A 57,671-nucleotide genomic window follows, 5' to 3' on the forward strand; every position below is an offset into this window, starting at 1 on the left:
GGTCTTGAGAGCTTAGCCAGCGGTTCAGCAGCTACATATTGTGAGACCATGGAAACCTCTATGCTGTGTGAAATTAGACTGAGCAAATTATTTGCGCAGGAACTTCCTAAAGTTGAAAGTAACCTTCTGCAGCTTATGAGTCGACGCTTAGCAAATTGCAGCAAACATTACTTAAACGTTGTTAATACCAGTGCTGAACAGAAAGTTGTGGCCTTTTTACTTTCAATAAGCACGCACATGCATCAACATGGATTGTCCCGCAGTGAGTACCGATTGCCAATGACACGCACGGATATTGCTAATTATCTGGGCCTGGCTGTTGAAACTGTCAGCCGTATTTTCACTGCCCTGAAAGAACAGCAGCTGATTAACACCGAGCAATCCATTCTCACTATTAATGACTTTACGGCTCTGGAAAGCCGAGTCGCTTAGTACTTTTTTCAGGAGGTTACATGTCATCCGCTGGTTTCAATTGGTCCGATCCGCTCAACTGGCAAAATGCTTTGTCAGATGAAGAAAAAATGATTCAGGAAAGCGCTCATCAGTACGCTCAGGAAAAGTTGATGCCTCGCGTACTGGAGGCCAACCGCAACGAGAACTTTGATCGCCAGATTATGAACGAACTGGGTGAGATGGGGCTACTCGGCGCGACCTTACCGGAAGAATATGGCGGCAGCGGTGTGAACCATGTTAGCTATGGCCTTATTGCGCGAGAAATTGAACGTGTCGACAGCGGCTACCGCAGTGCTATGAGTGTGCAATCCTCTTTGGTTATGCATCCTATTTACACCTTTGGTACCGAGGCTCAGCGCAAGAAATACTTACCTAAATTAGCCAGCGGTGAATGGGTTGGGTGTTTCGGCTTAACAGAACCCGATTCCGGCTCTGACCCCGCCAGTATGCGCACCACCGCCAAGCGCACGGACAACGGTTATGTGTTGTCTGGCTCTAAAATGTGGATAACCAACTCGCCTATCGCCGATGTGTTTGTCGTCTGGGCAAAACTCGACGGCGAGATTCGCGGTTTTGTACTGGAAAAAGGCATGAAAGGCCTGAGCGCCCCCAAAATCGACGGTAAGTTCTCGCTACGTGCGTCTATTACCGGCGAAATTGTTATGGATGGCGTTGAGGTGTCTGAAGACCACATTTTTCCGGAAGTTAAAGGCTTAAAAGGCCCGTTTAGTTGCCTGAATAAAGCTCGCTACGGCATTGCCTGGGGCTCGCTCGGCGCAGCAGAGTTCTGCTGGCACGCAGCACGACAATATACGTTAGAACGCAGTCAATTTGGTCGCCCGCTGGCAGCAAACCAGTTAATACAGAAAAAACTGGCGGACATGCAGACCGAAATTAGCCTGGGATTATTAGGCTGCCTGCAAGCTGGGCGCGAGCTGGATAAGGGTACACTCAACCCAATAGCCATCTCATTAATTAAGCGCAATAGCTGTGGCAAAGCACTGGATATTGCCCGCCAGGCGCGCGATATGCACGGCGGTAACGGCATTGCCGATGAGTATCACGTTATTCGCCATGTGATGAATTTAGAAGCGGTTAATACCTACGAAGGTACACACGATATTCACGCGTTAATTCTGGGTCGTTCACAGACCGACATTCCTGCGTTTTAGTAGCGAGGCTTACCATGCGTTGCGATATTGAGGGCTGGCAACAGGACTTTATTGAGCGACTGGCGCGGGCAGACTTGCCTGCGCCGCAATCGCGGCACTCAAATTTAAACGACTCAGATCTATTCGCACTTTTTCACAGCCAGGTTCTGAGCCGCTTCATTGATATCGAATCGCGTCGCCTGCAACGCCAGGGCAAAAGCTTTTATACCATTGGTAGCGCAGGACACGAAGGTAACGCCGCAATTGCAGCGGCTTTACGGGTAACCGATCCGGCTTTTCTGCACTATCGCAGCGGCGCATTCTTTCTACAGCGTACCAAGCAGTTAGAAGGCTCGCACTCGTTATATGACCTCATGCTGTCGTTTTGCGCCTCCAGTGAAGATCCTATTTCAGGCGGTCGCCACAAGGTTTTAGGCAGCCGGGCACTCAATATACCGCCACAAACTTCAACCATTGCTTCGCACTTGCCCAAAGCCATGGGTACCGCCTACGCCATTGGACTCAGTAAACGCTTAAAGCAAGCTGGCCAGTGGCCGGATGATGCCATTGTGCTTTGTAACTTTGGCGACGCCTCAGCAAACCACTCCACCGCCGTAGGGACTCTAAATGCCACCGGCTGGAGCGCTTATCAGGGCATGCCGATGCCTATTCTCTATGTGTGTGAAGACAACGGCATTGGTATTTCTACCTCGAATCCCAGAGGATGGACTGCCCAGCAGCTACAAAACTACCCAGCAATACGCTACTACTATGCAGACGGCGCTAATGTCAGTGAAACTTACGCAGTAGCCCGTCAGGCAGCTGAGTATATCAGGCGCACGCGGAAACCCGCTATTTTACATTTGAAGACTCAGCGCTTCTTTGGTCATGCCGGTGCCGATGCAGAAGTTGCCTATCGCAGCAATGAATCGATAGAACAAAGTTTTGAAACTGACGTGCTTTTGCAAAGTGCAGCGCAAGTTATTGAGCGAGGCCTTTGCACCGGCATTCAACTCTCGGAAAAAGCACAATGCTGGTTACAGCGCATTCGTCGGGTGGGCACTGAGGCCTCTGCCCGACCCAGGCTCGAATGCGCAGAGTCGGTCATGGCTTCCATTGTGCCAAAAACTCTGGCCGACGATACTCAGCCGCTAACCAGCACCCAGCAACAGGCGGTATTTGCGTTTGATAAGCGCAACTTTAAGAAACCACAGCCGTTAGGCAAAATGATTAACTGGGCATTGCACGAAATATTGGCGCGATACCAGAACACCGTGGTATTTGGTGAAGATGTTGGCAAAAAAGGTGGGGTATACCACGTGACTCACCACTTGTTCGATCACTTTGGCGCAAATCGTGTGGTGAATACCTTACTGGACGAGCAAAGCATTCTTGGCTTAGCCATGGGCATGGCGCAGCAAGGCTTTCTGCCCATACCAGAAATACAGTTCCTGGCTTACGTACATAATGCCGAAGACCAAATTCGGGGCGAAGCCGCCACTCTACCCTTTTTCTCTAATGGTCAGTACCACAACGGTATGGTCATTCGTATTGCCGGTCTGGCCTACCAGAAAGGCTTTGGCGGACATTTTCACAATGACAATTCCTTCGCCGTATTTCGTGATATTCCGGGCGTTATTGTGATGTGTCCATCAAACGGACACGACGCGGTGCTCATGATGAGACAATCGGTTCAGCTTGCTCACTGCCAAAAACGCTTAGTGATTTTTCTGGAGCCTATTGCGCTTTATATGACCCGCGACTTGCTCGAAGAAGGCGATAAAGGCTGGCTGCATGAGTTTCCGTCAGCTACCGCGCCGCTACCGGCTCTCGGCGAACCCTCCAGTTATGGTGAAGGCAATGAGCTGGTTATCATCACCTATGGCAACGGTTATTACTTAAGTCGGCAGGCGTGCAGCGAACTCGCGCTTGAAAAGCGAATCCGCATTCTTGATTTGCGCTATTTAGTCCCACTGGATATTGAGAAAATTGTGGCAGCCGTTGGCTCGGCGACCCACATTCTGATTGTCGACGAATGCCGTAACCGCGGTTCGTTAAGTGAAGAACTGGTAACCGCTCTGTACGAACATCGGCGTGACTGGCAGCGTGTTGACCGTATTACCGCCAAAGACAGTTTTATTCCTCTGGGTTCAGCCGCTTATAAAGTTCTGCCTGGAAAAGAAGACATTATCCACTATTTACAGGAGCATTTAGGCCAATGAAACAAACTGCCGTTATCGTCTGCCCCGGTCGTGGTGGTTACAACAAACCTGAATTAGGCTCTATTACTGAATGCCATTTGTCACAGCAAAGCCAGCTCATCAATCAATTAGATAAAACCCGCGAAAACGAAGGTTTCATCAGCGTTTCGGAACTCGACCAGAAAAGTAAGTTCGATCACCGTTTGCATTTAAAGCCGGAGAACTCTGCAGCCTTAATTTTTGCTGCCGGTTACGCCGACTTTAAAGCCGTTGACACCGAGCAGTATGACATAGTGGCAGTGACCGGAAACTCTATGGGCTGGTATACCGCTCTGGCCTGTGCCGGTGTGTGGCAGCCGGAAAAAGCAATGTCTATTGTCACCGACATGGCAAAGCGAACTGCCGCTGCCGACGGTGCGCAGCTTATTTACCCCATTATGAACGAGCAGTGGCAACCGGACAAAGCTCGTGAAAAGGCCGTCAGTCAACTGGTAGAACAACACGCCGGAGAGCTGTTTTTATCCATTCGTTACGGCGGCTATGTTCTGCTGGCGGGTACACAGAATGCGGTAACCACTGCCAGTAAAGCACTAGAGCCTGTTGATAACCGCTTTCCTATGATCTTACCCGGCCATGCGGCATTCCATTCACCGTTAATGAAAGAGGCGTCAGATCAGGCTCTTTCCGTGTGGGACAGCAGCCATTTCAGACAACCCGAACTGCCACTCATAGACGGCCGAGGTGTTATTTGGGAGCCGCCCGGCTGCCATTTGGATGCCCTGCAACGCTATACTTTTGGGCACCAGGTGACCGAGTATTACGACTACACCAAAGCCATTACAGTTGCCTTAAGAGAGTTCGCACCGGATAAATTATTACTGCTGGGGCCTGGCAACAGCCTGGGTGGCGCCACTGGACAGAGCCTGGTGGCAGCCAACTGGCGAAACCTTTCCAGTAAAGATGACTTTACCCAGCGACAAGAAAGTGAAGAAGCCCCGGTTATTAGCCTGGGGCTATAAATTCCCTAGTGAATACCTTTGCTGTTGAGATGTCCTTTATAAGCCATATCGCTTTTCATAATGTGGTTCATGAGCCAGGCTTTTACGAACTCCAATAGCTCATCAATCACGTCTTCGTGGCTATCAACCCGGTGTTTGAAGCGCATCACATCCTGCACTAAGTCGCGGTGCTTAAGCTTGTGGTTTTCTAAGTCAGGATAGCCGTTACGCTCCATTAGCAACTCTTCGTAGTTAAAGTGCGTAGCCGTGTAGTTAATTAACGAGTCCACCAGACGCTGTAACGCATGCTGATCACCATCGCGAAGCTTCAGGCGATACAGCTCATTAGCAATGTAAATTAGGCGCTGGTGCTGACGGTTAATTTCTTCAATGCCCACATCCAGCTTCGGCGACCATTCAATGAGTACGTCTTGTTCTGAAAGACGTCGCTCTATCACGTCTTTTTCAATGTAATAGCGGTCGCCGAGAGACTTAATTTCGCCGCCTAAAGTCGTTAATTGAGCTGAGCTTTCTAACGCTTCTTGCGAGCGTTCATCAACAATTCGTGCACTTTCAGAAAGTGAATTAATGTTTTCCTGAATATTTATGGTTACCGCAGACTGCTCTTCCGTTGTGGAGGCTATCTGAATATTCAGGTCGTTAATGACACCAACATTTTCGACAATGTCAGATAATGAACTTGCAGCCCGGTTCGCTTGTTCAACATTTTCGCCCGCCAGGGTTTTATTGCGCTCCATGGTTTGCACTGCATTGTTTGTGTTGGTCTCCAGCCGACCAATGACACTTTGTATTTCGCCAGTGGAAGCCTGTACCCGTTGTGCTAACTGTCTGACTTCATCAGCTACAACCGCAAAGCCCCGACCGGACTCACCGGCTCTGGCGGCTTCAATAGCAGCATTCAGCGCCAGCAAATTAGTCTGGTCGGCAATGTCATTAATGGTCAGTAATATTTTCGAGATAGACTGGCTATCTTCAGATAATGTTTTTATAACACGCTGAGATTCGGACACTTCTTGCTCAAGTCTCTGAATGGCAGTCACCATGGTATGAACAACCTGCTGCCCATTTTTGGCGGATATCAAGGTGTTATCAGCTTCTGTTGCGGCTTTCTGAGTTGACTCTGACACTTCACTTATCGCCGAGGTCATTTGCTCGACTGCCGCAGCTGCGCTTTGCATTTGCGAAGCCTGAGCTCTTGCCCGTTCGGCCAGCTCTTTAATTGCCTGATAATTACCGTTACCCAGCCTGTCCATACCGTCGCTCGACTTACGTATAGCATCCACTGAGTAACTGGTCTCAATAGCGACCGAGTTCAGGTAATGAGTTATTTTCGACAGCTCATCATGCCCCTCTGTCGAGCTCAAACTATTTAAGTCGCCATTTGCCAGCTGTTTGGCCATTTTAATATTGGCAGACACCGCCCGGTAAATTCCTAAATATAAGCTGGTAAATAACAGTAACTGCAATAACAACACACCGACAATCAAAGCCGCGTTGGTCCATATCACCGTATCTAATTTTGTCAGGCGCTGTTCAAGTCTCGAGTGATAAGCCGGAATAACGCTGTCGTAAAAAGCAAATAACGCCCCTGTCGCGGCAGTTCCTTCACGGAAGAAGTCACTGGCCGACATATTGCGTTCCATTAGTTTGCTAGAAGCAGTTTCGCTAAATAATCTTAACTGCTGTTCGGCTGCCTTAGCCTGCATCAACAAGCCCTGGTCGTTAACTTCTTCGGATAAACTCTCGACAACGTCCACAAAGTCGGAAACCTGGTTTTCCAGCACGTAGCTTAAAATGGTGACATCCTGCTGTAATTCGGGGCTTTCCTTTCCGCTTAACCATTGAGCTCCTAATCCCCTTAAGCGACCTCCCTGCTCAACTAACTGCGGCAGCTCTTCAACCGAAAGACGTGCTAAGAACAGGCTTGGTAAATCATTTTCCAGCAGTTGTTGGGAGTTTTTGCCAAGCAGCTTTAACGCACTTTGGACCTTTTCCAAAAGCTCAGTATGCTGATGAAAAGTGTCCGTTGAACCGCTTAAGCCCTGCCATTTACGGCGCAACTCCAGCAATAATGATTCTGGCAGCAAGTGACTTTGGCCGAATTTACTTTGGAGCTCATCCAGAGCACTAAAATGGTGGTTAATGGCTTGTACTGAACGATTTATCTCACTGGAAAACTCACGTTTTTGAGCTTCACTCCCAGTCATTCCCCGGTGCATGGCGATATGCTCTAAAAGCCCTCTTAATTCTGGCCAGTATTGAGCGGCTTCATGCTTTTGTTCAACCTGATGACTTTTTTCCAGTGAGTCATTAACCATCAACGAACTCAGTACAATAACCGGAATAAAGAGTAAAAAACCAATCAAGCTAAATTTTCGTCTAAAACTCAGTAAATTAAATAACTTTTGGACAGGGCGAGTTAACCAATCGAGCCACTTCATAACCACTCCACTACAGACAGAATCTACAACCACAAACGGTTTATTCTGCTCATTCATCGGCATTAGTCACACATAATACAGGGTTGTTGGTTGCCAAGTGGCTTTTGCTTGATCGTGATCAATAAACCAGTAAACTTTCTAATGTCATCTCGGTCATTTCAGTAAAAGCGGTCTGTCTTTCATTAGCCGACAAGCCATTGCCCGTTCTTATTTCATCAGAAACCGTCATAACGGCCAAAGCCTGTTTCTTATGAATAGCCGCTACCGCATAAAGAGCCGCTGCCTCCATATCTAGCGCCAGAACATTCATGGCTTCCAGCCGCGACTCCAGCTTTTTGTCCGGATGGTAGAAACTGTCAGTAGAAAATACATTGCCAACAGCTACACGCTGGTTCTTCTTCTGACAATAACCGACGAACTCACTTAACAGTTTGTAATCTGCAATTGCAGCAAAGTCGTAACCGCCAAACAGCTTTTGGTTCATTGACGAGTCGGTACAGGCGCCCTGGGCAACGACCAGATCACTCAAATTGAGGTTTGCTGATACGGCGCCGCAACTGCCTACCCGCACTAAGCGCTCAACACCGAAATGCTGAAACAACTCTTGCGCGTAGAGTGCACAAGACGGCATCCCCATCCCGGATCCCATCACCGACACGGGTGTACCGCGAAATTGCCCGGTAAATGCCAGCATATTTCGGGTATCACTTATGAGTTCTGCACTGTCCAGATGTGTTTCAGCAATATGTCTTGCCCTTAACGGGTCACCAGGAAACAAGCAAAGTTCAGCAAAATCACCGGCTTTTGCCGAAATGTGTGGTGTGGTCATAGAAGTCGCCTTGTTATTTTTTCATCAAGATAGATGACAACTCAGAAATAATCGACTATATTTCGAATTATTCTAAATTAGATTATCAAGAAATAATATGATCGATGTTATTATGAAATTAGCAACAGGCTATCGCAGAAGCGTCGTTTGGACGTTGACGCTGATCACTATTGCTGCCGCTGCGTTCATCCCGTCTATTACCATTGATACCGATCCGGAGAACATGCTGCCGGATGACAACCCGCAGCGAGTTTTCCATAATGAGGTAAAAGAAACCTTCGCTATGCATGACATGATTGTCGTTGGCGTAGTGAATAAGAACACCGTCTACAACCAAAAGACTTTAACCGACCTGCATACCATGTCGAATTACGCGGAGTCACTGGACGGAGTTATCAGTGACGACCTGATGTCACTGGCGAATGTCGATAATATTACTCAGGAAGAGCCCGGCACCATTCGTTTTGAATGGATGATGAAACAACCGCCAGAAAGTAACGCGGAAGCGCAATACATCCAGAAACAAGTAAAAGACCTGCCATTGCTTTATAACACCATTGTGTCCGGCGACGACAAGTCTGCCGCTATTTATGTACCCATTGAGAGCAAAGACCAGAGCTATGCTCTGGCGGAGCAACTGCGTGAAAAAATTACCACTTTGGAAACCAGTGATGACTGGCACATTACCGGTTTACCCGTTGCTGAAGACCAGTTTGGCTATGAAATGTTTGTACAAATGGGCATTTCAGCGCCGCTAGCAGCAGCGGTAATTTTCGCTCTGCTTTGGTTTTTCTTCCGCAATGTGCGTTTCATAAGTGCAGCAATGATAGTCGCCATGTCGACAGTGCTTATTACCATGGGAACACTCATTGCTCTGGGGTTTACCGTACACATTATGTCGTCGATGATCGCTATTTTCCTGATGCCTATTGCGGTAGTCGACTCAGTGCACATTATGTCCGAGTTTTCGGACCGATACCGTGAAAAAGGTAATGCAAAAGACACCATAAAAGACGTGCTGAGGCACCTGTTTACACCCATGCTATTTACCTCAATAACCTCGTCTATTGGCTTTTACTCGCTGATGCTAACGCCAATTCCACCGGTGCAGGTGTTCGGCGCTTTCGTTGGCTCCGGAATTCTTTTGGCCTTCTTAATTACGGTGCTTTTCGTGCCTGCCTATATTTGCGCACTGAAACCATCAACGCTGGAAAGCTTTACTCAAGTGACTCATGACGAGCATAAACAAGGTTGGCTGCAAAAAATGGGGGCTACCGCGGCTAGCCACGCCAAATTGTGGATAGCCTTTTTCCTGGCCGTTCTGGCTTTTGCCTGGTTCGGTATTCAGCAAATAAACATTAACGACAACCCGGTGCGTTGGTTTAAACCTGACCACGAGGTTCGTATTGCTGACGAAGTATTAAACGACCACTTTGCCGGGACGTACAACGCGTATGTAGTATTTGAAAATACCTTAGATACGACCGAAAAGGCTCGCTCAGCGGTTCGTGACGCCCTGAATAACGACGCGCTGTCTGAAGAATCCCGCGATGCTATAAGCGCTCTGCTTGAGCAAGAACAAGTGAACTTTAACCAGTGGATTATCGCTATTGATGATCTGCTCTTCAGCGTTGGTTCCGACCAATTAGAGCCGTTAGAGCGCTTAATGACAGAGCTCGAACAGCTGAATAGCGCCAGCAAAGCATTCCAAAGCCCGGAATTACTAGCTTACATAAGCGAGATGCAAGCGTACTTGCAAACGACAGGCTTGGTGGGCAAATCCAACAGCCTGTCCGACGTGGTCAAGACGGTTAACCGTGAATTACGCTCGGGCGAAGAAAAAGACTACGAATTGCCGGACAATGCCAACGGCGTTGCGCAAACCCTGTTGCAGTATCAGTCATCGCACCGTCCGCAGGACCTCTGGCACTTTGTTACGCCGGACTACAAACGCAGTTTAATGTGGTTGCAGTTAACCAGCGGTGACAACCAACACGTAACCCAGGTCGTCAAAGCTGTTGATAGCTATATTCAGGATAATCCTCTGCCTGCAAACACTGAAATGGACTGGGCCGGCAAAGCTTACCTGAACGTCGTGTGGCAGGAAGCCATGGTCGAAGGCATGCTCGACAGCCTAATCAGCGCCTTTGTGGTGGTGTTCATTATGATGGTGCTACTGTTCCGCTCGGTAGTCTTCGGGGTACTGGCGATGTTACCGCTCAGCCTGACCATTGCCTTTATTTATGGCCTTATCGGCTGGGTCGGTAAAGACTACGATATGCCTATTGCCGTGCTGTCATCGCTGACGCTTGGGCTGTCAGTGGACTTTGCTATTCACTTCATTGAACGCACCCGCGCTACATTCAAGCAAACCGGTAACTGGAAAGACACTCTGGTAGTTATGTTTGATGAGCCCGCGCGGGCCATTTCCCGCAATGCCATTGTCATTGCCATTGGCTTTACGCCACTGCTGTTCGCACCGTTAGTGCCCTACATTACCGTAGGCGTATTCTTAGCCAGCATTATGGCCATATCCGCCATAGTGACGCTTATTATGCTCCCGGCGGTAATGACCGTATTTAGCCGCCTTATATTCCGTGGAGACCAATCATGAAACACCTATTTTTAACCGCTTTATCCGCCGCCGTTTTATTCGTTAGCGGCCAGGCTATTAGTGCCGAAAAAAGCGCGCGTGAAATTGTCGAGCAAGCCGAGTTAAACGCCTATTACTCTGGTGATGACGGCCGCAGCGCAGCGCGAATGATCATCACTGATAATCAGGGCCGCGAACAAATGCGTCAATTCACCATTTTGCGCAAAGACCAGGAAGACGGTGGAGTTCAGGACATGATGATATTCTTCTCACGCCCTGCCGATGTGCGTGACACTGTGTTTCGCGTGGTAAAACGAGTCAACGACGACGATGACCGCTGGCTTTATTTACCCGATCTGGATTTGGTTAAACGCATATCAGCAGGCGACAAGCGTACGTCTTTTGTCGGTTCACACTTTTTCTATGAAGACGTTTCCGGTCGCGATACCGCTTTAGACAGCTATGAAGTTCTGTCGGAGGACGATGCAAAGTACGTGCTAAAAGGCACACCTAAAGACTCTGACAAGGTTGAGTTTAGCTACTACGAAGTGGTCATTGATAAAGAGCACATGCTGCCAGTAGAAAGCACCTTCTATAACGACAGCGGCGAAGCTTATCGCAAAATGGAAGTACTAGAAATTGAAACGGTTCAAGGCTACCCAACAGTGACTCATTCACGAATATCGGATCTTGAAAATGGCGGTAAAACCGACATGCAATTCCGCTTTATGCAATACGACATTGGCTTACCGGACAGTATTTTCAGTGAGCGCAGCTTACGTAACCCTCCGGCAGAATGGTTACAACTGAGAGACTAATTATGCCATACCGGAAAATTTTAGCGTTTACTGTTCTTTTCACTTTGGCTCAGGCCGCATCGGCACAGGACTCCTGGGGGGATGACGAATGGGAAAGTGACTGGGGAACGGAACAAGACCAGGGTATTGATGTCTATGGTTATGTTGAGGCGGCAATAGGCGGACGATTTGAATCCTCCCCCTATCACAAGCGTCTGTCTATTGCTGAGCCTCGACTACAGTTGGGTTTTGACGAACGCTGGCAAGATATTGCCTGGACAGCAAAAGCCGACGGCTGGTACGACGGCTTTGATGAAACCTGGCACGGTCAAATTCGCGAACTTAATGCTCAGTTTACGGTTTTCGATAACACCGATATAAAAGTTGGCCGTCAGGTACTCACCTGGGGCACCGGCGACTACTTATTCCTTAACGATCTGTTCCCTAAAGACTGGCAGTCCTTCTTTGTCGGACGTGACCAGGAATACTTGAAGGCGCCATCTGACGCACTGCGTATCACCAGCTACTTCGACTGGTTCAATGTCGACTTTGTCTGGTCTCCTGAGTTTGACCCCGACAATTACATTCGCGGTGAACGCATTTCTTATTTTAATCCGCTAACCCAGCAGTTAACCGGCGACGATCCGTCCATTCAGTTTGTTGAGCCCACGCGCGATGAGTACGCTTTGCGCTTGTTCCGTAATCACGAAGGTGTGGAATACGCCGTCTATGGTTACGACGGCTTTACCAAAAGCCCGGAGGCAGTGACTGACAACTTCCAACCCACCTTCGGCCGCTTAACTGTGGTTGGCGCCTCCGTTAGGATGCCTCTGGGACCAGGACTGGTGAATACCGAAGTCGCCAATTACAACCGTCATGATGCAGAAGATCATTGGCGCGCACTGGTTGGCTACGAGCAAGAATTATGGACGCGCTTTACCGGCGGCTTTCAGGCTTACGTAGAGAAAGGCGACAACCAAACACGCACCGTATTCACCACCCGTCTAACCTGGCGCGACGAGCGTGATGATCTGAATCTGTCGTTGTTTGCTTTTGTATCACCGAATCAAAGCGACGGCTACTTACGGCCGACTTTTGACTACCGCATTGACGATAACTGGTCATTAAGCGGCGGCTTCAACCTATTTTTCCGCGAACGTCCAGAGACTTTTTTTGGCCAGTTCACCGAAAACAACAACGCGTATCTGCGTATGCGGTATGCGTTTTAATAGAAAAACTAGGAGTTCGATAATGAGTGTAGAAAGAGCTATAACCGCATTTGCAGGCTTTATGGTATTGTTATCGTTAGCTTTGACTTATTGGGTTCACCCCAACTGGGTATGGCTGACCGTATTTATTGGCGCCAATCTATTTCAACAATCTTTCACGGGTTTTTGTCCGGCAGGCATTTTTATGAAAAAAGCGTTAGGATTAAAAACAGAGCGTGAGTTAGAAAAATCAGGAAAATAACGACACCATGAGTGCAACTGAATCACAAGAGATGCATCAGGAAGAGGCGCAGAATGCAGCAAGCTTTCTGCGCTCTTTAGGTAACCCCCACCGTTTACAAATTTTATGCCGACTGGCTTTAGGTGAACAAAGTGTGGGTCAACTTCATCAGTTTTTTGACTTAAGCCCGTCAGCTTTTTCACAACACCTTGCGGTATTGCGTCAACAGCAATTGGTCAGCATTCGTAAAGAGTCGCAAACCGTGTACTACTCCATAAAAGACCCGGATACCGAAGCTTTTATGACGTTATTGAAAGATAAATTCTGCCCTTCGCTTTAAGTGGTACTACTAAAGGGATGCTACCTTTTGTCGCATCCTAACCACCTAAAAAATAGAGAATAATAGCGACATTACCTTATTAAAGGACAATGTCGTATGAAAGCTATTTATCCTCTGGCAACTTGCTTACTCTTGCCAATTATCAGTTACGCTAACGAAACCACCGATATTCAGGAAAGAATTGTCATTATTGGCGAATCGATGCAGTCGCCCAGTGAATGGGTAGTCGATTCGAAACAACCCAGACAACCGCTGCCTGCTCACGATGCCGGTGATTTTTTAAAAAGCCTTGCTGGATTTAGTGCAACCCGCAAAGGCGGAGCCTCTGCTGACCCTTTATTCCGCGGCATGGGAGCAGGCAGACTGACCATAGTTAATGACGGGCAAATGCTGCAGGGTGGGTGTAGCAGCCGCATGGATCCGCCAACGGCGTACATAACCCCACAAAGTTATGACAGCGTGACGATTGTTAAGGGCCCACAAACCGTATTGTTCGCCGGTTCAGCAGCATCTATCCATTTTGAGCGAGAAGCAACATTCTTTGAAGTACCCGAGTTTACCGGTTACTTAAATGCCACCACAGCGCAGTACGGCCGCCTGAATACCACCGCTGATTTAACCTGGGGAGCGCAACCAGGCTATGTACGCGTGAACGCATCTGCCGCAACCGCCGATGACTACGAAGATGGCTCGGGTAATAGCATTAACAGCCAGTATGAACGCTGGAGTGGCGATGTTGACCTTGCCTGGACACCCTCACGGCAGCATCGTCTGATACTCAAGCTTGGCGTTAGCGATGGCGAGGCAGCCTACGCCGATCGCAGTATGGATGGGGTGCTCTTTGACCGTAAAAGCGTCGCGCTGAATTACCAATGGCAACCTGAGAACCGTTCGCTCGAAGAACTTTCTGTTAATACCTATTTCAATACCATTGACCACGTTATGGACAACTATTCTTTGCGCGAGTTTACCCCGTCGATGATGATGCCCAACCCAACCGCCAGTAACCCGGATAGATATTCCCGTGGTTTTAAACTTGCCTCCGAATGGCAGTTAAACCCTTCCGGGCAACTCAAAACTGGGCTTGAACATAATGAGTCAGCTCACCGTAACCGTTCCAGCAAAGATCAGTTGAACCAACCATTTGAAAGCCTTAACCGGGTTGATGACGCTTTTATTGAGCAAGATGGCATTTATGCAGAATACCGCCATGCTATCGACCAGGAATGGCAGTTAGTCAGCGGTTATCGGCTTGATCACTGGAAAATGACAGACAAGCGCACCACCATTACGCCAATGTCAGCTCCGGCTCAATCCAACCCCACGGCGAATGAAACACGCAGTGAGAACCTTCATAGCGGGTTTCTTCGTATAGAAAAACAGCTTAAAAATGGTTATTGGTATGCGGGTTGGGGTCAGGCGGAGCGGTTCCCGGACTACTGGGAGGCCATTGGTAACAGCCGCCAGTCACCAACGTCAAAATCGGCTTTTTACACCGACGCAGAGACCAACCAACAATGGGATATTGGTCTCGATATAAACACCGATAAATGGCGACTGGACGCGTCCATTTTCTACAGTCGGGTCGATGACTTTATTCTTTTGCAAAAAGGCATGATGATGCAGCCGGATACCGTCCGTAATATTAATGCCCGAACCTGGGGCGGGGAAACAACCTTAAGTTACCAACTGACCCAAGCCTGGTCGGTGTCATCAGCACTGGCCATAACCCGCGGAAGTAATAAAACCGATGATAACTATCTGCCGCAGCAACCTGCTGATGAACTGCGTATTGCCACTGATTACCGCCACAACGCACTGACTTACTCTTTGCTCTGGCGCCTGGTGGATAAACAAGAGCGCACAGCAGTGAATCAGGGCAATGTCATTGGCTATGATATCGGTAATAGCCCGGGTTATGGTGTTTTATCGGCAAATATCGACTGGAAAATTGATCCAAAGTGGCAGCTAAGTTTAGGAGTCGATAATATACTGGATAAAACCTATGCAGAGCACTTGAGTCGCTCCGCCGCCAGCATTTCCGGATACCAGCAAATTGACAAAGTTAATGAGCCGGGTCGTACTGTCTGGCTGCAGACCAACTACCACTTTTAAGCCCGATGCTGACATTACTGACCTATAAATTTATTACTCATAGAGCCTGGCCATTGTGCTTAGCCTTATGTCTGGACATAGTACTGGGCAACCTCTGGGTTGCCTTTAATGGTGGTATCAGTAATCCGTTCACTTCGTTATTACTGATATTTATCGTCATCGCGTTTTTATTGTTACCACCAACTTTTGCTTTGATTGTGGTGTTGATAAGCATTCTGGGGCAGGTTGCGCAAATAGGCTTACCTTCACTTTTGCCCGGACAGCAAAGTCACACCGCCCATGCCTTAAGCGACGAGATGCTGAAACACGCCATGGGTATGGTCAGCGGTTTTGTGATTGCAGCGGCTATTATTGCTTTATCAATGTACTACCTAAAGCGGCAATGGTTTCAGTCAGAAAAAGCATTACAGAATGCACGTGAACGCCAGCTGCGCGACGAACAGCTTTTGACCATAGGTGCAGCCGCAGCTCAGTTAACTCATGACGTTGCCACTCCTGTGCAGTCGTTACGGTTACTCAACGAAGAACTTCAGGAATGCGATATTGAGCTGTCACTAAAACAAGAGTTTAGTGAGCACCTGGGCAAAGTTGAAGCAAGCCTTGAACAATGGCGGGACGCAGCTGAGGACGTGCGCACCAGGCGCCAGCACAATTACACTATCGGGGAAATTATTACTCAGTTACGTCAGCTTCTGCGAATTGCCCGACCCGATGCTCAGGTCAACTGGCAATGCCCCGAACGCTTTAAAACCGCCATTATTAGCGCCGACCGCACCCTGTTCCCAGCTATCGCTAACCTGGTCATTAATGCTATTAGCGCTGGCGAGCGCAGTCATCAGTTGGTCGTATCCGTGCAACTCAACCTGACGTTAGTTGATGCGAATCCTCAGCTCACCATCCACATTCTCGATAATGGTGATGGGTTAAGCCAGGCGCAACAACGAAAAATAGGCAAATCAATGACCTTAAGTGAAAATGGTATGGGTATTGGCGCGGTTATCAGCCATGCCACACTTGAACGGCTTGGTGGTCAGGTCAGCTGGCAATCCACTTCCGAGGGCACGCTCACGTTGGTTCTTTTACCGGTAACAGCCTATGAATAAATTCCGGCTGCTTATTATTGATGACGATGAGGGTTTCTGCGGCATTTTGCAACGGCGTCTGGAGCATCATGGTGTTTTGGTGCAAATGGCACACTCGGGTCATCAGGCACTAGCGCTAGAAGGTCATTTTGACGGTATTCTGCTGGATATGATGCTGGGCGACGACAATGGATTGGCACTTATTCAACCACTCAAAGAACGCTACTCTCCCTGTCACTTAGTGGTACTAACCGGCTACGCGAGTATTGCAACAACCGTAGAGGCGATGAAGCGCGGCGCAACGGACTACCTAACGAAACCCGTGGGTACCAGTGAATTACTACGTCGCTTTACTAATGAGAAACTGGAGTTAGAAGACGCTTCGGTAAACCGTTTAACGCCAACTCAAATTGAGTGGGAGCATATTCAAAGAGTGCTTACCGATAATCAGGGGAATGTTTCTAAGACAGCACGAGAACTGGGAATGCATCGGCGTACGTTACAGCGCAAATTGTCGAAACGCTCGCCACATTAAAAATGCGCCGCCCGGGGACGAGCGGCGCAAAGGCTTTAGAAGTTATAGCGAACACCGGCCATAGCAACGTAAGGGTCGATATCAACATCAACACTTTCAATGGTATTACCGTTCACACGAACATCACCCGTGGTATCGATATCCATGCGGCTGACCATGAAGTGAAGACCCCAATTTTCACTCAAATCGACATTTACACCAGCTTGCAGAGCATAGCCCCAGCTGTTTTTCAGCGCTAAAGAGACATCGTCATTGTCGGTAACAACACCCAGGTCGCCTAACGTTGAGCGGAACTGCGGGTCGACTTGCTCATCAAAGAAAGCGGTGTAGTTAACACCAATACCGACGAAAGGTTTAAACATTTCACTGTCGATATCAAAATGATATTGCGCCAGCAAGGTTGGTGGCAAATGCTTGGTTTTACCTATTTTCAGCCCAGCCAACGAACCTGTTGCCGTAATATCATGGCTGAACGGTGTTGCTGCAACCAGTTCAAGCGTCCAGTTTTCAGTTAACTTATAATCAAAAGTTAAACCTAACTGAGTATTCGTGTTTACACCAACGCCAGTACTGTTCTCTGGTAAACCAGCTACTGACTCAACAACGTTCAAGTGACTACTGCTGTCATCAGGCATGACAGAGATGGCACCAACGTTGATAGAAAAATCATTTGCTAATGCAGAAGTGCTTAGCAAGCCTAACAATACACCGCACGATAATGCTTTAAGCTTCATGGGGAACTCCTTGTTAATGAAGACCCCTGAAGTTTATAAGGTTTACTGAATAACCGAGTTGATCTGCATCAACCTAGTGTTCGGCATTATGGTAAATGTTTTGAACGTCATCCAAATCGTTCAGCATATCCATCAAACGTTCAAACATTGGTAAATCATCTTCAGCTATGCTGGTCGTTACCTGAGGTAAAAACTGAATTTCGTCGGCTTCAAAATCAATATCAGGAAACGCATGAGTTAAGGCCTGACGGGCTGCCGCGTACTCAGTATTTGGCGCAAATACGGTAACCAGACCATCTTCGAATTCGACGTCGGTAACATCAACATCAGCTTCCATCATGGCTTCCAGCACTTCGTCTTCACTGTCATGCCGGAAGGCAAAAATCGCACAGTGGTCAAATGAATGCGCAACGCTGCCCTGAGCACCAATTTTTGATTTACTTTTGGTAAAGCAGTTACGGACATCGCCGAAGGTGCGGTTCGGGTTATCGGTTAAGCATTCGACAATGACCATACAGTTGCTGGGCCCATAACCTTCGTAACGCGCCGGAGAAAAATCTTCTCCTGCTCCGCCCTGCGCCTTGTCTATTGCTTTTTCAATAACGTGAGCAGGAACCTGATCTTTTTTCGCCCGATCTATTAAGCCTCGAAGCGCGAGATTGCCATCAGGATCTCCACCACCTTGCTTGGCGCAAACGTAAATTTCACGACCATAACGGCTATAGACTTTGCTCTTTGCATTCGCCGTTTTAGCAATTGAATCTTTTCGGTTTTGATAGGCGCGACCCATTCTGAATTTCTCACTGTTTAATTAAAGACCCAAAGATTTTACACAGGCAGCTGTTACTGGTCGAGTACTAGCAGAAATAAGTACCGGCTTAATTGCAGATTATTGATATAGCCAAGCTGTCTACCATAGAAGATTTTGATTCTTCAGTTAATGCTACATGGCAACGTAAACTTAGCGGCAGAAACAAACTGTTGAGTCAATTATGCAAAGCCCGATACCTGTATTATCCATGCGAAAACTTTATCTCAGTGCCTCTGATCGCCAGCAATTCATTGCTGACCTTGGTAGAGCTGCGCGTGATGTTGGCTTCTTCTACCTGGAAGACCACGGTATTTCACTGGCAGAGCAGGTTAAGGTACTGGATACCGCTAAAAGCTTTTTTGCACTCAGTGATGCAGAAAAGAAACAGGTGCAGATGATTCATTCACCGCATTTTCGTGGCTACTCAGCAAACTATTCCGAGTTAACAGCAGGCCGGCGGGATCGTCGTGAACAATTTGATATCATGGACGAATTGCCTGCTCTGTCTGCATCCGCTATACACCATGAGTGGCAAAAACTCATAGGCCCTAACCAGTGGCCTCGGCAATTGCCTGCCATAAAAAGCCAGTTGTTGTCCTGGCAGGACAAGCTAACCGAAGTGTCTCTGCAGCTTTTGGCGGCGTTATGCGAAAGCCTGGAGCAACCGGCTGACGCATTGGCTGAAACCATCAGCAACGGTCCTTACCGTCATACTAAGCTTATTAAATACCCCGGCAGCCCAGAAGCCTCTGGTCAGGGTGTTGGTGCGCATAAGGATCCGGGCTACCTCACCTTAGTTCTGCAAGACGAAAACAGCGGACTGGAAGTGGAGTACGAGCAACAATGGTACAAGGTGGCTCCGCGCCCCGGCGCTTTTGTGGTAAATATCGGCGAATTACTGGAGCTGGCGTCTAATGGCTATTTAAAAGCGACTAACCATCGTGTTAGCAGCCCTAAAACTGGGGTTACTCGTTATTCGTCGGCATTCTTCATGGCCGCTCAGCTGAATGCTTCGGTACCGGTGTTAAAACTCCCTTCCCATTTAGCAAAACACGCGAAGGGGCCAACCAGTGATCCGGGCAACCCCTTGCTGCATAACGTTGGCGAAAACGTGATGAAAGGCAGAAAGCGCTCCCACCCGGACGTATCAGCGCGTTTTTACGCGTCAGAAGAAAAATGCAGCTCCTGTTAATCAAGTCTTGCTATAAAAATATAACAAAACGATATAAGTAAAGTTGTGTAAATCATTCGTCATTTTTAAAAATGACGTCAACTTACGTGAACGTTGACTTTCAAGACGTTAACATGGGGTAACAACCCCTCAAATATTATAGCATTAATTATATTTCCACACTGTTGGCAAGGTTTACTTCTCAAGCATTCTCTACAGAATCTACTTATGTAACATAACGTTACGTATCTAGTGATGCTGTTTATCACTAATTTTAAATTCACAGAAAAACAACAAAGAGAATCTTATGATGACAAAAAATAAACAGCATAAGACGTTAATTGCTATCGCACTGTCAGGCTTGTTAGCTGGCACCAGCGTAGCAGCTGAAACCTTATCGCAGAACGGATCTGATAACGGCAACAATGGCGCAAAGCCATCACTGAAAGAGCGGTCAAATGGACCAGCAACCAGCTTTATCGTAAAGCTCAAGGATGGCTCTCAAGTTGTGCAACAAATGCAACAACAGTCGTCAGAACACCCTTCATCAAATGCTGCGGCTGTCGCCCAACAGATGCGTGGTTTTACATCGGTGCTTTCTAAGCGCACCGGCAAAAGTGTCGCCTTTGAGCGTTCAATGGCTCTGCAACAACATTTCGTAGTAAAAGCACAAGGCCGACTGAGCCCCGAAGAAACGAAAGAATACCTTCAGTCACTTAAAGCAGATAGCGACGTTGAATTTGTAGAGGAAAACAAAATCCTCCGCCACTTTGCCACACCAAATGATCCTAACTATGACGACCAGTGGCATTATTATGAAAGCGTTGGTGGACTGAATGTCCCAACAGCGTGGGACTCCGTCGATGGCAGTGGCGTTGTTGTAGCCGTACTCGATACTGGTTATCGCCCACACTCTGACCTGGTCGGCAATATTTTACCCGGCTACGACATGATTTCAGACAGTTTTATCGGTAATGACGGCGATGGCCGCGACAGCGACGCACAAGATCCGGGCGACTGGGTCAGTGCAGGAGCCTGTGGTAATGGCTACCCGGCTCAGGACCAAAACTCGAGCTGGCATGGTACTCACGTTGCCGGAACCATTGCCGCTGAAACAAATAACTCCAGCGGTGTCGCTGGCGTCGCCTATGGCGCACAAATTGTACCCGTACGTGTTCTGGGTCGCTGCGGCGGAACCACAGCCGATATTGCGGACGGTATTGTCTGGGCATCAGGCGGTTCAGTTCCGGGAACAAGCCCTAATGCTAACCCTGCCGATGTCTTAAACATGAGCCTGGGTGGCAGCGGTACTTGCTCGACTACAACACAGAACGCGATCAACACCGCTCGCAATAATGGAGCGACAGTAGTCGTGGCTTCCGGTAACAGCAACGACAATTCAACCAACTACAACCCGGGCAACTGTAACGGTGTTGTTAACGTAGCTTCTACTGATCGTAACGGCGATCGCGCTTACTACTCAAACTACGGTTCGAATGTCGATGTTGCGGCACCAGGTGGTGCAATGCAAAGCGCTAACGACCCTAATGGTGTGCTATCTACTTACAACACAGGCACTTCAACACCAGGCTCTGATAGCTACGGCTACAGCCAGGGTACTTCAATGGCAGCACCTCACGTAGCAGGCGCGGCCGCTTTAATTAAAGCAGCTGATCCGGCAGCAACACCAGATGACATTGAACAGATTCTGCGTAACTCAGCCCGCTCTTTCCCGGGTAGTTGCAACGGTTGTGGTACTGGTATCGTCGATGCCGCGGCTGCCGTAACACTGGCTTCCGGTGGCGGAAACGGCGGTGACAATGGCGGCGACGACGGCTCATCTGGCGGCGGTGGCACTGTTGATAACTTATCAGCGTCAACTAATGAGTGGAATCGCTTCTATCTCGATGTTCCAGCTGGCATGTCAACATTAACAGTCACTATTACTGGTGGCAGTGGCGATGCGGATCTTTATCTGCGTCAGGGCAGTGAACCGACTCAGTCAAGCTGGGACTGCCGTCCTTATAATGCAGGAAATGAAGAAGTCTGCACTATCGACAACCCTCAGGAAGGCCGCTGGCACATTGGTGTCTTTGCCTACAGCGCATATTCAGGCGTCGATCTTGAAGCACGCTATGAACCTTAATTAACCGCTAGGTATAATTGAGCATAGAAAAGGGCACCAATTGGTGCCCTTTATACGTTAAAACGTCGGCTTAACTCAGCATTAGAAACTCGCTGTAGCTGATTGACATGCCTCAGTTCCGGTTTCACACAGCTCGTAAACTACATCGCTTCCGTCAGACTCAAAGCGATCACGGTATCGACCTGAATTATCCAGGGTTTCGATAAACTCCCCATCACGATAAAGATCGACATCTCCAGAAGCTCCGCTCCAACGCAGGTCGACCAGCGTCGTACCATTACGCAAGTGAGTCGCACGATAAATACTCAGTTCAATATCAGTAATACTGACATTAACTGACTGGGTGACACTATCAGAAAGCTCAGTTTCATCCGTAACCGTTAGTGTTACATCATAAACGCCCGCTTCAGAGTAAGCATAGATCGGGCTAGCTTCTGTTGAAGTGTTACCGTCACCGAATTCCCAGAAGTAACTGGCAATGTCGCCATCACTGTCTGACGAAGTATTGGTAAAGGTCACAGTTAAGTCATCTACACTGGTTTCGAAGCTGGCAACCGGAGCATCCGGCAAACCATCATCTTCTTCCACCGCAGTTAACGTCAATGACCAGTGGTTCAGAGTCCCGGTATCCGCACCGGCATTATCTGAAACACTCAGCGTCCAGTCACCAGTCATATCTTCACCATTAAAGGTATCAACAGACCAACTGCGCACTAAATCATCAGCGCTACCACCAGAGCGGTCATGCAATACATGCTCAGTACCCTCAGGTGAGGTTAAGCTGACAATCAAGTCGCCCTGATAGGTATGAGTAATATCGACACTCACGTCGGCACCAAAAACAACACCCGTTTCGGGTACATTAATGACTCGCGAAATACCCTCACTGTCATCATCCGGAATGTCGGTATTCGCCGTATCTTCATAATAGAAATCTGACAAACCTTGTGGCAGAACATACACAGCCGAACTCACCTCACGGGTAATTTCGCCCGTTTCAGCATCGGAGCCACTGACGGTGATGCTGTACTCCCCCCATTGTGTCTCATCGGTTGTATTCACCTGTACATCGACACTGTCTCCCTCGCCAGCCTGACTTGAGGACAGCGAGACATCCAGTTCAGGTTCCGCGGAAACACTTAAATTAACGGTGCCTGACCAATCTGCAATACTGTCAACATCAAGAGTAAAGGCGGCGTTCTCACCAGCTACAATTTCCTGTCGACCCGGAGACAAAGTTAACAGGTAAGTCGGATCTGGATCGGCAGCTTCTAAAGCACTTAATGCGTTCAGACGCTTTCCTGAAGCAGTTTTACCCGATAATGCCGGAATACTCTCGCCTGAATCCATAAGAATTTGCTTTACTTCAGCAATGCTAAGACTCGGGTCGATAGACCAAACTAATCCGGCAACACCAGCAACATGCGGACTGGACATTGAGGTTCCAGTTGCAGTCGCATAACCACCATCTAAGTAGGTTGAAAGAATTTCCGTACCCGGAGCCCCTAAATCAACAGATTCCAGGCCATAGGTTGAGTCCTCTTCCATACTGTCGGTGCGCGTCGTATTGGCAACATTCACAATACCGTCGAGATCGTAACCACCAGGGTAGCTTGCCGTAACGTCTGCATCGACACCCGCGTTGCCGGCAGCCGAGACAAACATAATGCCCTGATCAATACTGTCGCTGATGGCCGTTCGCAATGATTCTGAATAAGAACCACCACCCCAGGAGTTATTAGTCGCAACCAAATTAACACCATGGTTAACTTTTAAATTGGTCATGTAGTTAATACATTCAATAGCGCCATCGGTATAACCGTCACCAAACTCGTCGAGAAATTGACAGCCGATTATTTGCACGTCCCAGTTAATTCCGGTAACCCCCGCGCCATTATTTGATGTTGCACCAATGGTGCCTGAAACGTGTGTACCATGACCATTCTCATCCATCGGATCCCCGGTGGACGTTATAGCCGAGTAACCATAGCAATCATCGACAACACCGTTGCCATCGTCATCTTCACCGTTGTCACAGATTTCACCCGGGTTAACCCACATATTTCCAGCTAAATCAGGATGGGTGTAATCAACACCACTATCGATTACGCCAATAACAATATTACTGTCGCCGGTCGTAATATCCCAGGCTGGCCGGGCATCAATGTCCGCGCCCGGCGTACCTCCGCTCTGCCCCGTATTTTCCAGTGCCCACATATCACCGAAGCCTGGGTCATCCGGAGTAGCAAGTATATTAAACTTGGGATCTTTTGAATCGTTAATACTAATAACGTAGTTAGGCTCAGCAACCTCAACCAGCGGGTGCTGAGACAGACGCTTGATTAACGCATCACGCTGTTTTGCATTGCGTACATTAACTTTAGCAATTCGGCCATCAGCAATATGACGCATTGCTATATCACGACCACTGTCATCGAGTGCGCGTAAACTGCCGCCCGCATTTTTGATTAAGTCTTGCCGTTGCTCTTTCGTCACTGACTGCTTAAACATCACCAGCAGTGAATCATCATCAGCTTTCTTATCGGTTGCCGCTGCAGCTGAACCCGCGACTAACGCCATAGAAATACCAACGACTAACTTTTTAATATTAGCCATTTTGCTTCCTCTGTCTTGTTGTTTTATGAATTATCGTCGTGCCTAAAACTTAAGCACTAGAAAATAACTAGCATATTTTTGACGTAAAGATATCTCGAAAGATATAGCTTTACGAAATCTGATCATAAATACGAATAAAGGACTAGGACGTTTGGTGCAGGGAAGCGACTGGAAAAATTCAAAGCAATGAAAATTAACGATATTTCAATTCAAAAACATCATCAACAAGTCACATAAAATACCCCTTTCATACGATTGTTCAGCTCTCTGAACCACCTATTCTTGTTAGCGGAATTATTAACAAAAGGTGTTCCGCTTTGACTTACAAAAAACAACTTTTAGCAGCACTGGTTTTGCTTTTTGTCTCACTCCCCGGAGTGGCAGTGGCAAAAGACATTCCTGTTGCGCTAGCAGGGTTACTGGAGCGGCAGGCCCTTGCAAACCATGCGGAAATTGCTCAACTCGGATCTTATAACCTCACTTCAGTTATCCAGTCGGGCGAGCAAAATTACGCGTATTTGGTTCAGTCAGGCTTTGAGAACACTCTGAGTCTGGAACAGCAAGGGTTCAATAATTCTGTCACTGCAGAACAATCAGGACGCGGTAATTCAGCAACCATCCTGCAGTTGGGGAATAGCAACCTTGTTCAGCTACAACAGCTGGGTAACGACAACGCTATCACTATCCAACAATCAGGCTCTGCCGCTGAAATGTCCATCACGCAGTTTTGATTACAACAATTACGGAGAACAATCATGTCTAAAATACTCATAAAGAAAAGTGCTATCGCTCTTGCTATAGGCATTGCCTTTGCAGGTAGCGCGGTTGCCGAAAATCATATTGCCGTCATCAACCAGGAATCGGCTGGCGCCGCTGAAATTGGTAACGAAGTTTATGTCGAACAAGCCGGTGTTTTACACTGGGCATATGCCGACCAGTACGGTGACGATAACGTTACATCACTGCTGCAGTTTGACCAATGGCAGGAAGCTTATGCTTACGTAACCGGTGATTTCAACTTGGTCGAAGGCGAGCAGTCTGGATTGTGGAACATTTTTAATGCCGATGTCGTTGGTGACGATAACTGGTTATCAGCTTATCAGGAAGGCAGTTTGAACTCTGCCAATATCTTCCTGCAGGGCGACGGTAACACAGCAATTGCTGATCAGTCCGGTGATGCAAACGAGGCAACCATCGACCTCAGTGGTGACTATAATGCAGCAGAAATTTATCAGTCAGGCGACTCCAACTGGAGCAACTTCCAGATTTCGGGCAGTGACAACCTATTCTTAAGTGAACAGTCTGGCTCACTGAATGAGTCAGGCTATTTCAATGCGTCCGGCGACCGCAATACCTTTGAAGCATCACAAGAAGGTGACGGTAACGTTGCAGGTGTTGTGGGTGCAGACGGCGATGACAACGAAGTTTATGCTCAGCAATATGGTTCATCTAACATTTTCATTGCCGAAGACTTACAGGGCAACGAAAACTTTGTCGATGTATTTCAGGACGGTTCAGCAAACGAATTCCTGATTCAGCCTATTCAAGGCGAAGCTAACTTTATTGTCGTTCAGCAGCAAGGTAGCTCAAACGTTGTTGAAGCCGCGAATGGCATGATTGGTAACGACAACTTAATTGATGCGTACCAACGCGGAGACAATAACTACGCAGTATTTGCAACCGAAGGCGACATGCATAATGTTGAGCTTGAGCAGGCTGGCGATAACAACACTGCCGTCGGTGAATCTTACGGTGAGCAAAACGACATCATGGTCAGCAGCCGTGGCGATGATAACTTTAACGCAGTGGCTGTCCAGGGCGTTTCTAACGACATTCAGAGCCGTCAGCGCGGTGATGCAAACACAGCCGAAGTTGTGTTTGTTGGTGACGACAACGATGTCATGTCTAACCAGGTTGGTGATGGCAACGTCACTCTTGCTTACTCTTACGATGCAGGCACAACCTCAGGCAACACGTTAGATTCCGAACAGCAAGGTGATATTAACTTAATCGATACCATTATTGGCGGCGATGAGAACCTTATCAGCTTCTATCAGGAAGGTAATAGCAACGTTATAGCTGGCGATGAAGGTTCATTCATTGTTGGCGGTAGCGGCGGTAGTGTTGATATTCAGCAAGTAGGTGACTACAACGTTGTTACTGGCGGTCAGGCCAGTGACGGCAACACTATGAGCGTATATCAGCAGGGCGACTATAACGTCGCTACTGTTGTTCAATACTAAGAAGTAAGATTAGCGGCTGCGTCATTTTGGTGCAGCCGCTTTCTTAGTCCTTATGCTAAAGAAACTCATTCTACTCGTTCTGCTGTTTACTCCGGTTAGTCAAGCCGACGAAATAGAGCTTGGCGGCATGGTGCTGGACCGAACCATTTCGCGTTTCGGTAAAGACTTCTTCTTCTACTACACCAGCTATTGGCGTGACATTCCTTCAACTAACGGCATTACCGTTGTTATTCACGAGCAAGTCTATCCGCAGGCTGGCACCTATTTATGGGTAGAGATGGAGCAGACAAAGGTTTTCGAAACTTACTTCGGAAGACGACAAAACGATGTCAAGAAAATGGCCGAGAAAGCCATTTTGATCAGTATTAACGAAGTCGCGCGAGTAAAAGCGGACTCTGTATTTGATACGCCACAAGATAATAATTTTTAAAGGCGCAGATTATGAAATTACGTTGGCTCTTCATTAGTTGTTTGCTTGTGGCAGTGAATGCCGCAGCAACTGAAATTGTCTATCAACCTATCAACCCGAGCTTTGGTGGAAACCCAATGAACGGGAGTTTTTTATTACAAAAAGCACAAAGTCAGAATGCCCATTCAGCACCTGACGCCGACCGCTCTTTTGTTGATCGTTTTCGTGAAGCGTTAGAGCGTAATATCATCAATTCACTTACCCGTCGCATTGCAGATGGCGAAATTGTTGAAGGCCTGTATGACACAGGTGAATACACGGTTGAAGTAGTTGGTCAGCCAGACGGTAGCGTTGTTGTCTACATCACTCATAACGGCAGTGGTGAACAGACTGTTATCACCATGCCTTCAATATAGTTGAGGAGAATTATCATGCGTAAACTTTTCCTCATTCTAGCTTCACTTATTATGAGTGGCTGTGCGTTAATGCCCAAGCCAACGGACATCAATGTACAGCCCGCTGAAATTGACGCTCCCAGCTCGACAATGACGACTTTAAAGCAAAGCCCATTACCTCAAACCCGTATTCCGGTATCGGTTTATTCCTTTAGGGATCAAACGGGGCAGTATAAACCACAGGCTAATGTTTCCAGTTTCTCTACCGCAGTGACTCAGGGAGCAACCTCTATGCTCACTCAAATGTTACTGGAATCAGGCTGGTTCTTACCTATGGAGCGTGAAAACCTGCAAAATTTGTTAACCGAGCGAAAGATACATAACTCCAGCAAAAATAAAGAGCTTCCTCCGTTAAGTGAGGCCAGGCTGCTGCTGGAGGGCGGTATTATAAGCTACGACACCAATGTTAGTACCGGAGGTATCGGCGCAGAATATTTTGGTATTGGTGCATCTGAACTCTACCGGGAAGATCAGGTATCCGTCTATTTGCGAGCGGTAGACGTTTATAGTGGGCAGGTGCTGGTTTCGGTATCAGCAAATAAAAAAGTGTTCTCTCAAGAACTACGGGCAGGCCTGTTTCGCTACGTATCTCTCAACCGGCTAGCCGAATTCGAAGGCGGCTACTCAACCAACGAACCGGTTCAATTGTCGGTAAAACAAGCAATGGAGAAGGCGCTGGTAGAGTTAATAGAAAAAGGCCTGGATATGGGGTATTGGCGTGCAGAGAGTTAATCAGCGTTAAACGGATGTCGCGTAACTGGACCACTTTAGTAGTTCGACCCGGTTACGCGCACCGGTCTTTCGAAAAATGGAAGACAAGTGTGTCTTCACGGTATGAGCACTGATATTTAAGTGCTCAGCAATTTCTTTATTGCGGGCTCCGGTAGCAACCAACTCTATAATTTTTAACTCTTGTGGCGTAAGGGAGCTAATTTGAGACACGGTAGTAAAAGAATCATCCGCTTGCCGCCGCAGCATCATTTCTTCAATTTTATCTGAAAGCAATGAGCGCGGATAATAGAGTTCTCCCTGGCTAATAACTTTTATCGCGGTCAGTACTCGGTCTAAATGGTCGTTTTCGTAAATAATACCGCGAGCACCAAGGTTCAGGGCTTGAATAGGACGAACATCATCTTTTCTCGCATTAACTAGAAATAAAGGGTAGGTTTTAGTTAATGCAGCAATTTCACTGGTAATGTGGGAACGAGATAACTGCTCCGATCCGAGAGAATAAGCCACCATGGTCTCGGGCTCTGGTGAATGATCAACCAGTTCAGAAAATGCACGATGGACGACTGATATTTCTAAGGATTCTGCAAGCAACCCTAAGTTCTGCGTACGTTTTTGGTGTTCGATTAAAGCTAACCGCGTATAACGTCCCATAACAGCCCTCCCTAAACCTAAAAGCTTATTTTATTACTGTACTTTTCTTCTTATATTCTTCTTATATTACATTTTTACAACGATTGATGTAGCTCTTTACAATATATGATTAAATTTTGTACTAAAAGACATAGCACCTTAGAACATGTAACAAAATGTAACAACCATTCTAATTTACCTTATGGCATTTAAAATAAAGAGCAACAGGCTTACCTTACCCGGCGAAATAAGCGACAAAAAGGCTGTGATCCCGTATAATGTTGGTCAGCAGATAAAGTTGAGTGTTTTAGTCAGGTATTTTATACTGTCGGCCAGTAACGGGCGAAACTCCCATCCGCAGCTTTTAGAGTGGGTAAATCATGAGTGAACAGATTGATCAGGCGCTTGCGCGTAAATACGACGCAGGCTTCATTTCAGAAATAGAGTCAGAAACTTTCCCAATTGGTTTGGACGAAGACGTCATTGCCCGTCTGTCCGCCATTAAGGGTGAGCCTGAATGGATGCTGGAGTGGCGTCTGAAGGCTTATCGCACCTGGTTAAAAATGGAAGAGCCTGACTGGGCACACGTCGATTATCCTAAGGTAGATTACCAGTCAATTTCATACTACTCCGCACCTAAGAGTATGAAAGACAAGCCTAAGTCGTTAGACGAGGTTGATCCGGAACTGCTACGCACATACGAAAAGCTGGGTATTCCTCTGCATGAGCAGGAAATGCTCGCGGGTGTAGCTGTTGATGCAGTCTTCGACTCAGTATCCGTGGTCACAACATTCCGCGAGAAGCTGGAAGAAGCAGGAGTTATCTTCTGCCCTATCTCCGAAGCCCTTCATAAGTACCCGGATCTGGTTAAAAAATACTTAGGTACCGTAGTTCCACGTGGCGATAACTTCTTTGCCGCACTGAACAGCGCCGTATTCACCGATGGCTCGTTTGTTTATATTCCAAAAGGCGTTCGCTGCCCTATGGAACTATCAACTTACTTCCGCATAAACGAACAGAATACCGGTCAGTTTGAGCGTACCTTAATTGTCGCCGAAGAAGGCAGTCACGTTAGTTATCTGGAAGGTTGTACCGCACCACAGCGTGACGAAAACCAATTACACGCGGCCGTAGTTGAGCTGGTTGCACTGGATGACGCGGAGATCAAATACTCTACGGTGCAAAACTGGTATCCGGGTGATGAAAACGGCAAAGGCGGTATCTATAACTTTGTCACTAAACGCGGCCTGTGCGAGAAAAACGCGAAGATCTCCTGGACTCAGGTAGAGACAGGCTCTGCCGTTACCTGGAAGTATCCAAGCTGTATTCTTAAAGGCGATAACAGCGTTGGGGAATTCTACTCAGTTGCGTTAACCCGCGGCAGACAACAAGCCGATACCGGCACCAAAATGATCCACTTAGGTAAGAACACCAAGTCGACCATCATTTCCAAAGGTATTTCCGCCGGCCGCAGTAATAACGCTTACCGAGGTCTGGTTCGTATGGGCCCGGGTGCCGAGGGCGCGCGTAACTTTACCGAATGTGATTCGCTGCTTATTGGCGACCAGTGCGGCGCACACACATTCCCGTATATTGAAAGCAGCAATCCAACCGCGATTGTTGAACACGAAGCCACCACCTCTAAGGTGAGTGACGATCAATTATTCTTATGTCGGCAACGAGGCCTGGACCCTGAAAAAGCAGTCTCAATGATTGTAAATGGCTTCTGTAAAGAGGTATTCCGCGAACTACCAATGGAGTTTGCGGTGGAAGCCGGTAAGTTGCTTGAAATCAGTCTTGAAGGTTCAGTGGGGTAAAACATGCTATCGATTAAAGACCTGCACGCACGTGTGGAAGAAACAACAATTTTAAAAGGCCTGAATCTGGAAATAAAACCCGGCGAAGTACACGCCATTATGGGTCCTAACGGTGCCGGAAAAAGTACTTTAGGTTACGTTTTATCTGGCCGCGATGGCTACGAAGTTGAAAGCGGCAGCGTTGAAATGGACGGTAAAGACTTACTGGACATGGAAGTAGAAGAGCGCGCCCAGGCCGGTATATTTCTGGCTTTCCAATACCCTGTTGAAATTCCAGGCGTAAGCAACATGGAATTCATGAAAGAATCCGTGAATGCCATGCGTGAAGCTCACGGCGAAAGCGCTTTGAGCTCAGCTGAGTTTCTGAAAAAAGCCAAAGAAGCCTGCAAGCAAGTTGAGTTACCGCTCGACTTCTTAAAGCGCGGCGTCAATGAAGGCTTTTCCGGTGGAGAGAAAAAGCGTAACGAAATTATGCAGATGATTATGCTTGAGCCGAAAATTGCGATTCTGGATGAGTCTGATTCCGGGCTTGACGTCGATGCTCTACAGGTTGTAGCTAAGGGTGTGAACAGCCAGCGCGACGGCAAACGCAGTTTTATCGTGGTTACGCACTACCAACGTTTGCTCGATTACATTGAGCCTGACTATGTGCACATTCTGTCTAAAGGCAAAATTGTGAAAAGTGGCGGTCCTGAACTGGCGAAAGAAGTCGAAGCCTCAGGTTATGCCTGGTTAGCTGAAGCAGAAGGAGCAGATGCATGAGTCAATGGTTAAACCACGTTTTAGAGCGTGCCTCGACCGTTGACGATTGGCTATCTCCGGTCCGGGCACAAGCCTTGGACACGTTAAAGCAACAGCAATGGCCGACACGCCGCACCGAAGCATGGCGTTATACCTCGTTGCATCCGGTTGCTGATTTAGAGCTGAAATCCGGCACCGGTAACGCGACCGCCGAAGCACCAGTCATTGAAGGCTTAAACAGTCTGGATTTGGTGTTTGTGGACGGTCAGCTTAGTACCGACATCAGCAAGCTTAAGTTACCTGAAGGCATCACTATTAGTGAGCTGTCAGCGCCCAGCGAACCCGCTGAAGCTATTTTTGCGCAAGTAAAACCCAGCCGTCATTTGTTTGGCCTGGTAAACGACGTATTGGCGCAGCAAGGTGTCGTTATCGACATTGCGGCTGGCGCTAAAGTTGAACAACCCATTCGCATCGTTAACTTTGCGTCTGCCGGTATCGAGTCTCATCAGCGCACGCTGGTACGTGTTGGTGAAAATGCGCAGGCAACCATTATTGAGCACGGCAGCGGCTCAGGTAACAGCCTGAATACCGTCTTTGCTGAATATGACATAGCCGAGAAAGCGCGTTTAGAGCATTACCGTTTTGCCCTGCACGAGGGCGAAGCGATTCATATTGGCGGCAGTCACTTTAAACTGCACGATCACGCCAGACTGAACAGCACCCTAATTGGCTACGGCAGTCAGTTAACGCGTCTGGACGTAGACATTGAACACGCTGGTGAGCATGCGTTCGCCAAGTTTAATAACGTGTATTTACTGGCTCCACGCCAGCACTTCGATCTGCACAGCACCATCGAACATGCCTCACCTAACGGCACGACCGAAGAGAACGCCCGGGGCATTATCGGTGACAGGGCAAAAGCAGTATTTAATGGCCGCATTCATATTCACCGCCATGCGCAAAAAACCCTGGCCGAACTGAATAATCGTAACCTGCTGCTGACTCGTGGTGCGCAAATTAATACTAAGCCCGAGCTGGAAATTTACGCAGACGATGTACAGTGTGCGCACGGTGCAACGGTTGCTGAAATTGACGAAGAAGCGTTGTATTACATGCTGACGCGTGGCATCGACAGGCAACAAGCGCTGGTTATGCTCAACTTTGGTTTCGTACAGGAAATGGTTTTCCAGATGCCAAATAAAGCCCTGGCCGACTGGTTGCAGCCGATTTTGAAAACCCGCTTTGAAAGTATGATGGAGAAGCAATGAGCCTGAACGTTGCACAAATTCGTGAGCAGTTTCCGATACTGCAACGGCAGGTAAACGGTAAACCACTGGTTTATCTGGATAACGCTGCCACCACGCAAAAGCCACAAGCGGTCATCGATGCGCTGACGGATTACTATACTCAGTGCAACGCTAATGTTCATCGCGGAGCTCATTATCTTTCTGATGAAGCCACCCATCGCTACGAAGCGGCACGTAAAACCGTCGCTGATTACATACATGCTAATCGTCAAGAAGAGGTTATCTGGACCAGCGGCACAACCGAGGGTATTAACCTGGTCGCTAATGGTGTTGCTCAGCGCTTAAAAGCCGGTGAAGAAGTGCTGGTGACCGAAATGGAGCACCATGCGAACCTGGTAACCTGGCAACAGGCGTGTAAGCGTTCTGGCGCCACATTGAAAGTCGTACCCATTAACGAAGACGGTTCACTGAATACCGAGCAGTTTCACGCCCTGTTGAGTGAGAACACGGCTTTCGTTTCAATGCCGCACATTTCCAATGCGCTGGGTACCATTAACCCAATTAAAGAACTCACCGCTGCCGCTAAAGCCAAAGACGCACTGGTCATGATAGACGGTGCTCAGGGTGTTGCACATGGCGCTATCGATGTGCAGGACATTGGCTGTGATTTTTATGCGTTTTCCGGTCATAAGCTATTCGGGCCAACCGGCATTGGCGTGCTATGGGGCTGTTACGAGGTTTTAAAAGACTGGCCTATATGGTTAGTCGGCGGCGAAATGATAGCCACAGTCAGTTACCAGGACGCCACCTGGGGTGAATTACCCAACCGACTGGAAGCCGGTACACCAAATATCGCGGGTGCCATTGGTCTGGCGGCAGCGATAAACTGGTTACAGCAATTTAATAAAGCCGACATTCTAACTCACGAAACCGCCTTACTGGCACGCGCAACCGAGCTGGCAGAGCAAACCGATGGCTTAACCATTGTTGGCCACGCCGACAACAAAATTGGCGTGCTAAGCTTTATTTTAGATGGCGCACACCCGGCTGATATTGGCTTCTTGCTGGACAAACAAGGTATTGCCATTCGCACTGGTGACCACTGCGCTCAACCGCTAATGAAACGCCTGAATGTACCAGGTACTGCGCGCGCGTCATTTACCATTTATAATACATTAGACGAGGTTGATAAGCTGTTTGAAGGCATCAACAAAGCTCGTTTAATGCTAGCCTAATGGCAGGAGGAGACTCATGTCTGTAGAAACATTTGTACCATCGTCTTCATTAATTTCGATGACAGAAAACGCTGTACGTTACTTTGAGTCACGCTTAAAAGATGAACCGGGCAAGCTGATTCGCCTTTCTACTAAGCAAAGTGGCTGTACGGGCTATGCCTATGTACTTGATTCTGTCGATGCAATGGAAGACGGCGATGAAGTGGTCGATATTAACGACAACATCAAAGTCGCTATTGCCTCTAATGCGCTGGAACTGGTGCGTAACACCGAAATTGATTACGTAAAAGAAGGCATTAACGGCGTGGTTAAATTCAACAACCCGAATGTTGTTAATGAGTGTGGTTGCGGCGAAAGCTTCAACGTGCAGTAACGGAAGTTTAAATTATGCAGCAGAAAATGGTGTCCACCACCCGTGAAGTTAAAGCGCGTCGCGTGCCAACGGGTGAGCCTAAAGTTATTCCTAAAGGTGAGTTTGTTACTATTACTCAGGATTTAGGCGGTAACTATACGGTTACCTTTCAGGGTAACATGCTGCGCATAGATGGCACGGATGCGGATGCTATTGGTCGCAAACCAGAAAAGCTCGACTTTGAACCACCAGCAAACGGAGAAGTTTCGGAAGATCAGGTCTGGGAAGCGTTAGAAACCATTTATGACCCGGAAATTCCTATCAACTTAGTGTCGCTGGGGCTTATCTACAAAGTCGCTGTTGATAAAGATTCCGGCACCGTGACTATTGATATGACCTTAACCGCACCAGGCTGCGGTATGGGTCCGGTATTAGTGGGTGATGTTGAATATCGGGTTTCTCTGGTACCGCACGTTAAAAATGTAAACGTCGAACTCGTTTTTGACCCGCCCTGGTCACGCGACATGATGAGCGAAGAAGCTCAGCTTGAAGCCGGTGTTTTCTTTTAACATGAGTCGTTCTTTTAACTTATAAGTGAAGGTTATTGGTCAGCATGAATTTACCCAGTACAGATGAAATCATTGATGACTTAGAGTTTTTAGATGACTGGGAGCAACGTTACCAGTACATCATTGATTTAGGTAAAGCTTTGCCCGGCCTACCAGAAAGCCAGCATAAAGATGAGTATCTGGTGCGCGGTTGCCAAAGTAATGTCTGGCTTATTAGTGAAGAAAAAGACGGTAAACTGTTGCTGCACGTTGATAGCGACGCCGTCATTGTGCAGGGGTTGTTGACTTTAGTCATGGCCGCTTACCACGACAAAACGCCGGAGCAAGTTCTTGCCTTTGATATCGATAGCTATTTTGCTCAGCTGGACTTAGAAAACCACATTACACCGACTCGTGGAAACGGCTTACGTGCTATTGTCGGAAAAATTCAGCAACTGGCGAAACACAGCCAGGCTTAAATGGTATTAAACAGCAGCTCAACCGCATAAAACCGATTTTTATTATCGTAAATTGGTTGAGCTGCCAACAGCGGAAAGGTTTCAGGCATCTTTTTTAGTGTCTTTGGCCGCTTCCATTGCGCTTAATATATCCGAGGATAAAGAATCCAGCTGACCTGTTGGTTGCGGCAACATAATCACTTTACTGGCAGCGGTATCGAAAGAACCCAATACGTCGACATAGTTAGTGAATTTCAGCAAATCAATGACATCTTTAGAAGATATATCGTTTGCCTGATCGGTAACCATGGCAATAGAATCCCGCAAACCTTCAGCTATCGCTAAACGCTGACCGGCAATACCCTGACCCTGCAAAATTTTCGATTCTTTGTCGGCTTCAGCCTGCTTCACCAGCATAATTTTTTCAGCTTCCGCCTTATGTTCTGCTGCACGACGCTCTCTTTCTGCGGCGTTAATTTGGTTCATTGAATCTTTAACCGACTGGTCCGGGTCAATGTCTGTCACCAGCGACGCAATAATCTCAAAACCATATTCTTCCATGGTATCGCGCAACTGCTCTTTTACATCTTTAGAAATAGAGTCTTTATTGTCGAATACTGCGTCCAGATTCTGCTTAGGAATTTGCGCGCGCACCGTATCAAACACGTAAGACTGCATTTGCCACTCGGGGTTTTCCAGCTGATAAAACGCATTATAAACTGAGGTTTCATTGCTCACGCGATACTGCACTGACACCCGGACAATAACAAACACGTTATCGTTTGTTTTGGTCTCAACATCGACATCCAGCTGCCGCGTTCTCATTGACTGTTTATGAGCAACCTGCTCAATAAGCGGGATAATAAAGTTAAGCCCCGGCGTCAGCATGCGCCGATAACGCCCGAACAACTCAACCAAATACACGCTTTGCTGCGGCACAATGCGCACCGACGCTATCAGTAAGAGTAAAACAACTACAGCGGCAACTACCCACATAATATTAAAATCATTGTTCATTATTGAATCCTCATAGTACGAGAATGGGAGGGAAAAGAGATTAACGGGAAATGAGAAAAATATCGAAAGAATGATGCAAAGGCTTCGCCGTCTATAGCGAAGCCTTTACTGGTCAGTAATTACTCCGGAAGCTCTTCAAACCCCATGTGATACAAAGTAAAACCGAAGATATCGGAATACTGCTCAATGGTTTTTGAAACCGGTGTGCCAGCACCGTGTCCAGCGTTGGTTTCAATACGGATAAGCTGAGGGTTTTCACCGCCCTCTTTGTCCTGCAGCTCCGCCGCAAACTTAAATGAGTGCGCAGGAACTACGCGATCATCATGGTCACCCGTAGTGATCAGCGTTGCCGGATAAGCCACGCCTTCTTCCACGTTATGGACAGGCGAGTAACCAATTAAGTATTCAAACATCTCTTTACTGTCTTCGGCAGTACCGTAGTCGTACGCCCAGCCCGCTCCAGCGGTGAAAGTGTGATAACGAAGCATATCCAGAACACCAACTGCCGGTAAGGCAACCGCGAACAGTTCAGGACGCTGAGTCATTACCGCACCAACTAGCAGACCGCCGTTAGAACCACCGCGAACAGCCAGATGATCAGATGACGTATACTTCTCATCAATCAGGTATTCAGCTGCGGCAATAAAGTCGTCAAAAACATTTTGCTTTTGCAGTTTGGTGCCGGCTTTGTGCCAGTCTTTGCCGTATTCACCGCCACCACGTAAGTTAGCAACGGCGTAAACGCCACCCATTTCTAACCAGGCTGCGTTAGCAATGCTGAACGAAGGCGTCAGGCTAATATTGAAACCACCATAACCATACAGAATTGTCGGGTTTGAGCCATCCAGCTTAGTGCCCTTTTTGTAGGTAATGATCATAGGCACTTCGGTGCCGTCTTTAGACGTATAAAACACCTGCTTTGATTCATAGTTTGCCGGGTCAAAATCGGCACCAGACTCAGCATAAACTTCAGAGCCGCCCTGGTCCGGGTCAAACTTATAAATCGTTGACGGTGTGCTGTAGTTGGTAAAGGTATAGTACAACTCGTCCACTTCTTTCTTGCCTGAAAAGCCACCAATACTGCCTACGCCCGGAAGCTGAACTTCACGCACCATATCGCCGTTATAGGCGTATTGCTTCACCTGAGCCACCGCGTCCACCATGTACTCGGCAAAGATATAGCCCGCACCGGTTGAGACGCTTAACACGTTTTCCGTTTCTGGGATAAAATCTTCCCAGTTTTCTGGCGCTGGATTACTGGCATCAACAGTCACAACACGCTGGTTTGGCGCATCTAAGTTAGTCACAAGGTAAAGCTTTGAACCATCGTTATCTAATACGCGAGTATCAGAGTCGGTATGATCAAGAATTGTCACCAGATCACTGTCTTCATCGGTCAGATCTTTTAAAAACAGTTTGTTGCCCGACGTAGAGTTTGCGGCTGAAATGAGCAAATACCGGTCATCATCAGTTACTGAACCACCAACATAGCGGTGCTTCTCAGCGTCCGTTCCACCAAACACCAACTGGTCATCAGACTGGTCTGTACCCAGCTCATGGTAATACAGCTTGTGCTGGTCGGTTTTTGCAGAAAGCTCGCTGCCTTCTGGCTTGTCATAACTTGAGTAATAGAAACCTTCGTTACCAACCCAGGAAACGCCGCTGAATTTAACATCCACTAAAGGATCTTCCAGCTGCTCTTTAGTTTCAGCGTCAATAATCCGAATTTTACGCCAGTCACTGCCGCCCTCAGAAATTGAGTAAGCCGCTAGCGAACCGTCGTCAGAAAAGGTTAGCTGTGCCAGCGAGGTTGTTCCGTCTTCACTAAAGGTGTTCGGATCCAGGAATACCTCCGGTTCTTCGTCACCTTTTTGGCGGTACACCACGTACTGGTTTTGCAGACCGTCATTTTTGTAGAAATAGGTGTAATCACCCTCTTTAAACGGCGCGCTAATTTTCTCGTAGTTCCACAGCTCGGTCAGACGCGTTTCAATTTTCTCGCGATAGGGAATGGACTCAAGATGTGCAAAAGTGACTTCATTCTGCGCTTTAACCCAGTTTTCAGTCTCTTCGCTACGGTCATCTTCTAACCAGCGATATGGGTCCGCTACTTCGGTACCAAAGTAGGTATCAACCACATCGCCTTTACGCGTTTCCGGATACGACATAGATTGCGTATTCGCCTCTTGTTCTGTTTCAGCATTTTGTGAACAGGCTGTCAGCAAACTGACTGCAACTGCTCCCAGTAGATATTTCATTGTTATTATCCTTATTTGAATTTAACCACTTCACCCTTCAAGGCAACACCTGCCATTAAAAAGCCAGCACCACACTGAAACTCCTCGGCACTGCTGAACTCATTATGATCATAATTCGATTTAATATTGATTACTGCATCGTAACCGTTATCACGCGCGTTGTCTTGCAGCACTTTAAGTGCCGAAAGCAGTACCCATTCACAAGCTTCACGGTCGGACTTATTCACCGCATTAGTTTTACGGCTGGTGGTAATAACTCCCTTGGACTGCGCGACTTCAGGGTGCGATTGGCCGGCAAAATAAACCGGAACATCAAGCAACGCCTCTTTCGCCTTACTACTTTCCATAACAGGCTTAAGCTCCAGCGTTACCAGGTCATTACGCGCTTCGGCCTGCAGCGACAACAACGAACTCAACAAAACCACAGTAGCAACAAACAGTTTTTTCATTTTCTATTTCCTTATATTAATTAGAGTTATTCCAGCGTTTAAAAATTAATGAGGTATTAATACCACCAAAAGCAAAATTATTTGTCATGACATAGTCCGTATCAAGCTCACGTGCCTGCTCGGTTATATAATCCAGATCGCCACATTCAGGGTCAATCTCGGTTAGGTTAAGCGTTGGCGCAAACCAGTTCTCCTCCATCATATTGATACTGGCCCAGGCTTCAATTGTACCGCAGCCACCCAGTGTATGCCCCAGGTAGCTTTTTAACGAACTGATGGGTACCGATCGTTTAAATACGCTTGCTGTAGCTACAGACTCCGCAACATCGCCCCTGTCTGTGGCTGTGCCATGCGCGTTCACGTAGCCTATTTGCTCCGCTTCAAGTTGCGCCTGCTGCAACGCAAGCTTCATAGCAACGGCCATGGTATCAGCCGTAGGTTGAGTCACATGTGCACCATCAGAGTTCGTACCAAAACCTACCAGTTCAGCATAAATGTGTGCGCCACGTTCCATAGCATGATCCAGCTCTTCCAGAATAAAAGTGCCAGCCCCTTCACCAATAACCAGTCCGTCGCGATTTTTATCAAAGGGTCTTGGCGTCAGCTGTGGCTCGTCATTACGAGTACTGGTGGCAAATAAAGTATCAAATACTACCGCTTCGGACGGACACAACGCCTCTGCACCACCAGCAATCATCACTTTCTGATGACCATAACGAATAGCTTCGTACGCATACCCCAAACCTTGAGATGCGGATGTGCAGGCCGAGCTCGTGGTATGAACCCGTCCTTTCACATTATAAAAGACGCCCAGATTTACAGCGGTTGTATGACCCATACTCTTTATGTAAGTTGTGGCGTTCAGGCCGGTCATATCACCGCTTTCCAGCATATTGCCGAAAATTTTCATTTGCTCGGTATCACCTGCTGAGGAACCGTAAGCCACGCCACAACTTCCATCACTAATACAAGAATGTTCCAACAAGTCGGCATCAATTAGTGCCAATTCCGTTGCCCGTGTTGCCATTAAGCTTACCGTGCTCATTGAGCGCACCGCTTTGCGGGAGTAGTGCGAAGGTTTTTTAAACGCCGGTCGAATGGGCGCCGCCAGGCGTGTGTTCAGACCGTCAAAACGCTCCCACTCTGGCATATTAACCACGGCGTTCTTGCCATTTTCAAGTTGACTACGGAAGCTCTGCCAGTTGTCACCAAAAGCCGTCAGACAGCCCATACCGGTTACGACCACACGTTTCATTAAACTAACCCACCATTTACCGAAAAGACTTGTCGCGTAATGTATGCTGCTGACGGCTGAAATAAGTAACCAACCAAACCAGCCACTTCTTCCGGCTTACCGGCGCGGCGCATGGGTATCATCGACAAAATTTCTTTCTCATGCTCTAGCTCGCCGGTCATGTCCGTTTCAATGAGTCCGGGCGCTACACAATTGACAGTAATTTTGCGCTTAGCCAACTCCAGCGACAGTGCTTTAGTAGCAGCAATAACGCCGCCTTTAGACGCACTGTAATTCACCTGACCGCGATTGCCGGCGATACCAGAAACTGAGGCTATAGTCACCACACGACCACCGCGGCGTTGCTGGATCATCGGCATAATTAACGGGTGCAGCACGTTATAAAAGCCCCCCAGATTCGTCTGCAAAACACTGTCCCAGTCATCTTCGGTTAACGACGGAAAGGCACCGTCACGGGTAATTCCTGCATTACAAACCGCACCATAATAAGCGCCATTATCAGCAATATCCTGCTCAATTGCGTTGCGTGCAGCCTCGCGGTCACTGACATCAAAAACCAGTAAAGACGCTTGTTGACCCAGTGACTTAATTTCATCCACAACTCGCTCTGCTGAAGCTTTGTCTGAGCGACAATGAATCGCCAGATCAAAACCATCTTTTGCCAGTTGCAGGGCAATTGCACGTCCTATTCCCTTACCGGAACCCGTGACAAGAACTCGTTCAGCCATACCTTCAACCATAATTTTCCTCTATAAATGCTGTTTCATCGGGCGGTTGATAAACATTTAGCCGAGCCTGCGCAACGACCTTATCGTTGTGGCGAATATCGCATTCAAAAACACTCAGCCCCGAAGACTCAAAATGCAGTTCTTCAACAAAAATATCGTATCTTTCTCCCAGCTTAAAACTGTCAATATCACATTGATATTTTCGACTTCCCAGCAAGAACCCCAGCTTTATCTCCCCACCGTCGGCTTTGCTTTGATAACCGGCAACAGCAGCAATAGTCTGCGCCATCAGTTCAATTCCAACATGCGCCGGCAGACCCTTATACTGCTCACTATAAAACAGGTTGTCACTACTCACCGTAAGACAACATTGTCCCTTCCCCTGTTCAGCCGAGCACAGCTTATCAATCAACCGCATCGGCGGTTCGTGTTTGATAAGCTCAGCCAAATCATGCCCCATGTTATTTTCCTCTACTAAAAACGAGAGAGACATTGTTCCCGCCAAACGCGAAAGAATTACTCAGACAATGCTCTATTGGATACTGCAGCGACCCACCTTGATACAAATGGATATCTGCCAAATCAGAATCTTTAACACCATCCCAGACATGCTTTGGTAAGCCGTCTTGTTTCGCCAACGCCAGCCAGCAGAACACCGCTTCAATTGCTCCTGCCGCTCCCAAGGTGTGGCCGGTCAGCGCTTTTGTTGAACTCGCGGGCACTTTCCCAGCGCCCAATGCATTGACCGCATAAGCTTCCATCAAATCGTTTAGCGGAGTAGCAGTACCATGCAAGTTAATATAGCCGAGTTGCTGTGCAGTAATGCCAGCATCAGTCAGTGCCTCCTGCATTGCCGCCAAAGCCCCTCGTCCCTGTGGGTGAGGAGCCGACATATGATGAGCGTCTGAAGTTGCACAGGCACCAGTTAAAGTCACCTGCGGCGGCTGTAAGTTGTCCTCTTCGCGGGTAGCAATAAAAAGCCCAGCAGCTTCCCCAATGGTGATGCCGTCGCGATTCGCACTGAACGGATTGCAGCACCCTGAAGAAGTCGATTCCAGCGCTTTAAAACCGTTTAATGTTAGCCGACAAAGAGAATCAACACCGCCGACAACCACCGCGTCGACGACGCCTAAACGCAATAAAGAGCGAGCACTCATAAAAACTCGGGCACTGGACGAACAAGCCGTTGAAATACTGTAAACCGGACCGGTAATACCTGTTAGCGCAGCTATACACTCTGCCGGAGCAAGCATTTCCTGCATGGCATAGTAAAATGTATCGGGTAAACCGCCTTCGGATTCGTCATGTGCTAACGCCGATTCACCAGAGGCAATACCGGACGTGCTAGTACCCAACACTACCGCCACTCGATCAGAGCCCAACCTATCTATCAGCGCCAGCAAGGGTTCTTCAATTTGTTGTAAGGCAGCCGCAACCAGCTGGTTATTACGGGTGCGCATGGCTGCCGGCAGACTACCCATGTCGGGCAACTTATTCTCTGCAACTGAGCCGGCAAACAAAGAAGTGCCGTCGTTGGTATTGAATGCTGCCGGCTTCAACCCAGTTTTATCGCCTGCCAGTGCGGCCTGCCATAGGCGTTCGCAATTATGGCCCAGCGCACAAATTGCGCCCGGTTCACTTAAGGTGATTTTCATCGGTTTCTAATAGCTCGTACTCGAGAGTGGTTATTATCAATTGATAACCTAAAAATGTGTTTTGAATCGTTCTCTGCAAATTCTCATTTTCATTCACTGATGACCATTGCAGCTGCTCGTTATGCCACAACTCGCGTCCGGTTTGAGTAGCTTGCAAACTCACACCACTCAAATTGGCATTAACACTATCTAGTGGCCACAACGCCATTTGTAAATCTGACCAGACCTGCATGGCCAGCCGCGAGTCATCAAAAGCTTCGCTGCCTTCAAAGGTGACTCCGTTTGCACGACTGAGTTCGCTCCGAAACAGTTCATTGCCAAAGGGAGATAATGCAACCAGCAGTAATCGTTCACTATCAAAAACCGCCGACACCATGAAAATGCGCTGCTGCTCGCCTTTTTTCCACTCCACTTTTTGCCATAGCTGCACGGGCTCTCGCGGCCAACTATGCTGCAACTGGTAACGGCCATCCGCAATCGCAACTTGAGCTGGCTGCCCGCCTAATGACTGGCAACCGGTAACCATTAACATCAGAATTAAGCCACTAATTGTGCTTAACGACTTTATCCACATAATTCCGCCAATACGTTCAAGCGCCGTTCGCTATCGCGAACATAAGGGTTGCCTGTATCCCACGCATAGCCCGCTAAAATGGAACAAATCATTTCTTTAACCTGTTGCTGCTGGTGTGGATAAAAAATCACATCCTGAAAGCGGGTATCATACCAACCCTTAACAAAAGCGCGAAAGGTGGTAATGCCCACACGTAATGGTTCACTATAAAGCTTCTGCCAGTTCTGAGGCTCATCATTCAGCTCTTTCAATACCAACGGCACCGCCAGCGATGAGGACTGCATTGCAATGGTCACACCTGATGAGAAAACCGGATCTAAGAATTCACCGGCATTCCCTAATAAAGCAAAGCGATCACCAAACAAGCAATTTACATTAGCTGAGTAGCCGGTAATACGTTGCTCAGCACGGCTTACCTGGTATTCACCTAACACTTCAAGCAGGTACGGCTCATCTGCCACCAGCTTCCACAACGCTTCTTTTTCACTGTCGCTTTCTGCAAAATACTCACTCGCACCAACGACACCAATACTGGCAGTACCATCCGCAAAAGGAATTAACCAGTACCAAATTTCAGGATTTTGTGGATGCACGGTGATAAGAATTTTGCTGCGGTCAAAGTTCCCGCCCGCCAGCTCAGATTTTACATGGCAAAAAACAGCCTGACGCACAGGAAAGTCCGACGGCGATTCTAACGACAGCAAGCGTGGCAGCACTCGACCGAAACCGCTGGCGTCGAGCACAAAACGTGCCTTTGCTTCACTTGTTCCGGCAGCGCCGGTTAAGTTCAATTTGACCGCATTAGGGTCACTAAAATCAATAGCTTCTAACGCAACACCATGTCGGATTTCAGCGCCTTTCTCTGCCGCACCCTGCGCCAATAGCTGATCAAAATGTTCGCGTTTAACCTGATAAGTTGTACCAGGACCTTCGCTCGATTTTTTGCGAAAATCAAAGTTAACCTTCTTACCCTGATGATAAAAAGCAGCACCCTCTTTGTACTGAAACCCAAGACGCTCTGCATTATCCAGTACCGCATCTAATAACCCAGCTTCTTCAATAAAGGTCATGCATTGAGGCAGTAAGCTTTCGCCAATAGAAAACCTCGGAAACTCTTGTTTCTCAACTACCAGCACGCTTTTCCCGGCATTCGCCAACATAGCAGCAGCTGTCGAACCTGCCGGTCCGGCACCAATAATCACCACATCATAAATTGACTCTTCCATGATTCTTTTCCTTAGTTATCAGGTGACTCTATTATCAACGGACTGAACAGGGCACTCATAAAAACCCCAATTAAAACAACAATTCCAAAAGCTGCAATGGCTGGCGTCGAGCTGAAACTTAAGGCGCCAAAAGCCACCATGGTCGTGAAAGCTGACAAATAAATGGCTTGCAGCGCATGTTCGCGCTTCAACCGGCCGGCGCAAAAAACGCCGTAATCAATGCTGAGCACCAGTACGAACATCGCGCCAATACAATGAAACAAGTTAAGTGGTTGTATCAATTGTGCCAACAGCAACGCTGTCGACACGGACAATGTCATAACACAGGTAACTTGCCATGCGGCTTGAAGCCTCAGCTTGTTAGCTTGCTGAGAGCGTAAAAACATCGCCAGTATAGGCAACGAAACAAGCAGCAAAGCGATAAGCCACAACTGCATAGAGTGCCGGTACTCGGCAAGCGCGTTTGATGCATGCTCAATCGGGTTAAAATGCTCCAGTTTTCCATAGCTTTCGCTGATATCATCTGGGTTAAAGGGCTGCTTGAGCCGGACAACACTCATCCAGCCTTCTTCCATCGGATATAAAAATTGATTCTGTAAGGGATGCTCTTGAGACTCACTGCCGAATACAGGCTGTCCAATGCCTAACCATTGCAGATAATTATTTCCTTCCGGACTTTGGAACAACTTTCGCTGCTGTTGCAGTAGTTGCTGCTGTTCTGACACCGGCAGCACATAATCGTACAAGCTGATGCTATCTTCAATCTCGTGCAGTTCACCCGTACGCTCCAGTGCTTGCTGCTGGGTTTCTCCCGACACTAACAGGACATCTGGCTGAAAATAAAAGTCCGTGGTTTTTCGCAGGTGGTTTTCCTGTTGCAGTAAGGACTCGGGTGAGCTGGCCAGCAGACGAACATTGTCATTGGCCGTAAAAGACCAAAGCAACAGCCCCAGTGTTGTTAACGCCATAACACTCAACCACGCATTAGTGCTTGGCTGGCGCATCTGTCGGTAAAGCTCCGTCATGCTATGGCAAAACCGCTGCCAGCCGGGGCGCGATGCTCCTGGCTGCGGCAACCAGGGTAAAGTAACAACCACCAGAACGATCGCAGTGAATAAAGCCACTGCCATAAAAATACCTAATTGCTGTAATAGCGGCAGCGGTAGCAACAGAAGCAAAATATAACCCCAAATGGTGGTTAACCCGCTCAGCCACAAAGCCGGCTTCAGTGCCGACCAGGCCTTAGCGCCATGGCTTCGGGCGATAAAACCATGAATAACATAGTCAATGCACAGCCCAATAAAGCTGGTGGCAAAAACCAACATCAGCACATGCGGCCGGGAGCTTAATAACAAAGTGGCCAATAGCCCGGCCGCTGCCGACACACCCAGCAGTAGCAGCGTATAAAACAATTGCTGACCAGAGCGGAAAACCCAGAGTAATAAGGCTAATACCAGCAGAAGAGAGAGCCCGCCAAACCAGGTCATTTCCTGCTTTGCCTGCTTCGCCGCCGCATCGGAATGGAACAGCAACCCGCTTCGATACACGTTAATACCGGGTAGCTGTTCAGTTACTTTGGCAATAAAGGCATTTATAACCTGAACTGACTGCCCTGACTGAGTCACGCTTAACGCATCACCAGCAATACGCAGCGGCACTAATACCTGATGAATAGACTCCGAAGTGCGGGTATACAGTCCATTATGACTTTTATATCCTGGCATTAAGTCCGGTAAATGCTGTACAAAACGCTGTGTCAGTAATAGTGGATCCTGCTCTAAAGGCATTAATACCGGCGCAGGGCTTTGTAAGGTTTTTTGAGCATTGTCTATTATCGTTGCGTAGTTGCCGTTTCCAAGCGCTTGCATGTCTTGCTGTGTTGCTAAACGACCCGCCTGATTTTGGTAAAATGACAGCACCGCTTTCGGGTTTGTCATTTCCGCCAGTTTAATGGTCGGCTCAGCTTCAGTCAGTAAGTTCAATTGTTCTTGCACAATAAGCAGTATTTCGCTGCCGGAATACTGCTTTGACTCAAAGCCCAGCAGCAGTTGCTGCGCATTTGGTTGCTGACTTTCTAAGTAACTACGCTGTAACTCAGACACTTCATTTGGCAGAGCATCGGCCAGGCTGCTGCTCCACTGAGTATTAGACAGTTGCGCAGACAACGCCGCTACAACGCCGACAATGACAACAAATAACAGCAATAATCGAGTCGTCAAAGCTGCGCGTACACCCTTCATGCCATATTACCTTTTGCTCAGCTCTATACGGGTGGTATTACCGTTTTGTTCAAACAACTCTACAAGCTCAACGCTATCAATACCGCAACTGTGTATTTTTTCAATCACACTGGCTAAAGCGTCAGCTTCCGGAACCATCACCACACAATTCTGCTCTAGCGAAAGCCTGAACTGCTGTTTCAATACGGCTTCATCCTGCTGCAGAATAGCCAATAACAACTGCGCAATGGTATCACTGCCGCTTACCGAGTTCTCATTACCTTGCTCAAAAATACCCTGGCGATTAATAGTCAATTGTTGCTGCTGTGGTTGCTCTGTTGTCCAGACTATTTCGTCTTTACTAATATCCAGCTGGCCTGAACTTACCAAAGGTCTTGGCAGCCCCGATAACTGTTTTTTCTGACTGAATTCCAGCGACAACGGCAAAGGTTCTGATTGCTTTTCAAGTGCCGATAGCGCTTTCAGCGTCATATCTTCCCCAGCCACTACCATTGCTGAAGTAATCAATAGAGTTGTCGCTAAAAGTAAGCGGATCATGAGTGCTCAACTCCCAACTTTTCAAACACAATATCAGGAGATTCAAACAGCATTTCCCGCGTCTCTTTGCACACGGCTACCTGCACACTGGTGGCTTTGGTCAACAGTTCATTACTTTCAACACAGCGAATTTCATAATTCATTTTCAGTCGATGCTCCCACTCCACCAAAGTGGCAGTCACCCGAATGTGCTGTCCGTATGTAGCCGACGCAACGTACTTTAAGCGTAAATCGACAATAGGCCATATATGGCCGTTAGCTTCCATATCGGGGTAGTCATAATTGAAGGTACGCAATAACTCACTACGCGCCATTTCAATGTACTTTATGTAATGCCCGTGCCAGACAACGTGCATTGCGTCGACGTCAAAAAAAGGAACATCAATAATTAAACTGGCTTGTTTCATGCTGGCTCCTGATACAAATTCCATACCTTTAACCGCAACTGGGCAAGCCAGTAACGTAATTCCGGCTCTAACGGGCGGTCTTCTGTCAGCAGTTCAAACTGCTCAGCCAGGCTTTCAGTCATTTTTAAGACATCGGCCGATGAGTTTACCGGCTTGTCTGTAATGCGCTTACGCAGTTCAACACCTTGATAAGCCGCCAGCAAAGTTGCAACAACCACCTGTTCGGTCAGCTCCAGAATACGAATACAGTCACGGGCTGCGATAGTACCCATGCTCACTTTATCCTGGTTATGACACTCGGTTGAACGCGAAAAGACACTGGCAGGCATGGTTAATTTCAATGCCTCAGCAGTCCAGGCCGAACAGCCAATTTGCACCGCTTTAAAACCATGGTTAATAGACTTACGCTCACCTTCTGCCGCAGACAAGTTAGAGGGCAAACCGTGGTTCATCTTTGTGTCCATCAACAACGCCATTTGCCGGTCGTGTAAATCCGCCAGGTTCGCCACAGCTGTTTTCATCGAGTCCATCACCATAGCAATGTGACCACCATAAAAATGACCGCCATGCAGGACGTGTTCTCCCAGGCCATCAATAATAGGGTTGTCATTGGCGCTGTTTAATTCGTTCTCTATGGTTTCTTTGAACCACGGCAGACTGTCATTAAGCACCCCGATAATATGAGGCGCACAGCGAATAGAGTAGCGGTCCTGTAAACGCGAAGAGTTTTTCGGGTGCTCAACATGATTCAGGTCCTGCTGGATCCAGCGTGCGACCTGTTGTTGTCCTTTATGAGGTTTTACGGCAAAGAGCAGGTCGTCAAAATGGTTACTGTTGCCTTCCAGCGCAATGCTCGCCAATGAAGTGATGCGGCTAGACAATCGGGTCAGATACTCTGCTCTGTCCCAGGCCAGACAAGCTAAAGCAGTCATCACGGCGGTACCGTTCATAATGGCCAGGCCTTCTTTTGGCCGCAGCTTGTGAACCGGCATACCAAGTAGTTCAAAGGCTTCTGCGCTGTTCATCACTTTATCGCGAAAACGCACATCTCGCTCACCAATAAGTGCACCGGCAATGTAAGACAAGGGTGTTAGATCGCCGCTGGCACCTACGCTACCTTCTTTTGGAATAAGCGGCAGCATGTTTTCGTTCAACATCACCACCAGGCGCTCCAATAGCTCCCAGCTGACACCTGAATAGCCTTGAGCCAACGAACTTAAGCGGGTTGCCAGAATAGCGCGGGTTTCCTGTTCATCAAAGGTGTCACCCAGGCCACAACCGTGAAAACGCGTAAGGTGAATGGGCAACTCGTTAACCAGGTTCTCCGGCACCGATACTGTGCAGCTGTCTCCGTACCCCGTTGTTACGCCATAAATCACGCCGTCCTGCTCTAACAGCTCATCCAGAAAACGAACCCCGGCATCGACTTTTTCGACAAACTCCGGCGCGTCGCTTAACGCGACCTGCGCTTTGCCATTGGCTATTTCTACCACGTCTTTAATGGTCAACGGGCGGCCACCAAAGGCTATAATCGATGTCGTCATACTACTGACTGTCCTTCTTCCAGAAATCAAAAAAATTAAACCACTGATAAGGGTAGCGCATCGCCAGCTTCTCCAGCGTTTCACTATAAGCTTTCAGCACTGGCTGCAAAGCTTCCCGCCTGCTTTTCCGGGGGAGTTTGAGTTGGTCACACGCGTGGTTCAGATATAAATCGTAATGCCCGTCGTTGGGGTTCTTTAAGCAGAACAAAAAATACACCGGGCATTCTAACACACTGGCTAATATCCACGGTCCTAAGGCAAATGAGACTGGCTTACCTAAAAAGTCCTGCTCTATGGTTTGTCCGGGCTGAGTCACCGAAGTGCGATCACCGACAATAACCACAAACTCGCCTTGTTCAATGCGCTCTTTCAGCAGTATAGTCAGCCCCATATCAATGTCGGTCACCTGAATCAGGTCGATATCGACTTTCGGGTTTACGTCTTTCAATGCACGGTTAAACGACTGCGCATGCTGAGTGAACACCAGTACATTCATGCGCCGGGTATACTTTTTTGAAGCCAGCGCTCGCGCAACTTCCAGATTACCCAGATGGCTACCAATAAGAATGCCGCCCTGGGGCTGTTTCTCTAAATCATCAAAGTGGGTATCACCACAGTTACGCACCTGGTTTTTAGACACCTTACCGACCCAGGCATCAATTTTTGCCAGAGCGTGCAAACCAAACTGCCAGAAATGGTACCAACTTTGGCGCCAACCCGGCTCAGCAGTAAAAGGAGACCGTTCAGCAGCATATGAATGCACGCGACGAAGGAAGTCGAGAGAGGCCCTACGAGGATCCCCCCCGGTCAAAAAGAAGTAAGTGATCACTGGCGCTAGAATCAGCCGCATTAGCCAATGGCCGCCATACTGATAGGCTCGAAGAACAATAACGATGCCCCAGTAGCTGCCGCGCTCTTTCTTTTTCGCCCAGTGCTTCTCCACCATAATTAGCTTTTAAACCTGCGCAGTAATATAAGTGGTATGCGCGGCAACATGCCGAAAAACAGGCGCGTATGCAGCCAGGAAATTTTCAGGTTGTCCTGCAGTGCGCGAAAATGTGACTGTCCGCCTTGTGGATAAATCACTTTGGTTGGAATAAACAAAACCGGTGTACCTGCCCAGTATAGACGCACCATAATTTCAATATCGAAATCCATGCGTGTGCCGATATGACGACGCTTTATCAAGCCGACCGTCTGGTACAAGGGATATACCCGAAAACCACACATAGTATCCTTTATCTGCATCGATAAGGTTTCGATATGCACCCAAAAGTGGGTGATCTTGCGCCCAATGCGTCGGCTGGTCGGCATGCTCTCATCGTATTGAGGGTATCCACTTATCAACGCACCAGGGTTTTGCTTTGATAAGGCTAAAAATTCAGGAATATCGTTACTATCATGCTGGCCGTCTGAATCTATTTGCAGCGCGTGAGTAAAGCCCTCTTCAGCGGCTACATGAAAGCCAGCCATAACCGCTCCGCCTTTGCCGCTATTTTCGGGAAGCGTGTGCAGTAATACAAGCGACTTATGCTCTTCCGCCAAAGTCGCTAAAACTTTCTTGGTATGATCATTTGAGCCATCATCAACAATAATAATTGGCAACTCGTAAGGTAGCAGTCGCTCAACCGTCGCAGTGATGGTCTTATCGTGATTATAAATAGGTATAAGAAAGCAATACTGAGACATATTAATTAAACACCAGACGTCCGGAAGACAGTGCTTTATCACCGTCAGAGTATTTAAACGTGATGCAGTCATCGCGCTTTCTTTCAATCAGCAAATCGACTGTCGCACCAGGCAAAATCATGTCGTTAAACTTTAGCACTTCAATACGCTGAATGGATGTTGGTGTCGACCAATGTTGCCCCGCTAGCTGAATGACCCAGTCCATTTGAGCAACCCCGGGAAGAATCGGGGTTGAAGGAAAATGCCCTTGCAAATAAATACAGTCCGCCGCCAGCTTAAACCGACCACAGAGTAGAGGCTTTTCTGTGTCACTGAGCCCTTCGGAGAAACTTATAAAATCAGGTAATTGAGTCTGCATGTTATTGCTATTCCTCTTCGAACAAGGCCTGTAAATCGGTTTGTGTCACTTTACCGGCACCGTTATATGGCAACTGCTGCACATAACGGAAACGTTTAGGTACAACCACTTTTTCAAATCGCTGCAGTAAGTGGTGTCGCAACTCTTGTCGCGCTTTAAATCGCCCCTGAGTGCTAAGCTGATTAACGCCTTCAGGCGTTAATATTAAAACTAAGCCCAGTTCAACACGCGGGCTATGTAGCACACAAGCTTTAGCTGACTCGACCCAGTCATGGCGCTGAATAAACTGTTCTACTTCGTTCAGAGCCACTCGTTTTTCGGCAATTTTTACAATTCGGTCCTGCCGCCCCAACAACTGAAAGTTCCCCTGCCCCTGAAGCAGGGCTTTATCTTCTGTTGTGTAAGGCTTTTGCGGATTATTCAGATACGGTGACTGAATAACCAGTAAACCGTTGTGATTGCAGCTCGCATCAACTCCCGCCAGAGTCTGAAAGTTTTCATTAGAGCCCGGGTTGCGCCGACGCCAGCCTATACCTCCAGTCTCCGTACTACCATACACTTCAATTGGCGCGTTTAACTCATGTTCAGCAAAATCTTCAGGAACAGAATCGGATAGCGGACCGCCCGATGAGAAGACCGTGGCCAAAGAATGCTTGCACTTAGCAAGCTGAGGTAAATTATCCAGCCGCTGCAAATGCGCAGGGCTGCTTACTAAAGCGTAACGCTGGCAATTAGCTTTCGCCAATATTTGCTGCAACTGCTCAGGGTAGTCGACCAAAGGCAAAGTCACCGGACGGCGCGCAGCAAGTGGCCAAAGTACCGTGAATAACAGTCCGTAAATGTGCTGATGTGTCACCGTTGTCAGTATATTGGCAAGGCCCAATTGCTCCGCAAAGGTTTGTTCCAGCGTAATCACTTCTAACCATAACTGCCTGAGCGTTTTTCTGACGGCTTTGGGTTTGCCACTGCTGCCCGAGGTGAAAAAGGTCAGTTGAGAATTTAAGCTGCCATTCAGCGTTAAAGGCGGCGCTTCAGGGCTGGCGTGTTGAGGTAATTCAGAAGGGACTCTGAACGAATAGTGCGACGACAGCTCTGATAAAGTTGCCGGCTTATCATTTGCTGGCAGAACAATTCTCTTTTTACTATTGAGTAAAGCGAACAGCCAGACACTAAAATGATACCAGTCGCGATGATAAAGTAGCGCATCGCCGTCTTGTTCACTTAGCCAGTGGGTTGCCGCCGCAATATCCTTTAGCCACACCGATGCGCTGATAGACTGCCCTTTCACTACGGCCAGCTCAGCATCTGCTTGCTGCCATTGCAGCTGCCATTGCTCAGTGTTTATGTTTAACAACACGTCGCACACTCCACTCAATCACAAAGAGTAACCCAATCAGAACATAGGAGATAAAACCGTTGTATAGCGTCCAGAGTTTGAGATCACCCTGTACTGCAGTTACCAGCGAAATAGCGCCATTCACGAGGAAAAATACCGCCCAGACCAGCGTCACTTTTTCAGTGTAAGCAACCGCTTTATCTGACAATGAACCTTCCATAAGCATGGCAAGGCGAGTTATCACAGCCGGTTTGCGCCATAATGATGCAAGGAAAACCAGCAACAAGGCGCTGTTCATCCAAACAGGATAAAACAGCACGCCAGTCAACTGGTCTGCATAAATAGCCGTCACTGAAACCACCAGAAGTACAGCCAGAGTAAGCCAGCTTCTGGGGTGACGAATGCCCTGGGAAACAATACTTAAACTCAGTAATGCCAGCAGAACCAGCAATAACCAGTTAGTTAGTCCGTTCTGCGCCAGCCACCAGACCAGTAGCGGGTAGGCAATCAGTAAGCCACTGATTAATAAGCGCAGCACGTTTTTCATTAGTCGCTGTGAACGAGTTTATAAACTTCTTCGACAACATCTTCGACTGTGCGCACAGCTTTAAACGCGTCCGGACTGATTTTCTTGCCGGTAATTTCGCGTAATTTCACGACTAAATCCACCGCATCAATCGAATCAAGGTCAAGATCCTGATACAAGTTAGCGTCCAGAGAAATGTCGCCAGAATCGATTTCAAAATCTTCTTCCAGAATTTGAGTCAACCGCGCATATACTTCGTCTCTTGTCTTCATCGTTCCCTCGTTTACTCACCACGGTTATTAGCGACAAATTCCGCTAACGTATCGACACTATAAAAATGCTTTTTTGTTTCTGCTGAATTAGCGTCCAGCTTCACGTCATATTTTTTCTTTATCGCCAGACCTAACTCCAGCGCATCAATAGAATCAAGATTCAAGCCATCATCATCGTCTCCGAACAACGCCGCCGAATCATTAATATCTGCTATCTCTACGTCTTCAAGATCCAGCGACTCGATAATCAAGGCTTTGATCTCTTGCTTCAGGTTTTCCGTCATCTTCTAACACCTTTTCATAGTAATTCTGTAAATCGCGAGTCAGTTGACGCGCAGCAATACTGAGTTTTTCAGCATCGCAATAAGAAGCTGAGTCGATTTCACCAAGATAACGCACCGATAAAGTCGGTTTCCGTTCAGGCGCGCAATACCAGGCTTCATTTTTAATCAATGTCACCGGCAAACAATCCACTCGCAATGCCGTAATTTTTGCCCTGGTACGTAATGCCAGATGCGCCGCGCCACGCTGGAACTTTATTCTTTTTCCCGGAGTGGTTCGTGTGCCCTCAGGAAAAATTATTAGGTTATTACCACGCGCTAAAGAGCGTTCACAATCCGTAACCAAACCTTCAGGGTCATCATTGCTGATATAACCTGTTGAGCGGATCACACCGCGCATAAAGGGATTTTTCCATAGATGGGACTTAACAACGCAATCCGGATTCGGTACAAAGGAAATTAATGCTACCACGTCAATCAAACACGGATGGTTTGCAATAATAACGTGACCCCGGGTTCCTTTAAGTTGTTCAGTGGCGTTAAAGTCGAAGTTGAACACGCCAGTCCACTTCATTATTCCGATAAACCAGCGGAACGTCATTTGCACCAAACATCTGGCTCGTGCTTCGCGCTGTCTCTCATTACCATTGGATAATAGCGCCAGTGCCGGCAGTGCCGTAATAGACAGCAATAAGCCGCCCAACCCAAAAACGGCAAAGCATAGCCCGGTCGCAAAACGCCGCCAGGTACGATTGATTATCTGCCAGAGACTAAGCAACATGCCAGCTCCACCGTACTCCGTTATAGTCTTTAACCACCTTGCCGCTACAGGAGTCGAGCATCTGTTGAACGCCGTTGGCAACTAACCATACGTCCTCCCGTAACTGACTTTCTTTTTCAACAAGGCGATCCAAAATCAGTTTCTGTCCGTTTTCTCTATCGAGTAAAACCGCATGCGCAAAACTTCTCACTGGCGAATGAACCTGACCAGAATATACAGCCGGTGGTACTTCATCGGCATAAACCAACAGTACTTGCTTAGTTTCGCTTTGTACCTGGCTTAAAGCCTCCAGCCACCCCAGAGGGTAAGTTTGCTCACCAGCAGACAAAGTGGTCATAGCCTGTCGATTATCTGCTGCCATACTGTATTGCCCGAGCACAGCATTATTCACCGATAACGCAAACTGCGTTGGCGACAAAACCTCGCCACGAACCAACTCCCGTAGTAACTTTTCAGTACGGTGCAAGTCGCCATGCCGTGTTGCCAAAACCACTGGCGTCTCTTCTAACTGCGGATGCCGGTCGCTTAGTTCCAGTATGGCTGTCATTATGACTTTTGCATACGAACTCAGTCGCCGCCGGGTCGAAGCAGGTATTTGCTTCAGCCGCTCACGACATTCGGTTTCGACTAATGTACTATCAGCTACAAAAGCTCGCATAGGATTCTAAGCAGATACTCAAAAAAGAAGCGGAATAGTACAGAATCTCAGCGGACATTTCAAAAATATAACATCGCATATGGTTATCGGATATAGACTCTACAACGAAGCAGCATCAAAGAAACAGGTCTCGGCAGCCGCTAAAGATCTGCTGCTGCGGCTTGTCAAAAAATATTGGCCTGCTACTGAACCTCAGCGAATTTCTATTGAAAACAGCGATTCCGGTGCGCCGCTGTTAAATGTCAATGGATACCCTGTTTATTGTTCTCTTTCTCATAAATCAGGGTGTATCGCAGCGGCTTACTCGACGACAAGTACTATAGGCATTGACCTGGAGAATGTGCAAACACGAAAAGACTACCACCGTATTCGCGACTATTATAAGGACGGTTTTCTGGCTGGCAGTACCTTAACTAAAAGTGATTTTTTTCATCACTGGACTCTGGCTGAAGCTTTCGCGAAAGCCTCGGGTGTACCTTTACTTAGCGTACTAGAGAGGCCTCTTCACAGACAAAAGCACTCAGCAAAATACTTTCAGATAGAGCCTTTTTTACTCTGTGCTTATCAGAGCGATTCATCTGAGAGAGAAGACGCTGTATTGCTGTATCAATTAGATAACGATAACCAATGGCAGTAATCCCGGGCTATTGTCTGCAGATCATGTTCGACCTTCCAATTTAATTCCTGAAGTGCTTTATCAGCCTGAGCGTAACAGCTTGCCACATCGCCCTGGCGACGTTCTGAAAAATTAACCGGAATAATTTGCCCACTTGCTTGTTCGAACGCATGGATCACGCCCAGTACCGACTCGCCCTTGCCGGTTCCCAAGTTAAAGATATGGTGTCCGGTGCGGGCAAACCCCGCTTCCAATGCCGCAACATGACCTTTTGCTACGTCACAAACATGAATGTAGTCACGTATTGCTGTGCCATCACAGGTCGAATAGTCACAACCATAAACCTGAACTGAGTCAGTTTTGCGGGTTATCACATTGCCTATGGCCGGGATCAAATTAGCCGCAGGTTTAATGGGTTGCTCACCAATAACTCCCGACGGATGAGCTCCTCCCGGATTAAAATAGCGCAAGCTTATGGCCGAGAAAGCGAGGTTTTTCTCACAAAACTCAGCCAAATCACATTCGGATCGGTATTTTGTCTCACCGTAGGGATTGGTTACCGCTCCGGCCGGAGCCGATTCAGCAACAGGGACGCACGACGGGTTGCCGTAAACAACGGCTGATGAGGAAAAAATTAAGTGATTAACTGAACAGTCTTCCATTACCGCTAGCAGTCTTCGAGTTCCTTCCACATTGGTCAGAAAATACTTCTCTTTTAAGTGGTAGCTTTCCTGAGGATTTTTAAGTGCAGCAAAATGCATAACGGCATCGAAAGCGTATTGTTTAAATAGGTTAGTCAACGCATTCCGATCGCAGATATCAATCTGGTGAAAGTCGGGTCGCTCGCCCGTAACGCTATGAATCTTATCAATTACCGAGGCGTTACTGTTACTCAGATCATCAACCACAATCACCTGGTATCCGCTAAGTATCAACTCAATTACCGTATGCGAACCAATGAATCCGCAACCTCCGGTAACCAATATCTGTTTCTTCATAGGTGATGTGCCCAAAAACCGTAACGCCGTTATAAATCAAAGGGCCGAAATAGTATCGGCTGACTTTCCCTAAGGCAACTTAAACTCATGCGCCAGGTTGTCTTCAACCCTGAAATCATTCCGAAATACAAATAGGCCTAGCCGATAATCTGCCATAATGAATACGAGTTGTTGTTTAGTATTCATTACGTCAGTCATTTAGAATTGGACTAAACGTAAATTGCACAATGACCGTAAAATAATAATAACTGACTTCTGGTGGACTGATTTTTTATGAACAAAGGTAAAAACTGGCTAATTTATACTCTGGGCTTTTTAGGGCTTATTCCCTTTCTGGCATCATCGCTTGCGGCTTTAATGCATACCGGAACCTGGTGGGGCATTTCACCTTTAGAATTTTTAATTACTTACGGTGCTGTTATTCTCAGTTTTCTGGGTGGAACTTTATGGGGCCGGGCACTGCACCGCGCGGAAAGCGAAAAAACTACGGGTTTACTGTTATTAAGTAATGTTTTCGCTTTGGCAGCCTGGTTTACAATTTTAATTAACGCGCCAGCCTGGTCATTAGGTATGCAGATGGCGGGCTTTGCCTTAGTTCTCTACTTTGAACAAAAGCTGGCTCGCAGTTCGGCTATGACGTCTTATATGGGCTACTACCGTATACGGGTATTATTAACGACCATTGTTATCGTCTGCCAATTGCTGGTCTTTGGTAACCACATTTTGTAGCGCTATTTTTTCTCGTGATACCGCGCCAGAGTTTCTGCATAAATGTGGCGCACGTCATCACTGAACTTTTCCACCGAGTAGTCGCGGGCAAAAGCCAGAGCATTTTCCGCAAGGCTCTGGCGTAACGGCTCGTCATCCAGTAACTGTTTCACCCGCTCACACCATAAAGCCTGTTTAGCCGGGGTTT

Annotated in this window: 58 protein-coding genes (2 of these 58 running past the window's edge); 28 read left to right on the top strand and 30 right to left on the bottom strand. The window is 47.7% G+C overall.

The window, feature by feature from the left end; genetic code table 11:
- The 4 genes in view from DET62_RS02760 to DET62_RS02775 are tightly spaced (at most 20 nt apart) and all read left to right on the top strand, a layout consistent with a single transcriptional unit that may run on beyond the window.
- Positions 1-432 carry the 3' portion of a helix-turn-helix domain-containing protein gene (locus DET62_RS02760; protein WP_016341254.1) on the top strand. 225 nt of this gene lie to the left of the window's left edge, so 432 of the gene's 657 nt are visible here — the last part of the coding sequence; its start codon lies beyond the left edge, outside the window; the stop codon is at positions 430-432.
- 20 nt (positions 433-452) lie between these two features.
- Positions 453-1,625: an acyl-CoA dehydrogenase gene (locus DET62_RS02765; protein WP_110012987.1), complete on the top strand. Its 1,173-nt coding sequence runs from the start codon at positions 453-455 to the stop codon at positions 1,623-1,625.
- A gap of 14 nt (positions 1,626-1,639) precedes the next feature.
- On the top strand, positions 1,640-3,826 hold the full coding sequence (locus tag DET62_RS02770) for a thiamine pyrophosphate-dependent enzyme (protein ID WP_110012986.1): 2,187 nt from the start codon (positions 1,640-1,642) through the stop codon (positions 3,824-3,826).
- Entirely contained in the window at positions 3,823-4,824 is a 1,002-nt protein-coding gene (locus tag DET62_RS02775; RefSeq protein ID WP_110012985.1) for a malonyl CoA-ACP transacylase, read from the top strand. The genes DET62_RS02770 and DET62_RS02775 overlap by 4 nt, the downstream gene beginning before the upstream one ends.
- 5 nt (positions 4,825-4,829) lie before the next feature.
- Here the strand turns inward: DET62_RS02775 and DET62_RS02780 are convergent, their stop codons facing one another.
- Positions 4,830-7,265, bottom strand: coding sequence for a bacteriohemerythrin (locus DET62_RS02780; protein ID WP_227016372.1), 2,436 nt, complete (start codon positions 7,263-7,265; stop codon positions 4,830-4,832).
- A gap of 118 nt (positions 7,266-7,383) precedes the next feature.
- Positions 7,384-8,094, bottom strand: a complete 711-nt coding sequence (gene deoD / locus DET62_RS02785; protein WP_110012983.1) for a purine-nucleoside phosphorylase — start codon at positions 8,092-8,094, stop codon at positions 7,384-7,386.
- 97 nt (positions 8,095-8,191) lie between these two features.
- Between deoD and DET62_RS02790 the strand changes: the two genes are divergently transcribed.
- The 8 genes from DET62_RS02790 to DET62_RS02825 all read left to right on the top strand — a co-directional run bounded on the left by DET62_RS02790 (position 8,192) and on the right by DET62_RS02825 (position 17,005).
- The gene (locus DET62_RS02790; protein ID WP_110012982.1) at positions 8,192-10,708 is read left to right on the top strand and encodes an MMPL family transporter; all 2,517 of its coding nucleotides are present in this window, start codon (positions 8,192-8,194) and stop codon (positions 10,706-10,708) included.
- The gene (locus DET62_RS02795) at positions 10,705-11,505 is read left to right on the top strand and encodes an outer membrane lipoprotein-sorting protein (protein WP_011233435.1); all 801 of its coding nucleotides are present in this window, start codon (positions 10,705-10,707) and stop codon (positions 11,503-11,505) included. Before DET62_RS02790 ends, DET62_RS02795 begins: the two co-directional genes overlap by 4 nt.
- 2 nt (positions 11,506-11,507) lie before the next feature.
- The gene (locus tag DET62_RS02800) at positions 11,508-12,713 is read left to right on the top strand and encodes a hypothetical protein (protein ID WP_110012981.1); all 1,206 of its coding nucleotides are present in this window, start codon (positions 11,508-11,510) and stop codon (positions 12,711-12,713) included.
- Positions 12,714-12,735: 22 nt separating this feature from the next.
- Positions 12,736-12,954 carry a DUF2892 domain-containing protein gene (locus DET62_RS02805; protein WP_110012980.1) on the top strand — a complete coding sequence of 73 codons (219 nt, stop codon included), beginning with the start codon at positions 12,736-12,738 and terminating at the stop codon, positions 12,952-12,954.
- Positions 12,955-12,961: 7 nt separating this feature from the next.
- Positions 12,962-13,273 (top strand): metalloregulator ArsR/SmtB family transcription factor, encoded by a 312-nt coding sequence (locus DET62_RS02810; protein ID WP_011233432.1) that lies wholly within the window; start codon positions 12,962-12,964, stop codon positions 13,271-13,273.
- Positions 13,274-13,369: 96 nt separating this feature from the next.
- Complete coding sequence (locus DET62_RS02815) at positions 13,370-15,388, top strand: TonB-dependent copper receptor (protein WP_110012979.1); 2,019 nt, start codon at positions 13,370-13,372, stop codon at positions 15,386-15,388.
- A 5-nt stretch (positions 15,389-15,393) separates the two neighbouring features.
- Entirely contained in the window at positions 15,394-16,491 is a 1,098-nt protein-coding gene (locus tag DET62_RS02820; protein ID WP_243734837.1) for an ATP-binding protein, read from the top strand.
- A complete protein-coding gene (locus DET62_RS02825) occupies positions 16,484-17,005 on the top strand; it encodes a response regulator (RefSeq protein ID WP_110012978.1) in 522 nt (173 codons plus the stop codon). The genes DET62_RS02820 and DET62_RS02825 overlap by 8 nt, the downstream gene beginning before the upstream one ends.
- A gap of 35 nt (positions 17,006-17,040) precedes the next feature.
- Here the strand turns inward: DET62_RS02825 and DET62_RS02830 are convergent, their stop codons facing one another.
- Positions 17,041-17,739: an OmpW family outer membrane protein gene (locus DET62_RS02830; protein WP_110012977.1), complete on the bottom strand. Its 699-nt coding sequence runs from the start codon at positions 17,737-17,739 to the stop codon at positions 17,041-17,043.
- 73 nt (positions 17,740-17,812) lie between these two features.
- On the bottom strand, positions 17,813-18,529 hold the full coding sequence (locus DET62_RS02835) for a YebC/PmpR family DNA-binding transcriptional regulator (protein ID WP_110012976.1): 717 nt from the start codon (positions 18,527-18,529) through the stop codon (positions 17,813-17,815).
- A gap of 202 nt (positions 18,530-18,731) precedes the next feature.
- Between DET62_RS02835 and DET62_RS02840 the strand changes: the two genes are divergently transcribed.
- Together DET62_RS02840 and DET62_RS02845 are read left to right on the top strand one after the other, a co-directional pair.
- The gene (locus tag DET62_RS02840; RefSeq protein ID WP_110012975.1) at positions 18,732-19,742 is read left to right on the top strand and encodes a 2-oxoglutarate and iron-dependent oxygenase domain-containing protein; all 1,011 of its coding nucleotides are present in this window, start codon (positions 18,732-18,734) and stop codon (positions 19,740-19,742) included.
- Between the two features lie 286 nt (positions 19,743-20,028).
- Positions 20,029-21,867, top strand: coding sequence for a S8 family peptidase (locus DET62_RS02845; protein ID WP_110012974.1), 1,839 nt, complete (start codon positions 20,029-20,031; stop codon positions 21,865-21,867).
- 81 nt (positions 21,868-21,948) lie between these two features.
- On the opposite strand, the gene DET62_RS02850 is transcribed toward DET62_RS02845, so the two are convergent.
- Positions 21,949-24,483: a S8 family serine peptidase gene (locus DET62_RS02850; RefSeq protein ID WP_110012973.1), complete on the bottom strand. Its 2,535-nt coding sequence runs from the start codon at positions 24,481-24,483 to the stop codon at positions 21,949-21,951.
- A gap of 317 nt (positions 24,484-24,800) precedes the next feature.
- Between DET62_RS02850 and DET62_RS02855 the strand changes: the two genes are divergently transcribed.
- Genes DET62_RS02855 through DET62_RS02875 form a run of 5 tightly spaced genes read left to right on the top strand, consistent with a single transcriptional unit; the run spans position 24,801 to position 28,322 of the window.
- Positions 24,801-25,214 (top strand): curlin subunit CsgB, encoded by a 414-nt coding sequence (locus DET62_RS02855; RefSeq protein ID WP_110012972.1) that lies wholly within the window; start codon positions 24,801-24,803, stop codon positions 25,212-25,214.
- A gap of 24 nt (positions 25,215-25,238) precedes the next feature.
- Positions 25,239-26,726 (top strand): hypothetical protein, encoded by a 1,488-nt coding sequence (locus DET62_RS02860; RefSeq protein WP_110012971.1) that lies wholly within the window; start codon positions 25,239-25,241, stop codon positions 26,724-26,726.
- 52 nt (positions 26,727-26,778) lie between these two features.
- Positions 26,779-27,156 (top strand): curli production assembly/transport protein CsgE, encoded by a 378-nt coding sequence (locus tag DET62_RS02865; RefSeq protein ID WP_110012970.1) that lies wholly within the window; start codon positions 26,779-26,781, stop codon positions 27,154-27,156.
- Between the two features lie 11 nt (positions 27,157-27,167).
- Entirely contained in the window at positions 27,168-27,551 is a 384-nt protein-coding gene (locus tag DET62_RS02870) for a curli assembly protein CsgF (RefSeq protein WP_110012969.1), read from the top strand.
- 12 nt (positions 27,552-27,563) lie between these two features.
- Complete coding sequence (locus DET62_RS02875; RefSeq protein ID WP_181396961.1) at positions 27,564-28,322, top strand: CsgG/HfaB family protein; 759 nt, start codon at positions 27,564-27,566, stop codon at positions 28,320-28,322.
- A 6-nt stretch (positions 28,323-28,328) separates the two neighbouring features.
- Here DET62_RS02875 and DET62_RS02880 read toward each other — a convergent pair whose 3' ends face one another.
- Positions 28,329-28,973, bottom strand: coding sequence for a response regulator transcription factor (locus DET62_RS02880; RefSeq protein WP_110012967.1), 645 nt, complete (start codon positions 28,971-28,973; stop codon positions 28,329-28,331).
- 359 nt (positions 28,974-29,332) lie between these two features.
- Between DET62_RS02880 and sufB the strand changes: the two genes are divergently transcribed.
- From sufB to DET62_RS02915, 7 genes are read left to right on the top strand one after another with little or no spacing between them, the layout of a single operon-like run.
- Complete coding sequence (sufB, locus tag DET62_RS02885) at positions 29,333-30,769, top strand: Fe-S cluster assembly protein SufB (protein WP_011233417.1); 1,437 nt, start codon at positions 29,333-29,335, stop codon at positions 30,767-30,769.
- A 3-nt stretch (positions 30,770-30,772) separates the two neighbouring features.
- Positions 30,773-31,531: a Fe-S cluster assembly ATPase SufC gene (gene sufC / locus DET62_RS02890; RefSeq protein WP_011233416.1), complete on the top strand. Its 759-nt coding sequence runs from the start codon at positions 30,773-30,775 to the stop codon at positions 31,529-31,531.
- Positions 31,528-32,778 carry a Fe-S cluster assembly protein SufD gene (sufD, locus tag DET62_RS02895; RefSeq protein WP_110012966.1) on the top strand — a complete coding sequence of 417 codons (1,251 nt, stop codon included), beginning with the start codon at positions 31,528-31,530 and terminating at the stop codon, positions 32,776-32,778. The genes sufC and sufD overlap by 4 nt, the downstream gene beginning before the upstream one ends.
- Entirely contained in the window at positions 32,775-33,992 is a 1,218-nt protein-coding gene (locus DET62_RS02900) for a SufS family cysteine desulfurase (protein WP_110012965.1), read from the top strand. Before sufD ends, DET62_RS02900 begins: the two co-directional genes overlap by 4 nt.
- Before the next feature lie 16 nt (positions 33,993-34,008).
- Positions 34,009-34,365 carry an iron-sulfur cluster assembly accessory protein gene (locus DET62_RS02905; RefSeq protein ID WP_011233413.1) on the top strand — a complete coding sequence of 119 codons (357 nt, stop codon included), beginning with the start codon at positions 34,009-34,011 and terminating at the stop codon, positions 34,363-34,365.
- Positions 34,366-34,379: 14 nt separating this feature from the next.
- A complete protein-coding gene (gene sufT, locus DET62_RS02910; protein ID WP_110012964.1) occupies positions 34,380-34,913 on the top strand; it encodes a putative Fe-S cluster assembly protein SufT in 534 nt (177 codons plus the stop codon).
- A gap of 44 nt (positions 34,914-34,957) precedes the next feature.
- A complete protein-coding gene (locus DET62_RS02915; RefSeq protein ID WP_110012963.1) occupies positions 34,958-35,371 on the top strand; it encodes a SufE family protein in 414 nt (137 codons plus the stop codon).
- 81 nt (positions 35,372-35,452) lie between these two features.
- On the opposite strand, the gene DET62_RS02920 is transcribed toward DET62_RS02915, so the two are convergent.
- The 22 genes from DET62_RS02920 to DET62_RS03025 form a co-directional block, all read right to left on the bottom strand.
- Entirely contained in the window at positions 35,453-36,367 is a 915-nt protein-coding gene (locus DET62_RS02920) for an SPFH domain-containing protein (protein WP_034819052.1), read from the bottom strand.
- A 119-nt stretch (positions 36,368-36,486) separates the two neighbouring features.
- Complete coding sequence (locus DET62_RS02925; RefSeq protein ID WP_110012962.1) at positions 36,487-38,625, bottom strand: prolyl oligopeptidase family serine peptidase; 2,139 nt, start codon at positions 38,623-38,625, stop codon at positions 36,487-36,489.
- 11 nt (positions 38,626-38,636) lie between these two features.
- Positions 38,637-39,074 carry a hypothetical protein gene (locus DET62_RS02930; protein WP_034819056.1) on the bottom strand — a complete coding sequence of 146 codons (438 nt, stop codon included), beginning with the start codon at positions 39,072-39,074 and terminating at the stop codon, positions 38,637-38,639.
- Between the two features lie 16 nt (positions 39,075-39,090).
- A complete protein-coding gene (locus DET62_RS02935; RefSeq protein WP_034819058.1) occupies positions 39,091-40,329 on the bottom strand; it encodes a beta-ketoacyl-ACP synthase in 1,239 nt (412 codons plus the stop codon).
- Positions 40,329-41,057 carry a 3-oxoacyl-ACP reductase FabG gene (gene fabG, locus DET62_RS02940; RefSeq protein ID WP_034819147.1) on the bottom strand — a complete coding sequence of 243 codons (729 nt, stop codon included), beginning with the start codon at positions 41,055-41,057 and terminating at the stop codon, positions 40,329-40,331. The genes DET62_RS02935 and fabG overlap by 1 nt, the downstream gene beginning before the upstream one ends.
- Before the next feature lie 4 nt (positions 41,058-41,061).
- A complete protein-coding gene (locus DET62_RS02945; RefSeq protein ID WP_034819060.1) occupies positions 41,062-41,517 on the bottom strand; it encodes a hotdog family protein in 456 nt (151 codons plus the stop codon).
- A gap of 1 nt (position 41,518) precedes the next feature.
- On the bottom strand, positions 41,519-42,712 hold the full coding sequence (locus DET62_RS02950) for a beta-ketoacyl-[acyl-carrier-protein] synthase family protein (protein WP_110012961.1): 1,194 nt from the start codon (positions 42,710-42,712) through the stop codon (positions 41,519-41,521).
- Positions 42,693-43,286: a DUF3261 domain-containing protein gene (locus DET62_RS02955; protein WP_235598908.1), complete on the bottom strand. Its 594-nt coding sequence runs from the start codon at positions 43,284-43,286 to the stop codon at positions 42,693-42,695. The genes DET62_RS02950 and DET62_RS02955 overlap by 20 nt, the downstream gene beginning before the upstream one ends.
- Positions 43,277-44,512, bottom strand: a complete 1,236-nt coding sequence (locus DET62_RS02960) for an NAD(P)/FAD-dependent oxidoreductase (RefSeq protein WP_034819064.1) — start codon at positions 44,510-44,512, stop codon at positions 43,277-43,279. The genes DET62_RS02955 and DET62_RS02960 overlap by 10 nt, the downstream gene beginning before the upstream one ends.
- A gap of 11 nt (positions 44,513-44,523) precedes the next feature.
- Positions 44,524-46,752 (bottom strand): MMPL family transporter, encoded by a 2,229-nt coding sequence (locus DET62_RS02965; RefSeq protein ID WP_034819066.1) that lies wholly within the window; start codon positions 46,750-46,752, stop codon positions 44,524-44,526.
- Between the two features lie 6 nt (positions 46,753-46,758).
- On the bottom strand, positions 46,759-47,289 hold the full coding sequence (locus tag DET62_RS02970; RefSeq protein ID WP_110012960.1) for an outer membrane lipoprotein carrier protein LolA: 531 nt from the start codon (positions 47,287-47,289) through the stop codon (positions 46,759-46,761).
- Complete coding sequence (locus DET62_RS02975) at positions 47,286-47,696, bottom strand: thioesterase family protein (RefSeq protein WP_110012959.1); 411 nt, start codon at positions 47,694-47,696, stop codon at positions 47,286-47,288. Before DET62_RS02975 ends, DET62_RS02970 begins: the two co-directional genes overlap by 4 nt.
- On the bottom strand, positions 47,693-49,240 hold the full coding sequence (locus DET62_RS02980) for an aromatic amino acid ammonia-lyase (RefSeq protein ID WP_110012958.1): 1,548 nt from the start codon (positions 49,238-49,240) through the stop codon (positions 47,693-47,695). Before DET62_RS02980 ends, DET62_RS02975 begins: the two co-directional genes overlap by 4 nt.
- Position 49,241: 1 nt before the next feature.
- Complete coding sequence (locus tag DET62_RS02985; protein WP_011233396.1) at positions 49,242-50,186, bottom strand: acetyltransferase; 945 nt, start codon at positions 50,184-50,186, stop codon at positions 49,242-49,244.
- A 2-nt stretch (positions 50,187-50,188) separates the two neighbouring features.
- Positions 50,189-50,929 (bottom strand): glycosyltransferase family 2 protein, encoded by a 741-nt coding sequence (locus tag DET62_RS02990; protein WP_110012957.1) that lies wholly within the window; start codon positions 50,927-50,929, stop codon positions 50,189-50,191.
- A gap of 1 nt (position 50,930) precedes the next feature.
- Complete coding sequence (locus DET62_RS02995; protein ID WP_110012956.1) at positions 50,931-51,287, bottom strand: hydroxymyristoyl-ACP dehydratase; 357 nt, start codon at positions 51,285-51,287, stop codon at positions 50,931-50,933.
- Between the two features lie 7 nt (positions 51,288-51,294).
- Positions 51,295-52,644 carry an AMP-binding protein gene (locus DET62_RS03000; RefSeq protein ID WP_110012955.1) on the bottom strand — a complete coding sequence of 450 codons (1,350 nt, stop codon included), beginning with the start codon at positions 52,642-52,644 and terminating at the stop codon, positions 51,295-51,297.
- Complete coding sequence (locus DET62_RS03005; RefSeq protein WP_110012954.1) at positions 52,622-53,170, bottom strand: hypothetical protein; 549 nt, start codon at positions 53,168-53,170, stop codon at positions 52,622-52,624. The genes DET62_RS03000 and DET62_RS03005 overlap by 23 nt, the downstream gene beginning before the upstream one ends.
- Positions 53,170-53,421: an acyl carrier protein gene (locus tag DET62_RS03010; RefSeq protein ID WP_011233391.1), complete on the bottom strand. Its 252-nt coding sequence runs from the start codon at positions 53,419-53,421 to the stop codon at positions 53,170-53,172. Before DET62_RS03010 ends, DET62_RS03005 begins: the two co-directional genes overlap by 1 nt.
- Positions 53,422-53,432: 11 nt before the next feature.
- Positions 53,433-53,705 (bottom strand): phosphopantetheine-binding protein, encoded by a 273-nt coding sequence (locus DET62_RS03015; RefSeq protein ID WP_011233390.1) that lies wholly within the window; start codon positions 53,703-53,705, stop codon positions 53,433-53,435.
- The gene (locus DET62_RS03020) at positions 53,647-54,483 is read right to left on the bottom strand and encodes a lysophospholipid acyltransferase family protein (protein ID WP_110012953.1); all 837 of its coding nucleotides are present in this window, start codon (positions 54,481-54,483) and stop codon (positions 53,647-53,649) included. Before DET62_RS03020 ends, DET62_RS03015 begins: the two co-directional genes overlap by 59 nt.
- Positions 54,473-55,141: a beta-ketoacyl synthase chain length factor gene (locus tag DET62_RS03025; RefSeq protein WP_034819089.1), complete on the bottom strand. Its 669-nt coding sequence runs from the start codon at positions 55,139-55,141 to the stop codon at positions 54,473-54,475. Before DET62_RS03025 ends, DET62_RS03020 begins: the two co-directional genes overlap by 11 nt.
- A gap of 340 nt (positions 55,142-55,481) precedes the next feature.
- On the opposite strand from DET62_RS03025, the gene DET62_RS14510 reads away from it, so the two are divergent.
- On the top strand, positions 55,482-55,778 hold the full coding sequence (locus DET62_RS14510; RefSeq protein WP_235598909.1) for a hypothetical protein: 297 nt from the start codon (positions 55,482-55,484) through the stop codon (positions 55,776-55,778).
- Here DET62_RS14510 and galE read toward each other — a convergent pair.
- Positions 55,748-56,755 carry a UDP-glucose 4-epimerase GalE gene (gene galE / locus DET62_RS03035; RefSeq protein WP_110012952.1) on the bottom strand — a complete coding sequence of 336 codons (1,008 nt, stop codon included), beginning with the start codon at positions 56,753-56,755 and terminating at the stop codon, positions 55,748-55,750. The genes DET62_RS14510 and galE overlap by 31 nt on opposite strands.
- Positions 56,756-57,028: 273 nt before the next feature.
- Here galE and DET62_RS03040 point away from each other — a divergent pair, with 273 nt between their 5' ends.
- Complete coding sequence (locus tag DET62_RS03040; RefSeq protein WP_110012951.1) at positions 57,029-57,484, top strand: DUF3429 domain-containing protein; 456 nt, start codon at positions 57,029-57,031, stop codon at positions 57,482-57,484.
- Between the two features lie 2 nt (positions 57,485-57,486).
- On the opposite strand, the gene DET62_RS03045 is transcribed toward DET62_RS03040, so the two are convergent.
- Positions 57,487-57,671, bottom strand: the 3' end of a protein-coding gene (locus tag DET62_RS03045) for a glycosyltransferase (RefSeq protein WP_110012950.1). It continues 2,035 nt past the right edge of the window; the window shows 185 of its 2,220 coding nt (coding positions 2,036-2,220); its start codon lies off the right edge, out of view; its stop codon occupies positions 57,487-57,489.

This window comes from Idiomarina sp. H2, assembly GCF_004364275.1.
Classification (GTDB): Bacteria; Pseudomonadota; Gammaproteobacteria; order Enterobacterales; family Alteromonadaceae; genus Idiomarina; species Idiomarina loihiensis.

Bases quoted from the DNA above. Each gene is read 5' to 3' on its own strand.
- DET62_RS02900 (WP_110012965.1), top strand. From the start codon at position 32,775: ATGAGCCTGAACGTTGCACAAATTCGTGAGCAGTTTCCGATACTGCAA.
- DET62_RS02955 (WP_235598908.1), bottom strand. From the start codon at position 43,286: ATGTGGATAAAGTCGTTAAGCACAATTAGTGGCTTAATTCTGATGTTA.
- DET62_RS02805 (WP_110012980.1), top strand. From the start codon at position 12,736: ATGAGTGTAGAAAGAGCTATAACCGCATTTGCAGGCTTTATGGTATTG.
- DET62_RS02970 (WP_110012960.1), bottom strand. From the start codon at position 47,289: ATGATCCGCTTACTTTTAGCGACAACTCTATTGATTACTTCAGCAATG.
- DET62_RS03040 (WP_110012951.1), top strand. From the start codon at position 57,029: ATGAACAAAGGTAAAAACTGGCTAATTTATACTCTGGGCTTTTTAGGG.
- DET62_RS02920 (WP_034819052.1), bottom strand. From the start codon at position 36,367: ATGAACAATGATTTTAATATTATGTGGGTAGTTGCCGCTGTAGTTGTT.
- DET62_RS02790 (WP_110012982.1), top strand. From the start codon at position 8,192: ATGATCGATGTTATTATGAAATTAGCAACAGGCTATCGCAGAAGCGTC.
- DET62_RS03010 (WP_011233391.1), bottom strand. From the start codon at position 53,421: ATGAAGACAAGAGACGAAGTATATGCGCGGTTGACTCAAATTCTGGAA.
- DET62_RS02780 (WP_227016372.1), bottom strand. From the start codon at position 7,265: ATGAAGTGGCTCGATTGGTTAACTCGCCCTGTCCAAAAGTTATTTAAT.
- DET62_RS02960 (WP_034819064.1), bottom strand. From the start codon at position 44,512: ATGGAAGAGTCAATTTATGATGTGGTGATTATTGGTGCCGGACCGGCA.
- DET62_RS03025 (WP_034819089.1), bottom strand. From the start codon at position 55,141: ATGCGAGCTTTTGTAGCTGATAGTACATTAGTCGAAACCGAATGTCGT.
- DET62_RS02860 (WP_110012971.1), top strand. From the start codon at position 25,239: ATGTCTAAAATACTCATAAAGAAAAGTGCTATCGCTCTTGCTATAGGC.
- DET62_RS02930 (WP_034819056.1), bottom strand. From the start codon at position 39,074: ATGAAAAAACTGTTTGTTGCTACTGTGGTTTTGTTGAGTTCGTTGTTG.
- DET62_RS02950 (WP_110012961.1), bottom strand. From the start codon at position 42,712: ATGAAAATCACCTTAAGTGAACCGGGCGCAATTTGTGCGCTGGGCCAT.
- sufC (WP_011233416.1), top strand. From the start codon at position 30,773: ATGCTATCGATTAAAGACCTGCACGCACGTGTGGAAGAAACAACAATT.
- DET62_RS02770 (WP_110012986.1), top strand. From the start codon at position 1,640: ATGCGTTGCGATATTGAGGGCTGGCAACAGGACTTTATTGAGCGACTG.
- DET62_RS02800 (WP_110012981.1), top strand. From the start codon at position 11,508: ATGCCATACCGGAAAATTTTAGCGTTTACTGTTCTTTTCACTTTGGCT.
- DET62_RS02990 (WP_110012957.1), bottom strand. From the start codon at position 50,929: ATGTCTCAGTATTGCTTTCTTATACCTATTTATAATCACGATAAGACC.
- DET62_RS02985 (WP_011233396.1), bottom strand. From the start codon at position 50,186: ATGGTGGAGAAGCACTGGGCGAAAAAGAAAGAGCGCGGCAGCTACTGG.
- DET62_RS02825 (WP_110012978.1), top strand. From the start codon at position 16,484: ATGAATAAATTCCGGCTGCTTATTATTGATGACGATGAGGGTTTCTGC.
- DET62_RS02775 (WP_110012985.1), top strand. From the start codon at position 3,823: ATGAAACAAACTGCCGTTATCGTCTGCCCCGGTCGTGGTGGTTACAAC.
- deoD (WP_110012983.1), bottom strand. From the start codon at position 8,094: ATGACCACACCACACATTTCGGCAAAAGCCGGTGATTTTGCTGAACTT.
- DET62_RS02870 (WP_110012969.1), top strand. From the start codon at position 27,168: ATGAAATTACGTTGGCTCTTCATTAGTTGTTTGCTTGTGGCAGTGAAT.
- DET62_RS02935 (WP_034819058.1), bottom strand. From the start codon at position 40,329: ATGAAACGTGTGGTCGTAACCGGTATGGGCTGTCTGACGGCTTTTGGT.
- DET62_RS02945 (WP_034819060.1), bottom strand. From the start codon at position 41,517: ATGGGGCATGATTTGGCTGAGCTTATCAAACACGAACCGCCGATGCGG.
- DET62_RS03005 (WP_110012954.1), bottom strand. From the start codon at position 53,170: ATGAAAAACGTGCTGCGCTTATTAATCAGTGGCTTACTGATTGCCTAC.
- DET62_RS02840 (WP_110012975.1), top strand. From the start codon at position 18,732: ATGCAAAGCCCGATACCTGTATTATCCATGCGAAAACTTTATCTCAGT.
- DET62_RS02765 (WP_110012987.1), top strand. From the start codon at position 453: ATGTCATCCGCTGGTTTCAATTGGTCCGATCCGCTCAACTGGCAAAAT.
- sufD (WP_110012966.1), top strand. From the start codon at position 31,528: ATGAGTCAATGGTTAAACCACGTTTTAGAGCGTGCCTCGACCGTTGAC.
- DET62_RS02815 (WP_110012979.1), top strand. From the start codon at position 13,370: ATGAAAGCTATTTATCCTCTGGCAACTTGCTTACTCTTGCCAATTATC.
- DET62_RS02880 (WP_110012967.1), bottom strand. From the start codon at position 28,973: ATGGGACGTTATACGCGGTTAGCTTTAATCGAACACCAAAAACGTACG.
- DET62_RS02925 (WP_110012962.1), bottom strand. From the start codon at position 38,625: ATGAAATATCTACTGGGAGCAGTTGCAGTCAGTTTGCTGACAGCCTGT.
- DET62_RS02995 (WP_110012956.1), bottom strand. From the start codon at position 51,287: ATGCAGACTCAATTACCTGATTTTATAAGTTTCTCCGAAGGGCTCAGT.
- fabG (WP_034819147.1), bottom strand. From the start codon at position 41,057: ATGGCTGAACGAGTTCTTGTCACGGGTTCCGGTAAGGGAATAGGACGT.
- DET62_RS02845 (WP_110012974.1), top strand. From the start codon at position 20,029: ATGATGACAAAAAATAAACAGCATAAGACGTTAATTGCTATCGCACTG.
- DET62_RS02905 (WP_011233413.1), top strand. From the start codon at position 34,009: ATGTCTGTAGAAACATTTGTACCATCGTCTTCATTAATTTCGATGACA.
- DET62_RS02965 (WP_034819066.1), bottom strand. From the start codon at position 46,752: ATGAAGGGTGTACGCGCAGCTTTGACGACTCGATTATTGCTGTTATTT.
- DET62_RS02835 (WP_110012976.1), bottom strand. From the start codon at position 18,529: ATGGGTCGCGCCTATCAAAACCGAAAAGATTCAATTGCTAAAACGGCG.
- DET62_RS03020 (WP_110012953.1), bottom strand. From the start codon at position 54,483: ATGTTGCTTAGTCTCTGGCAGATAATCAATCGTACCTGGCGGCGTTTT.
- DET62_RS02980 (WP_110012958.1), bottom strand. From the start codon at position 49,240: ATGACGACATCGATTATAGCCTTTGGTGGCCGCCCGTTGACCATTAAA.
- galE (WP_110012952.1), bottom strand. From the start codon at position 56,755: ATGAAGAAACAGATATTGGTTACCGGAGGTTGCGGATTCATTGGTTCG.
- DET62_RS02850 (WP_110012973.1), bottom strand. From the start codon at position 24,483: ATGGCTAATATTAAAAAGTTAGTCGTTGGTATTTCTATGGCGTTAGTC.
- sufB (WP_011233417.1), top strand. From the start codon at position 29,333: ATGAGTGAACAGATTGATCAGGCGCTTGCGCGTAAATACGACGCAGGC.
- sufT (WP_110012964.1), top strand. From the start codon at position 34,380: ATGCAGCAGAAAATGGTGTCCACCACCCGTGAAGTTAAAGCGCGTCGC.
- DET62_RS02795 (WP_011233435.1), top strand. From the start codon at position 10,705: ATGAAACACCTATTTTTAACCGCTTTATCCGCCGCCGTTTTATTCGTT.
- DET62_RS02865 (WP_110012970.1), top strand. From the start codon at position 26,779: ATGCTAAAGAAACTCATTCTACTCGTTCTGCTGTTTACTCCGGTTAGT.
- DET62_RS02830 (WP_110012977.1), bottom strand. From the start codon at position 17,739: ATGAAGCTTAAAGCATTATCGTGCGGTGTATTGTTAGGCTTGCTAAGC.
- DET62_RS02810 (WP_011233432.1), top strand. From the start codon at position 12,962: ATGAGTGCAACTGAATCACAAGAGATGCATCAGGAAGAGGCGCAGAAT.
- DET62_RS02915 (WP_110012963.1), top strand. From the start codon at position 34,958: ATGAATTTACCCAGTACAGATGAAATCATTGATGACTTAGAGTTTTTA.
- DET62_RS03015 (WP_011233390.1), bottom strand. From the start codon at position 53,705: ATGACGGAAAACCTGAAGCAAGAGATCAAAGCCTTGATTATCGAGTCG.
- DET62_RS02975 (WP_110012959.1), bottom strand. From the start codon at position 47,696: ATGAAACAAGCCAGTTTAATTATTGATGTTCCTTTTTTTGACGTCGAC.
- DET62_RS02820 (WP_243734837.1), top strand. From the start codon at position 15,394: ATGCTGACATTACTGACCTATAAATTTATTACTCATAGAGCCTGGCCA.